18 protein-coding genes (2 of these 18 running past the window's edge) are annotated in these 57671 nt (G+C 38.1%); 14 read left to right on the forward strand and 4 right to left on the reverse strand.

From position 1 onward, the window contains the following. The 8 genes from RZ74_RS00970 to RZ74_RS01005 form a co-directional block, all read left to right on the forward strand. Positions 1–1000: the 3' portion of a dihydroorotase gene (locus RZ74_RS00970; protein ID WP_053949591.1), read on the forward strand. 269 nt of this gene lie to the left of the window's left edge; only the last 1000 of its 1269 coding nucleotides appear in the window; its start codon lies off the left edge, out of view; it ends in the stop codon at positions 998–1000. Continuing rightward, positions 1000–2079 (forward strand): carbamoyl phosphate synthase small subunit, encoded by a 1080-nt coding sequence (locus RZ74_RS00975; protein WP_053949592.1) that lies wholly within the window; start codon positions 1000–1002, stop codon positions 2077–2079. The genes RZ74_RS00970 and RZ74_RS00975 overlap by 1 nt, the downstream gene beginning before the upstream one ends. Before the next feature lies 1 nt (position 2080). After that, complete coding sequence (gene carB / locus RZ74_RS00980) at positions 2081–5257, forward strand: carbamoyl-phosphate synthase large subunit (RefSeq protein WP_053949593.1); 3177 nt, start codon at positions 2081–2083, stop codon at positions 5255–5257. 9 nt (positions 5258–5266) lie between these two features. Then, on the forward strand, positions 5267–6211 hold the full coding sequence (locus RZ74_RS00985; RefSeq protein ID WP_053949594.1) for a dihydroorotate oxidase: 945 nt from the start codon (positions 5267–5269) through the stop codon (positions 6209–6211). Positions 6212–6339: 128 nt separating this feature from the next. Then, complete coding sequence (locus RZ74_RS00990; protein WP_053949595.1) at positions 6340–7002, forward strand: class A sortase; 663 nt, start codon at positions 6340–6342, stop codon at positions 7000–7002. 164 nt (positions 7003–7166) lie between these two features. Further along, entirely contained in the window at positions 7167–7514 is a 348-nt protein-coding gene (locus tag RZ74_RS00995) for a hypothetical protein (protein WP_053949596.1), read from the forward strand. Positions 7515–7686: 172 nt separating this feature from the next. Then, on the forward strand, positions 7687–9606 hold the full coding sequence (locus tag RZ74_RS01000; protein ID WP_053949597.1) for a BspA family leucine-rich repeat surface protein: 1920 nt from the start codon (positions 7687–7689) through the stop codon (positions 9604–9606). A gap of 150 nt (positions 9607–9756) precedes the next feature. Then, positions 9757–11433 (forward strand): BspA family leucine-rich repeat surface protein, encoded by a 1677-nt coding sequence (locus RZ74_RS01005; protein WP_053949598.1) that lies wholly within the window; start codon positions 9757–9759, stop codon positions 11431–11433. A 43-nt stretch (positions 11434–11476) separates the two neighbouring features. On the opposite strand, the gene RZ74_RS01010 is transcribed toward RZ74_RS01005, so the two are convergent. Both RZ74_RS01010 and RZ74_RS01015 read right to left on the reverse strand, forming a co-directional pair. Further along, the gene (locus RZ74_RS01010) at positions 11477–12442 is read right to left on the reverse strand and encodes a GMP reductase (protein WP_053949599.1); all 966 of its coding nucleotides are present in this window, start codon (positions 12440–12442) and stop codon (positions 11477–11479) included. A gap of 18 nt (positions 12443–12460) precedes the next feature. After that, on the reverse strand, positions 12461–13753 hold the full coding sequence (locus tag RZ74_RS01015; RefSeq protein WP_053949600.1) for an adenylosuccinate synthase: 1293 nt from the start codon (positions 13751–13753) through the stop codon (positions 12461–12463). 233 nt (positions 13754–13986) lie between these two features. Here RZ74_RS01015 and purB point away from each other — a divergent pair, with 233 nt between their 5' ends. The 3 genes from purB to RZ74_RS01030 all read left to right on the forward strand — a co-directional run bounded on the left by purB (position 13987) and on the right by RZ74_RS01030 (position 17238). After that, positions 13987–15282, forward strand: coding sequence for an adenylosuccinate lyase (gene purB, locus RZ74_RS01020; protein WP_053949601.1), 1296 nt, complete (start codon positions 13987–13989; stop codon positions 15280–15282). A gap of 88 nt (positions 15283–15370) precedes the next feature. After that, a complete protein-coding gene (locus RZ74_RS01025) occupies positions 15371–15922 on the forward strand; it encodes a hypothetical protein (RefSeq protein WP_053949602.1) in 552 nt (183 codons plus the stop codon). Between the two features lie 92 nt (positions 15923–16014). Next, the gene (locus tag RZ74_RS01030; protein WP_053949603.1) at positions 16015–17238 is read left to right on the forward strand and encodes a hypothetical protein; all 1224 of its coding nucleotides are present in this window, start codon (positions 16015–16017) and stop codon (positions 17236–17238) included. A 39-nt stretch (positions 17239–17277) separates the two neighbouring features. Here RZ74_RS01030 and RZ74_RS01035 read toward each other — a convergent pair whose 3' ends face one another. Both RZ74_RS01035 and RZ74_RS01040 read right to left on the reverse strand, forming a co-directional pair. Further along, the gene (locus RZ74_RS01035; RefSeq protein WP_053949604.1) at positions 17278–18216 is read right to left on the reverse strand and encodes an alpha/beta hydrolase; all 939 of its coding nucleotides are present in this window, start codon (positions 18214–18216) and stop codon (positions 17278–17280) included. A gap of 20 nt (positions 18217–18236) precedes the next feature. Continuing rightward, on the reverse strand, positions 18237–19019 hold the full coding sequence (locus RZ74_RS01040) for a tyrosine-protein phosphatase (protein ID WP_053949605.1): 783 nt from the start codon (positions 19017–19019) through the stop codon (positions 18237–18239). 309 nt (positions 19020–19328) lie between these two features. On the opposite strand from RZ74_RS01040, the gene RZ74_RS01045 reads away from it, so the two are divergent. From RZ74_RS01045 to RZ74_RS01055, 3 genes are all read left to right on the forward strand, one after another. Next, positions 19329–35822 carry a beta strand repeat-containing protein gene (locus RZ74_RS01045; RefSeq protein ID WP_053949606.1) on the forward strand — a complete coding sequence of 5498 codons (16494 nt, stop codon included), beginning with the start codon at positions 19329–19331 and terminating at the stop codon, positions 35820–35822. Between the two features lie 207 nt (positions 35823–36029). After that, complete coding sequence (locus tag RZ74_RS01050) at positions 36030–50672, forward strand: DUF5776 domain-containing protein (RefSeq protein ID WP_053949607.1); 14643 nt, start codon at positions 36030–36032, stop codon at positions 50670–50672. 214 nt (positions 50673–50886) lie between these two features. Then, positions 50887–57671: the 5' portion of a DUF5776 domain-containing protein gene (locus tag RZ74_RS01055; RefSeq protein ID WP_053949608.1), read on the forward strand. 18097 nt of this gene lie beyond the right edge of the window; the window shows 6785 of its 24882 coding nt (coding positions 1–6785); its start codon is at positions 50887–50889; its stop codon lies beyond the right edge, outside the window.

Raw genomic sequence — 57671 nt, forward strand, 5'->3', positions numbered from 1 at the left:
ACCAGTTGTCGACACATCACATGCATTATCTGAACAATTAGCGCTAAATAAGGCTAAAAGCGTTGTTCACGCATATCAATACGCTGCAATCAGTAAGCAATTGATTGCCTACAAAACAACTGACTTTGCGGAAATGAATCGTTTGGGGGCGATTGCATTTACTAACGACGGTCATGGGGTCCAAAACGCTGAAACAATGTACTTAGCGATGCAAGCCGCTAAAGAAGCTAACAAACCATTAGTGGCCCACGTTGAAGATGACTCACTAATCAATGGGGGCGTGATGAACGAAAGTGACGCCGCCCAAAAATTAGGTTTACCAGAAATGTCACCACTGTCTGAATCATCACAACTAGCTCGTGACTTAGTTTTAGCGAAAGCAACGGGGGTCCATTACCATGTGGCTCACATCTCAACTGAAGAATCAGTCGAACTAGTCCGCATTGCCAAAGCACGCGGGATTAACGTCACTGCTGAGGTATCACCACATCATTTACTACTAGATGATTCAATGATTACTACTGACGACCCAATGATGAAGATGAATCCACCATTGCGTAGCCCAGAAGATCGCAAGGCGTTAATTGCCGGACTACTAGACGGGACTATCGACATGGTTGCCACTGACCATGCACCACACAGTGAAGAGGAAAAGTCGGGTTCAATGCGTGACGCATCATTTGGAATTGTCGGTATCGAAACCGCATTTAGCTTGATGTACACCCACTTCGTGAAGAACGGCATCGTTAATTTAAACCAACTAATTGAGTGGATGAGCAGCAACCCGGCAAACTTGTTCCATCTACCAGCGGGACAACTACAAGTTGGTCAACCAGCAGACATCACATTGATGGAACTAGACCAACCATATCAAATTGATGCTAACGATTTCCTATCCAAAGGAAAGAACTCACCATTCATCGGTGAACAAGTCTGTGGCAAAACCAAACTAACACTAGTCGATGGCAACATCGCATATCAAGATGGGAGCGAGGAATAATGCAAGCAAGATACTTAGTACTAAAGAATGGATCAACATATGAAGGAGTCGGCTTTGGTTCTAAAAAAGTCGTCCACGGTGAATTAGTTTTCTCAACAGGGATGACCGGTTACCAAGAAAGCATGACTGACGCAAGTTACGATGGCCAAATGTTGGTTTTTACTTATCCACTAATTGGGAACTACGGAGTGAATCGCGACGACATGGAAAGTTTACATCCATCAGTGACCGCAATTATTGTTAACGAAATTGCCCGCCTAGTTGGTAACTGGCGTAGCAACATGACACTAACTCAATACGCTGAGTTAGAAGACCTACCAGGAATTTCACAAGTCGATACGAGAGCATTAACCCAAGAATTACGTGATGAAGGTTCAATGGAAGCTGTGATTGTCGATGATTTAAAACCAGAAACCATTCAAGCTGCATTTGACCAACCACTAGCTAGCACCTCTGCACAAAGCGCATCCACTAACAGCGTTTATCAAGCACCTAACACCGGCCTAAGAGTGGCTTTAATCGATTTTGGATTAAAAGACTCCATCTTACGTTCACTAGCACAACGTAATTTAAACGTGACCGTTTTCCCATCAACTGCCAGTGCAGAAGAAATTTTAGCTAGTCATCCAGATGGGATTCTATTATCAAATGGACCTGGTGACCCGAAAGACTTAGATTACGTTTTACCAACCATTCGGATTCTAGAAGAACAACTTCCAGTCTTAGGAATTTGTTTAGGTCATCAATTATTCGCGTTAGCAAACGGTGCTAACACCTACAAGATGAAGTTTGGCCACCGTGGATTCAACCATGCGATTCAAGAAAATGGCAAACTAACCACTTATTTCACTTCACAAAATCATGGATATGCGGTTGATGCTGATTCAATTGAAGCAACTGAATTAGAAATCACCCAAACTGAAATTAACGATGGCACAGTTGAAGGGGTTCGCTTAAAGAATCGTCCAGCCTTTTCAGTCCAATACCATCCAGATGCATCACCGGGTCCACACGATGCCGAATATGTATTTGATGATTTTGTAGCAGCAATGCAAGCCAACCAGAAAGCGGGGATTTAAGATGGCAAAACGAACTGACATTCACAAGATTTTAGTAATTGGATCTGGTCCAATCATCATCGGACAAGCAGCGGAATTTGATTATTCCGGTTCACAAGCTTGTTTAGCCTTAAAAGAAGAAGGTTATGAAGTAATTCTAATCAACTCTAATCCAGCAACTATCATGACCGATACCACGATTGCCGACAAGATTTTCGTTGAACCAATCACAATGGAATTTATCAGCAAGATTATTCGCCAAGAATTACCAGACGCCATTCTACCAACATTAGGTGGTCAAACTGGATTAAACATGGCCAAAGAATTAGCTGATAGCCACATCCTAGAAGAATACAATGTTGAACTACTAGGAACCAAGCTAGACGCGATTGAAGAAGCTGAAGACCGTTTGCGTTTTAAAGAATTAATGCAAGCAATCGGTGAACCAGTTCCAGAATCTAAGACGGTCGAAAACATGGAAGACGCGGTTGCCTTTGCTGAACAAATCGGTTTCCCATTAGCGATTAGACCAGCTTACACCTTAGGTGGAACCGGTGGGGGATTCGCACATAATATGGAAGAATTCACCGAAATTATGGAAAACGGCTTACGTTTATCACCAATCAGCCAAGTGTTAGTCGAACGTTCAATTGCTGGATACAAGGAAATCGAAATGGAAGTGATGCGTGACCAAATCGATAACGCGATGATTGTCTGCTCAATGGAAAACGTCGACCCAGTCGGGATTCATACCGGGGACTCAATCGTGGCGGCGCCAGTGCAAACGCTATCCGATCGTGAATACGAAATGCTTCGTGATGCTGCTTTGAAAATCATTCGTGCATTGCATATCGAAGGGGGCTGTAACGTCCAAATGGCGTTAGATGCCAACAGCATGAAGTATTACATCATCGAAGTGAATCCGCGTGTCTCACGTTCATCTGCACTAGCTTCTAAGGCGACCGGTTATCCAATTGCGAAAATAGCTGCGAAAATTGCGGTTGGAATTAACTTAAATGAAATTCAAAACCCAGTTACTCACATTACGCTAGCTCAATTTGAACCAGCATTAGACTATGTTGTTACCAAAATTCCGCGTTGGCCATTCGATAAGTTCCCCCAAGCTGATAATCACTTAGGAACCCAAATGAAGGCGACCGGAGAAGTCATGGCAATGGGTCGTACTTTCGAAGAATCTTTATTGAAGTCAGTTCGTTCTTTGGAAATCGACCAACGTTACTTCGATTCTTCAGTCTATGCCGACAGCAGTACTGAAGAAATGTTAGTAGCAATTAAAGACGCTACTGACGACCGCTTATTCATGATTGCCGAATTGATTAAACGTGGTGTCACAATTGAACAAATCAATGCACAAACTCAAATCAACTTATTCTTCTTAGATAAGATTGCCCACATCGTCGAAATTGCTGAAGAATTGGAATCTGATCATTCACCTCAAATGCTAAAGATGGCCAAAAGATACGGTTTCTCAGACGAATGGATTGCTGCCATCTGGGGCGTTGAGGAAACAGAAGTGCGTGATTTAAGAAAACAAAACAAGATTACACCGGTCTACAAGATGGTCGATACATCTGCCGGAGAAATCAAGGCAGCGACACCTTACTTCTACAGTACCTGGGGTCAACAAAATGAATCACAGGTATCAGATAAAAAATCAGTGCTAGTGTTAGGTTCTGGTCCAATTAGAATCGGTCAAGGGGTCGAATTTGATTACGCGACCGTCCATGGGGTTCAAACTCTTCAACAATTAGGCTACGAAGCAATTATTATGAACTCTAATCCAGAAACAGTTTCAACCGATTTCTCAATGTCAGATAAGCTTTATTTCGAACCACTAACAATTGAAGATGTCTTAAATGTGATTGAACTGGAAAAACCAGTCGGTGTCGTCGTTCAATTCGGTGGACAAACTGCGATTAACTTAGCCGAACCATTGCATCAAGCGGGGGTGAAAGTTTTAGGAACGACTGTTGCCGATATCAACCGTGCCGAAGACCGTCATGATTTCGACCAAGTGATTAAACAACTTCAATTACCACAACCACAAGGTGACACCGCTACTAACATTGATGAAGCATTACAAATTACCAACCAAATCGGCTACCCAGTCATGATTAGACCATCATATGTCCTAGGTGGAAAGGCGATGGAAATCGTCCACGATGACGAAGAACTTCACCGCTACATGACTAAAGCTGTGCATGCATCTAATGACCACCCAGTCCTAATTGACCAATACCTATTAGGATCAGAAGCAGAAGTCGACGTTGTATCAGATGGTGAAACTGTCGTAATTCCTGGGATCCTAGAACACATTGAAAGGGCCGGAATTCACTCTGGAGACTCAATGGGCGTGTATCCACCACAAATTATGTCGGATAAAGTCCAAAAACAAATTGAAACTGCCGCAATCGAACTAGCAAAAACACTTAACACCAAAGGGTTAATGAACGTCCAATTCGTGATTCAAAACGAAACCGCGTACGTGATCGAAGTTAACCCAAGAGCTTCTCGAACCGTTCCATTCATGTCGAAGGTGGCCCACGTTCCAATGGCCGACTTAGCAACCCGCATCATGGTCGGTGAAAAACTAGCCGACTTGGGATACACATCTGGTGTAGTTTATACAGCCAGTCGCATTAGCGTTAAATCACCAGTCTTTAGTTTCTCCAAGCTTCCACATGTCGATAACACATTGGGACCTGAAATGAAGTCTACCGGTGAAGCGATGGGATCAGATACTAGCTACGCTAAAGCACTTTACAAGTCATTCATCGCATCTGGTATCAGCATTCCAACTTCTGGCAATGTCTTATTCACGGTATGCGATGAAGACAAACAAGAAGCACTAGCTTTAGCAAAACGTTTCAGAAGATTAGGGTTCCAAATCAAAGCGACCCAAAAGACTCATCAATTCTTCAATGATAATGGGCTTGCGAACACCTTAATCAACAAGTTTTCAGATAATCAAGACGACAATCCGGTTTCAGAACTATACAAGCAACACTTGAAATTAGTTGTGAACACGATTGACTCGACTGAAACCACATTTGATGATGAAGCTAAGATTCGTGCCGCTGCAATTGAAAACGCGGTGCCACTATTTACCGCCTTGGATACGGTCGCTTCATTATTAACCGTACTAGAAGATCAAACACTAACTGTAAACCCACTTTAGGAGGACACCATGTCAGTAGACTTATCAGCACAAATCGCCAATATGAAAGTGAACAACCTATTTTTAAATGCTTCTGGAATCCATTGTCAAACCGAAAAGGAATTAGATGACTTAATGCACGAACCAGTTTCTGGTGCGATGGTCACCAAGAGTATGACGCCACAAAGTCGTTTCGGAAATCCATTACCTAGATACTATCGCTTAGCGAACGGATCCATTAATTCAATGGGACTACCCAACGAAGGCTTTGATTACTACATGGATTATCTAAAAAATCATGAACAAATCAAACCGGTGATTGTGTCAGTTGCCGGCCGTTCCAAAGAAGAAGATTTGGAAATGTTGCACACCTTACAAGATGACGATAGCTACCAAGGCTTGACCGAATTAAATTTATCTTGTCCGAACGTGATTGGTGAACCTCAAATGGCATATGATTTCCCAGCTGCGAATGACTTATTAAAAGAAGTTTTCAGTTTTTACAAGAAACCACTAGGCATTAAGTTGCCACCATACTTCGATTTAGTCCACTTTGACCAAATTGCTGAAGTGTTAAACCAATATCCATTGAGCCATGTGAATACCATCAATTCGATTGGAAATGGATTATGGATTGACGTTAACTCTGAAACAGTTGTCCTAAAACCAAAAGGTGGTTTTGGTGGAGTCGGTGGTTCAATGGTCCTACCAACCGCATTGGCGAACGTGCGCGGCTTACGTCAACGTTTGAATCCATCCATTAAGATTATCGGAACTGGTGGGGTCACTAACGGAAGGGATGCATTTGCTCACATCTTGTGTGGTGCTGAAATGGTCTCCATTGGAACACAGTTATACGAAGAAGGCTTGGGGACCTTTGAACGAGTTACGCGTGAATTCACCGATATTATGGAAGCAAAAGGCTACCAATCATTAGCCGACTTCCGTGGTAAATTAAAAGTGATTGAAGATTAACCTAAAAAGACGTGTTGTTAACACGTCTTTTTTTATTGTTTAAGATTTAGTAAGGATTATAGTTGCCACCGTGCAGAATAACCATTTTGTGATAGGATAAAAAGAAAAAGACAAGCGGGGCAAAGACAATGAAGAAAAAATTGTATACAGCAACTTGGGTGACCTTGCTGGTGGTCGGGGTATTCTTAATCTCGCTACCATGGTTAGAAAATAGCGCGATTAAATATTTAACTAATAGTGAAATGAACGGTCGCATTGCGGCGACCGCTAAGGATAAGAACGCTAACTTTGATTTTAAAAAAATTGAAAGTGTTTCTGCATCTTCAATTTCCAAGGCAATTCTAAACGGTAAAAAGCAACAAATGATTGGTAAAATCGCCATTCCTTCCGTCAAAATTAGTCTACCCTTGTACTATGGATTGAATAATCAAGAACTTTTATCCGGTGCTGGAACAATGAAAGCTGATCAAAAATTGGGTGAAGGTAACTTCGCGGTTGCTGGTCATCATATGAGTAATGGTAAAATCTTGTTTGGACCATTGCATAAGGTCAAAAAGAACACTGCAGTCTACTTTACAGACGGGAAAAATCGTTATACTTATCGAGTTTCATTTGTTAAAACTATTAGTCAATATGATGTTCACTATGTAACGGATACTTATAAGTCGCCAGTAGTAACTTTAATTACATGTTCCAGTGGAACATTGAACGAACCAAATCGTACTTTAGTGGTGGCAAAATTAGCTTCAGTGCAAAAATTAAGTAATCAAAACGCAAAGGTATTTAATTAAAACGAAAAGACAGCTAAGAGCTGTCTTTTTTATTTTATAATGTAGTAATTAGTTAATTATAATGATATTATGTATTTAATTTTATGTGTTAGGAATGACTATTGTCATTCCTTCGATAAAGTAATAAATTATATCTCAATGAAAATAAATAAGGAGGGATATTAGTGAACAATAAAAAAATCATCACAGCAATTGCAGCATTTAGTTTTATTTCTTTAGCTGGAATTACTTCATTTAATCGAATTTCACCGTTGGTTAAGGCAGCTAGTCATAGTAAAATTAACCATCGTCGCTTTAAAAAACAAGGAAAACATGTATATATTGTTCAGGTATCTAATAGCAATGCTTATGCATATTGCACTCCTAGTACAAAAAATAAACGAGGGCGTATCTACGTTTCTAAACATACCCGTTTACACGTTTATAACACGGTAAAGAAGAATAATAAGACTTTTTATGAAATTAAAAGTCACCGCTATATTCAATCAACAAACGTCAATGTATTAGAATAAATAATCAAAAAAAGACAGCCTAGAAAGCTGTCTTTTTGAGTATTTGTATACTATCAATTAAGACATCTTTACCTTGTGTAAGTTTTTGTTAAAGCTTGTCGAGACTGGTTTTAAAATGATTTTTTCTGCTGTATCATTTCCCTATTGAATAAACAAATTGGGGTGAAACGATATGAAAAAAGATTTAATTAAGACTAACGAAAAAAAGAAACTTAGAAAAGTTAAGAAAAATTGGATCGTGGTTGCAGCGGCAACATTTGCCGTTCTTGGAACAGGTGCATTATTACAAAGTAAATCAGTTAATGCATTTGCTGACACTACTACTGTGGCTCAATCATCAGCAGAAACCAGTACACCTTCTGTAACTTCAGCTGCTTCAGATACTGCAATTCAAAGTAGTGCTGCGTCATCTATTGCTGGAAGCACACAAAGTAGTCAATCTTCATCAAGTGCAACTGCTAGTTCAGCTGCTAGTGCTACTAGTGAAAGTAACAGCACTGCATCAAATGCTACTAATGTGGAACAATTAAAGTGGGGAACCGCTAATGCAACTTATGACAAAGATACAAAGACTTTAATTGTTAATAGTGGAGACAACAACACAGTTGGGGTGCTTCCGCAAGACGGTACTTCTGGTGACATTAATTTTAAATCTGAAGTTGAAAAATTAGTAATTGCTAAGCCGGTCAAATTATCAGCTAATGCGCAATGGGTTTTTGGTAACTTCACTAATTTAAAGGATATTGAAGGCCTATCTAATGTGGACGCTTCTGATGCTGTCTACATGGATGGATTATTCTCACAAGACAAATATTTAACAAGCATTGATATTTCAAATTGGAATACTTCAAAAGTTGTTTCAATGAATAGTATGTTTGATGGAACTAAGTCTGTTCAAACAATTAACTTAACAGGAATTGATACTAGTAAAGTGCAAAGTATGTATGCAATGTTTGCTCATAACTACTCACTAACTAATGTAATTGGTATCAATAACCTAAACTACAGTAGTGTTACTGATATGAAATATTGGTTTGCTGAAGATAGATCACTAACTAAGTTAGATTTATCTGGAGTTTATGCTCCTAATGTTACTGATATTGATTTTATGTTTTTAAATACTATTAGTTTAACTTCACTAAATATGTCGAAGTTCAGTACTCAAAATGTAACTAGTGGGAAAGCTTTTTGGTTTATAACAGAAGATCCTGAATTTAATTTTACTAACCGTAATAATCCTAGCGCTATGGTAAGTCGTTTGGTTTCGTTTATTGTGGGACCTAACTTTGATACTTACAAAATTTTATTTCAAAGCTTCGGTGGTAACCGTAAGTCAGTTAAAATTGGTAGTGATGGACTGTTAAATCAGGTCGACTCTAATGAATATAGTTTGGATTTGGATAATAATACAACCTATTATCCTGATTCAATAAAGCAAGAAGCTACTTTGCTATGGCGCGGTAAGTTAATTAAATTTATTGATGTTGGTACCGGTCAACAAGTTGGTACAACATTAGTTGCTCAAGGACTAGTGGGTCAACCAACCCAAGTTCCTTTGCCTGACGGATATCAATTAATTGATGAAAACGGGAATATTGTTAATTTTGAACAAAGTGATAGTTTAGATACGACCCAAGTAATTAGGGTGGGAAGACCAATAAGATTTACTATTAATTTGGTAGATTCAGATAACAACGTTGTTGCTACTAGAACTGTTGATGGAACGCTTGGACAATCATTTGATGCTAGTTCGTTATTACCTAGTGGCTATCACTTCACTTATGGTAGCACCGTTACGCCAAGTGAAAATGGACAAACTATTAATATCTCTGTGGATCAAGATACATTGATTGATAACCATCAAAATAATAATGGAAAGCCTGATAAAGAAAAACCAATTATTGACAACCATAAAAATAATTCTGGAAAATCAACTAAGCATTCTAGTCAAAATAATAGTACTCAATATAAAGATGCTGATAAGTTACCACAAACAGGTAGCCAATCAACTTTAGTTGCACAATTGTTAGGTTTACTACTAATAGTTCTTTCGTTAGGATTAGTTTCATTACGTAAATTTAATTACAAATAATTAGAAGACAGCCGAACGGCTGTCTTTTTTGCAGTTTGGTGTCAAAAATTAAGAAACCTTTACTTTTTGTAAGTTTTGTTTAATTCCCTATTTTAAGTATTTATTTTAGGATAATATGTTCTTGTTGAGATATATAAGAGGTGAATGAACATGAACCAAGATTTCAAAAAGACAAATGAAAAAAAGACATTAAGAAAAGTAAAGAAAAACTGGGTTGTAATGGCGGTGGCGACCTTTGTGCTAACTGGGGGTGCATCAGTACTTGGTACTCACTTTGTCACAGCGGAAGCTAGTGATACTACTCAAACGACTACAACAAATTCTTCAGATATTTCAGAAGTTCAAGCTACTGGCCAATGGGGGACTGTTAACTTCACTTTCACTAAAGATGGAACTCTAACTTTGAATGGGAATGGGATATTATCCATGAATTTCCCATCCAATGTGAGCAAAGATGCAGTTACTAAAATAGTGTTTAATAACACTGTTAAATTACCTAGGGATTCAACTAGATTGTTGGGTGATTTTCATAACTTAAAGGAATTCGTCGGCTTAGATAAAGTCGATGCATCTGATTTGGAAATAGCTGGTGGCCTATTTGTAGAAGACCACAGTATTGAATCGATTGACATCAGTTCATGGAATACTTCTAAGTTAACTTATGCTTTGGAAATGTTTGCTGGTGATCACATGATTAAAACAATTAATTTAACAGGAATAGACACTAGTAATGTTACTAACATGCAAGAAATGTTTGCTCACAGTTACAACTTAACTAACATCATTGGGTTAAATGGTTTGGATGTTTCTAATGTGACAAATTTTGATTACTTTGTCGCATGGGATGTTTCGCTACCAAGCATAGACATTTCTAACTTTAAGACGGTTAATAATCCAAGTTTGTCCTATATGTTTTATGCAACCCCTAATCTTCAAAGTATTAATATTGTAGGTTTTTCCAACTCTGGATCTGATAATACTAGAAGTTTTGATTTACAACCTAATGGCAAAGATGAAGGATATCCAACTAATATTGATGATGGGAAGCGTCAATTAACTAGCATTTTAATTGGACCTAACATGGACTTATCTAAAATGGGATTCCAAAGTTCAGTTAGTGATATGAACTACTACAAATTAGTAAATGGACAAGCGGTATTAAACGATTCCAATAGGCCAGCATCATCTAATTGGGTAGCGTCAGTTATCAAGGTAGTAGACCGTGATCATCCGGATCAAGTGTTTTCAACATTACTATTCCAAGGAGTTCCTGGAAGCAGTGTTAATGTAAATATACCTTCTGGATATGGTCTTGATAAAAGCAGTACACAAACTATTACTTTGGGTAACCAAGCTATTCAAGATGCTGAAGTTAAGGTTTATAAACCAGGGACAGAACCAGATTCTAACAGTTCCTCCAACAGTTCAGAGGAATCTAGCAGTGCACAAAGTAGTGCTTCATCAAGCCAAAGTAGCTCTGCATCATCTAGCATTACAAGTTCATCAGAAAGCGCTACCTCATCAATTACTACAAGCGGTAGTTCAGCATCGTCAAACGAAAGCAGTGCACAAAGTAGTGCTTCATCATCTGATGGCGCAATTGATGATCACAACAATAACACTGGAAAACCAACTACAGATACTAATAAGCACCACCAATCAGGTCATACGACTAACTCAACCGCTAATGTCAACATCAACCACCAAGACGAATTACCACAAACTGGTCAACGTTCAACTAAAGCAGCCGAAATCTTCGGATTAATTTTAATCGTTTTATCATTAGGATTAGTGGCAATTCATCGTCATGACCACCATAAGAGATAAACAAAAAAGCCTAACTTAATAGAGTTAGGCTTTTTCTTATATATTAAGATTCATCAATGCTATCTAATAGAACGTAGTTAACTTTGCGAAGTGACATCAGGTCTTTTCCACCAGCGTAAGAAATAGATGATTGTAAATCTTCCTTCATTTCTAGTAAGGTTTCAGCAATGTTTCCCTTGAATGGGATTAATAATTGACGACCTTCAACGTTATGGTGTTCACCTTTTTGCTTAGCAGAAGCTGACCCCCAGTATTGTTTGAACTTCTTACCGTTCTTTTCAACGATTTCACCAGGTGATTCGACGTGACCAGCGAATACTGAACCAATCATCATCATGGTAGCACCAAAACGAATTGACTTAGCTAAATCACCGTTAGTACGGATACCACCGTCAGCAATCATGGGCTTAGTAGCAGCTTTTGAACACCATTTAAGTGCTGAAAGTTGCCAACCACCAGTACCAAAACCAGTCTTGTACTTAGTGATACATGCCTTACCAGGTCCGATTCCAATCTTAGTTGCATCGGCACCAGCGTTTTCGATTTCACGAACCGCATCAGGGGTACCTAAGTTGCCAACAATTAGGAAAGTTTCTGGAATCACTTTCTTGATGTGTTTGATCATTTGAATTACGAATTCTGAATGACCATGCGCAACGTCGATAGTTGTGTATTCAGGAATTTCGTTAGCTTCCTTTAATTCGTTAATGAAGTCATATTCGCTATCTTTGATACCAACACTAATTGAAGCGAATAAACCTTTTTTGTGCATGCTCTTAACGAAGTCTAAACGTTGTTCTGGTTGGAATCTGTGCATTACGTAGAAGTAGTCATGTTCAGCCATCCAAGTAGCTAGATTTTCGTCCATTACGGTTTCCATGTTAGCAGGCACGATGGGTAATTGGAATTTACGAGGACCAAATTGAACTGAAGTATCAGCTTCACTACGGCTTTTAATAATACATTTCTCAGGCAATAATTGGACATTATGGTAATCAAAAGTTTTCATTATTATAACCTCACTTTATTACTTATGGTCTTCCCATACGTTTTTCAAAATTTTAGTAGCTTCACGGTCTGGACCGACGGCAAAGGTACATAGTTCAACACCGGTTAGTTCAGCAACGCGTTTTAGGTAATTTTGTGCGTTTTCAGGTAATTCTTCTACAGTGTTGCAGCTAGTAATGTCTTCTGACCATCCAGGAAGGTCTTCAAAAACAGGTTCACATTCATCTAAGAAGTCTAGGTTAGCAGGGTAATATTTGATTAATTCTCCATCGTGTTTGTAACCAACACAGATACGAACAGTATCAAAACCAGATAGCACATCTAGACAGTTTAGCGATAAATCAGTAATTCCTGAAGTTCTTACTGCGTGTTTTAAAACAACTGCGTCTAGCCAACCGATACGACGAGGGCGTTTAGTAACGACACCGTATTCATGAGCGATTTCACGAATACGATCAGCACGTTCGTCGAATAATTCAGTTGGGAATGGGCCGTCACCAACACGAGAAGTGTAGGCTTTACATACACCGACAACTGAATTGATACGGTTAGGACCAATTCCAGTACCAGTGGCAGCGTTTCCGGCAGTAGGGTTAGATGAAGTTACGTATGGATAAGTTCCATGGTCGATATCTAACATTGCCCCTTGAGCACCTTCGAATAATACTTTCTTGTTTGCATCTAATGCTTCATTAATAAGTAGAGAAGTATCAGTTACATATGGTGCAATTTTTTTAGCATATTCATTATATTGGTTAAAGATTTCGTCAAAGTCAAAACCAGGTTGGTCGTATAACTTATCTAAAATGTTGTTTTTAATGTTTAAGGCTTGGTGTAACTTTTCAGCAAAGGTCTTTTCGTCGATTAAATCAGCGACGCGAATCCCAATTCTTTCAAGTTTATCCATATAAGCGGGTCCGATTCCCTTGTGGGTGGTACCAACTTTATGTTCCTTTTGTTCTTCTTGTAATTTATCAAATAATATATGATATGGCATGATTACTTGAGCGCGGTTAGAAATGCGCAAGCCAGAGTAATCAAAACCATTTTCTTCTAAGTAGTTCATTTCAGAAATTAAAGTTTCAGGGTTAACAACTACCCCGTTACCAATAATACTTAACTTGTCTGAGTAGAAAATACCAGAAGGAATTAAACGGCAGTGAAACTCCTTGTTGTCAATAACGATGGTATGGCCGGCGTTGTCTCCACCAGAATATCTTACGATCATATCAGCATCTTGACTGAGAAAGTCGGTTATTTTTCCTTTCCCTTCGTCGCCCCATTGGCTACCTATAATAACGATTGATGACATCAAGTTCACCTCATATATTTCTTTTAGTATTGAGGAGTGCCTCAAAAAACACTCCACGAAAGATTTTACCATGGCGTCAATAAAAATCAAGAACTATTTTAATAAATGAGAAAATATCGTTCGGAAAAAGAATAAAAAGCGAACGATTAAATTAATAATTTTGTTTATAATAGTGAAAATGCGAATTATGTATGTTAAGATAGAATCATGATATACCGAAAGGATGGATTGTGATGATTGATCGTTATACCAGACCAGAGATGGGAAATGTGTGGTCTAAATATAATCAATACGCCTCATGGCTAGCTGTGGAGGTCGCTGTTGATGAAGCTTGGGCCAAGTTAGGAGAAATCCCAGCTGAGGATTTGGCTAAGATCCAAAAGAACGCTACCTTTGATGAAAAAGAAATTGAAGAAATCGAAAAGACTACTCACCATGATGTCGTTGCCTTTACTCGTGACGTCTCAAGATACTTGGGTGATGAAAGTAAATGGATTCATTTTGGAATGACCAGTACAGATATCGTTGATACTGCGCAAGGTTACCGTTTAAAACAAGCCAACGCGATTATCAGAAAAGATATTGAAGAATTAATTGAAACCATTGGTAACAAGGCTCTTAAGTACAAAGATACTGTTATCATGGGAAGAACCCACGGGGTTCAAGCAGAACCTACTACATTTGGTTTGAAGTTACTTCGCTGGTACGAAGAAATGAAACGTAATCTAGAACGCTTTGACATTGCTTCTAAAGATGTTGAAGCTGGTAAGATTTCTGGTGCCGTTGGTACTTTCGCTAACGTTGATCCATTCGTAGAACAATACGTTTGTGAAAAGTTAGGCATTCGTGCGCAATCAGTAGCCAGCCAAGTACTACCACGTGATTTACATGCTAATTACATCACGTGTTTAGGCGTAATTGCTACTAGTTTAGAAGAATTCGCGACTGAAATTCGTGGTTTACAACGTTCTGAAATTCATGAAGTTGAAGAACATTTTGCGAAGGGCCAAAAGGGATCATCAGCAATGCCACACAAACGTAACCCAATCGGTTCAGAAAACATTTGTGGTCTAGCTCGTGTAATGCGTGGCCACGTGGTTACCGCAATGGAAAACGTTGCATTGTGGCACGAACGAGACATTTCTCATTCATCTGCTGAACGTGTAATTCTACCAAATTCAACTATCTTAATTGATTACATGTTACATCGCTTTAACAACATTGTTCGAGACTTAGACGTCTTTGAAGAAAGAATGCTAAGCAACTTGAACCTAACTAATGGTTTAATTTACTCACAACGTGTTATGTTAAAACTAGTTGAAGCAGGGATGACTAGAGAAGCAGCTTATGATTTAGTCCAACCTTTAACTGCGATTGCATGGGATGAAAACAAACAATTCAAACCATTGGTAGAAGGCAATGCCACTATCACTCAAAAATTAACTCAATCAGACATCGATGATGCCTTTGATTATCACTATCACATCCGCCACGTCGACGAAATTTTCAAACGCTGTGGTTTAAACTAATTAAAAAAGCCTGGTTTCTATGGAAACCGGGCTTTTTTAGCTTTAATATTTATTAGAAATCAGTTAGAATATTACCAAGGTGGTATATATGAAGAAAAATTTTACGTTTATGACTAAGCAAGGCTGGATGTTTGCAGTTCCATTTTTCTTATTTTCAGTCTATTACACAATGAGTAAAGCTCATTTCGCACATTGGAAATCCATTCGTGTGATGTTTCATCTAATTGATTTTCCGCACGTTATTAGTGCAATTGGTTATGCAGCCGTTGTGTTCGCATTCTACCTATTATGTGCACTAATTCCATCACGCCGTATTATTGCGTTGCCTTCAATCATTACAATTATGTTGGCAGCACAACAACTAACGCTAGCTTACTTCACATTCCCAATTGGCGATGTGATTGGCGGATTGGTATTGTTGATTGCAACTGTCGTGATTGCTGGAATGGCATTGATTTACGCCAAAATCGCGCTTACAGTGATTGATGGTATCGGTGCTTCTAGTAAAGGTAATTATTTAACCGCATGGTTGCGCGAAATTAAATTAGCGGTGGTTGCTAACTGGAAATTTTTAGTAATCGACGTCTTAATTTATGTCGTAATCAATGCATCAATCGTGATGACACTTACTTTTAAATAAAAGTCGACTTAATGGTCGGCTTTTTTATTTTGACAAAAAGCAGCACATTTTTGCGTAAATATTAATATCACGGTTTAAAAGGGGAGATATTAATGAAATTCAAAGCAAGAATGATGCTGGGAATTATTTTATTGGCGTTAGGTGTGAATAGCGGGATATCGCTTGTTCATGCTGATACCACGACTAATGCTGACAAGTTACCAAGCTTATTATCCAAATTATCGTTGGATTACGAACAAGAATTGGATAATCAAATTCAGGCACATACTAATAATACGATTGCTGAAGGAGAAAAGTTCGTCCAGATGGTGCCTGCTAACGACAGTTTTGTCGGTGATGATCAAATTGCGGATTGGCAAAAGTATTGTACGAAATTAGGTTTATCAATTAACGACTATCAAGGTTTGTTACGTCAAGAAAACGAATTACGCGAGTCAATTAAAAAAGACTTCAAAGCAGCTAAAGATACTGATGACGTTATCACTAGCTATCGTGATATCGATAACGTTATTAGTTCAGTGTTGGACTATGTTCATAATAAGAAGCTATTATTGCATCAATTGAGCAAACAACTAGTAAAAGTTGATGTTAACCAACATATTGATGGATTATCTGATATGGGTGAAGCGATGTTATCTAAACAGGCAAAAGACGCTTTTAAAAGCCATGATGAAAGCTTTGCAGGAACAACATTATCATCACGTCACCAATATCAATTAGCAACGTTATTAGATACGATGAAGCCGGTGACACCAGAACCACAGCAAGATACTGATAAAACAGAACCAGATACTAATCATTCATCTGATAATCATATCGATAACAAGACCACAGATAGTAATAATCAACCAAGTGTTCCTGTGGACGACAAATCAAAAGTTGTGCCTTCCAAAGATGATAACCATCCAGTAATTCCACAACCAGTGAATGATGAATTAACCAAACAGATCGCACAACAACAATCTCAAATTAATGCGTTAGAAGCAACAATCACTGGCCTAAATAAACAAATGAATGCATTCAAAGAAATAATTAAAAAGATTCAAAATGATGGTTTCGGCCCAATTATCTATGATCAAACTGGGTTGATTTCAAAATCAGAAAGAGCTGCTTTAGATCAATTGATGGATGTTATTAGACAAAATACAGCTTGGGATGATACACAAAAAGTTCAACCTAAGTGCAAACATCAAACGGTGAAACAACGTTTGAGAAAAGTTAACCATCAATTAAAACAAAAACATTTAAGTCATCGAAAACGAGTTAAATTATTAAAATTAAGACGTCAATTATTAAAACGATTGCGTCATAAATAAAAAGAGTTTCCAATGAAAATTGGAAACTCTTTTTTTATCTTAATCAAAGTGAGTATGAAGAAAATCTTTAACGTGTTTTTTGTATGCCACTGGGTTAGTCCAGAAGCTTTCTTCATGGCCAGCGCCAGGAACAATCCATAATTGTTTTGGCCCTTTTGATGCGGCGTAGTTTTCGTATGACATGTATGTTGGCACGTAGATGTCACTATCACCATGAATAAATAGCGTTGGCAATTTGTTCTTCTTTAGTGCTTCAGTACAAGAAGCATTGTGAAGACGGTAACCGACTTTGTACCAGTTAATTGCACTAACTAGTGGTTCGATTGGGTAAGGTGGTAAGTGGAACATATCTTTTAGTAGATAGTTAAACTCATCACCGACGTTAGTGTAACCACAATCAGCGATGATGGCTTTGACTTGCTTAGGTAGTTTTTCACCACTTAGCATTGTCACAATACCAGCACCCATACTAATTCCAAACATTAAAATTTTGGCATCTTCACCGACTTTTTCTAGGACTAATTGAATCCAACGAAGGTAGTCGATACGATCTTTCCAACCGTAGCTGACGTACTTACCGTCGCTATCTCCGTGGGCACGATCGTCAGGTGCTAAAACGTTAAAGCCTAGTTCATGATACATCTTGATGAAGTTGGCCATTGTTTCACGGTTACAACCAACACCATGTGCCATGATTATGGTCTTGTTAGTAGGTGTTTTTGCTGGGACGTAAGATGCAATCATCTTTTCACCAGTGTCAACTTCGTTTAATACCCATTCTTCTTTAGGAATGGCATGGAACCAGTCAACATAACGGTAGTAAGCATAAGCAAATCGCATTTGGCTGGCTTGTGGTGTTGGTTCGTCATCTTTGCGACTCATTCCTAATTTAAATAGGTAGTTACTGAATAGGAAGGCAGTCGTACTGACTGCAGTCGACATGATTCCTAATGCTACAGCGGTTTTTTTGAATCCCATAAAAATCCCTCCAATACGGTTTAATCGGTTAGATAGATGGATTTTAATTTATCAATATCAGCATCGGTTAAACCAATGAATTCATGTAAAAAGTTGTTGATGTTGCCATATTTTTCATTGATTGTTTCCATCGCAGCATCAAAATAGGATTCGTCGACGGTGTATAAATCATGAAGGTTTTGTTCTAAAGCTTCGGTCATACCGTATTTACTGTATTGGTCGACCTTTAAACGAATGTATGGCACCATTTGTTCTTTTGAAATTAAGTAATCTTGTTTGATGGTATCAATATCGATACCTAATGCGAATAAGAAGAAAGCGGCAGATAAACCGGTGCGGTCTTTTCCTTGAGCACAGTGGAATAATACAACGCCATCGCCATCATTTTGTAGTAAAACTTTAAAAAGATTTTGGAAGGCGGCTTGGGCTTCGGGGCTAGTAACCATTGATTGGTAAGAACGAATCATGTTGGCTTTGCCACGAGAAGCGTCAAACATATATTGTTCAGCGTATTGACGCTCTGTCTTGTCGTGACCACTGTTGAAAACTGGGTTCTTAATTAATTCCGCATTATTAGGAAGTTTGTCAGAAGCTTTAGCGCGTTCTGCGTCAGAACGTAAGTCGACGTCATATTTGACACCGTAAGTTTCTAAAAAGTTTAAATCTGATTTAGATAGATCGGCTAATTCACCGGAACGTAAGACCTTGTTCCATTTAACTTGTCTACCATCAGCGGTTTGATAACCACCTAATTCACGGAAGTTATAACCATTTTCAATATTTAATAAGCGTTGGTTGGTCATGTTGTTTTCCCTCCTTTGGACATCGAAATGTGTTTATTACATTGTAAAAGAAAAACAACGGATATAAAAGTAATAGTTATCTTTTTTTACAAAAAAGATAATGATTTTTTTTAAGTCTGATGCCATATTACATTCATATTAAAAACATATGATAATTGTTAAGAAAGAGTAAAAATGATTATATTTTGTGTTAGAAAATGATAATATTGATTATGTATAAAATTGCGTTAACTGTAGCTAAAAATTAATACGCAGTGATTTTCTAGTAATCGATTTTTAATAAAAAAGTTCAAAGAAAGGACGACGATTATGCAATACAATAAGAAACGATTTAACAAAGTAAATGACAAAAAAGTCATGAAAAAAGTTAAAAAGCAATGGGTAGTAGTGTCACTATCCACTCTAGCCACATTAGGTGGAGTAACTTACACCATGACTTTCAGTCAAGATGCACACGCTGATAACGCTTCTACAAACACGACTACTAACCAACAATCTGTATCTAATCCATCTAGTGGTACTGTTACCAGTGGAGCTGTTCAAACTACAGCTGCTGCAGCTGCAAGTACTACTAGTGTAACTAATACAAATAATATTAATGCTTCTTATGCCAATCAAAGCGCCGGAAGTGTGGCTGTTACTGCAGCGACTCCCGGAAATCAATCGTTGTCATCACAAGCCCAATCTGCATACAACACAGGACTTGTGGATTTATCACAAACTAAATATAGTTCGTCAGGGGCATCAATAGCTGCTAATCCTGCATCTTCTTTAATATCATCTTCTCAAGCTTCAGATGTAGCAAGTGCTGCTTCAGATGCCATTAAATATAATGGTGCGATTAATCAAGCCGCATCTGACGCTTTTGCCGGAAATGGTAACAACGTTGCAACTGTCGCTTCAGATGCCCAAAACTACTACAATGCTGCCTATTATGGTGCCAGTAATGCTAAGAGTTTATACAATAACTATGTAAATGGTTATGGTACAGGAACTCAAGATTACACAGCTTTCTCACAAAACACTAATACACCAGGATCATCAGCTTCCGGTGCAACTTCATCTGCCCAAGCAGCTACATCAGCTCATTCAGCTGCCTTAAGTTACGAAAGTAGTTTGAATTCTAAATTCAATGGTAAATCTAATGTAACTGTGCATTTAGGTGCTGCAGAAAATGGCCAAATTAATATTCCTACCAATACTGATAGCAATATTACCAGTCAAAATACCTATACTGCTGGATCTGAGCTATATAATGCTTACCAATTCGGGGTTAACTATGCCTTAGCTCATCAAGGAACAGAAGATGCTAAAGCTGGTAAGTGGTCAGGTATTAGTACTCAACAAGGCTTAGTCTACGATGCATCTCGTCAGTTGAGTTTTCCGGGTGATAACTATCATCCATTAATCCAATCTACTAATCCATATGATCAAGCTTACATTGGTGCACAACAAGCCATGAATGATCAATGGGGAACTAACGATACTATTCAAAAATATGGATATGTACTACAAAACGAAAATACAAACGCTAACTACCTTAATGGTAGTGCATATTATCAAATGGCATACGATAATGTTGCCCGTGAAATGAACGATAATAACACGGCCTTTGTTCATAATGCATGGCAATTCCAACGTGCCTTAGCAGGTAATTATCACTCTGATTGGAGTTTTGCTTCATTTGTTAATGGTAATAATTCCGGTTATTCTGCATATAATGATGCGATGGGATTAGGAATCAATGATGAAGGTAAAGGATATAGTAATGTTCGATTAGTTAACGATATCGATTTCCAAGGAGATCCATATGTAGAACATTGGCCAACAATCCAGCATTTAAAAAACTTAACCGTTGATGCGCAAAATCACCAAGTTGATTTCCATGGGGTATTGGATCAATTCGTTGCTGATGCTGGGGTCAACCCAGTTCTTAATATCAAGAACTTCCAAATGGCATACTCATACAACTATTATGGTTTCTTAAAGATTAACCAACCAGGTACGGTTATTTACGATAACGTTAACTACATGGGGGCTCAAATGCTTTCTGACTGGCCTGCCGGGGGTAACGATATTCGTTTTAAGGGAAATATTAATGAAATTAACGTTTCTACTTATCAAACTTCATTAAATAATGGGATTCATCCAACCGAAGGTAATGGTAACCAAGAAAATATGGAAGTCCAAAACTTACTACTATATCCTGGCTCTAAATACTTCGGTTCAGTTGCCAGAGATTACGGTAACAACGTTATTAAGCTTTCAGGTAGTTTAACTATGAATGAAGGATCTCAAATGACATTGATACCCCGTGGTAACGGTGGATACTATGCTCGTTTGGGTTCAAACTATGGAATCGTGGTTACTAATGGTGCTAACTTAAACATCAATAAAGGTGCCACTTTACAAATTATTCCAGATGCATGGAACGGTAGTACATTATATGCTAACGGTCTATACACATACGGAAATGTTAACATCAACGGTGGGATTTTAGATATTGAAACAGCAGCGCCAAGTTATAACTCTGATGCCACAATGTTTGTTGATTCCACTGGTCAAGTTAATATTTCTAATGGTGGTTTAGTAATGGTTAAATCCCAAGGGTTAGGTAGTTCTACCACTGGAACTTCTTATGGGTTGCTATATAACAATAACGGACAAGTTAATGTTAATAACTTAGGGAACCTATATATTAGTGGTGATGGTACAGGCTTAATTAACTTGTTGGCCGGTCCATTGAACATTACTAATCCAGGCCAAAATAATATTACACTAGATTTAACTCAAAATACTAATACCAGCAGTCGTATTTCTAACGGTAAAATAGACGCATATACTTCATTGGTTACTTACGGGGTAGGAGTGCAAGGCTCTAATGGTTTGATTGCTGGTCAATCAAATACAGGATCATCTAAAATTCTATACAGTTTCCATTTATATAATAAGAATGGAAACTATACCAATAGTTTTGTTGATGCTTCTGGTAATAAGGGATCATTTACTCAATCAGGAAATCCTAACTTTGTTCAAATCGCAACGGTTCCTGCAGTTTATTTCGTAGGTCCTATGACTCCAGTTTTAAATTCTGATGGAACATATACATTAACTGGTTATGCACAAGTCAGTGATCGTAAATCAACTGATACGGACCCAATTTATGCGCAAATTGGTTATGGTACTCAAAATAGTTATCCAACTTTAACAACTGTAGGTAATAATATTTTTAATACTGTAACGGTGGATAAGAATAATTACACTCAAGCAATTCAAGTTCCTGCTAACTATAATTATGAACTAATCAAGTACAGCATTAATATGCCAAGTAATTACAACCCAACGAAGACACCATACGTTGGATTGCTTCTTCGTTATGGAGTTGATGGGGTTGATACGGTTGCTCAAGTTCAAACTAAGCAATTTACTTCTTCACAACACAGTTATGATCTTTCTTCTGATGGAAAATCATTAGTTGATCAAAGTCAACAAGTTATCGATACTGGTAGTTACTCAAGTATCGGTGATGGTCGTGACGATGCTTTATACTACTTATCTAATGGTAATCAAGCAGATCAACAACGTTACATTGATAGATACAAAATTGATGACGATTACACCAATGGTTACAACAGTGTAATGGCTGGTTACAATGCTTTTGCACAAGGTGCACCAGATCCAAATAATAATCCAGGTGCCATTCAAGTTGGAAGCGTTGCTGAAAACATTGCTAAAGACAACAATTCTATCACTGACCCACAAGGTTACATTGATGGATACAATCGTGCCAAAGCTGATGCCAAAGGAACATTGTCAGGACTTAATGACTTCATTAACGGTCAACAACAATCATCAACTAATTCGTATGTAAACCCTGATCCAAGTTCAACTGCTACATCAAAACCAACTGCACAATATACTGATAACTACAACAACGCTTATTACAATGCTGTGCAAGGTTATCAAGATAGTAAGGTGACAACTGTTGAAGCAAATCCTAATAACGTTGCTTATGATCAAGGATTCCATGCTGCTGATAACTTTAAGCAAGGAATTCAAGATGCTGCTAACGGAAAAGTATCAAATGACTCATTAAACAATAATGCAGCTTATGCAATCGGGGTTAACGCGTTTAATGCCGCTAAAAAAGATGTTACAACTGGTTCAACTACTAATACCAACGGTCAATTGATTTTGACTGATGCATATAATTTGGCATATCAACAAATTAAGTCACAATACGATAATGGTGCTAACTCATTCTTGAATTCAGATTCAAATGATACCTCATCATTACCATCACAATATAAAGATGTTTCAGCTCAAGGATACCAAGATGCTATTGATGGATATAATGGTGTTAATGATGGTCACCAAAGTCTATCTGGATATAAACTAGGTCAATCCATTAAATCTGGGGAACAAGCGCTTGTTAACGGTGGAACTAATAATCCATCTAGTGCATCTAACCAAGCTGGATACACTAAGGGTTACCAAGATGCGTTAAATGGATTCCAAGATGCAATTAAATACAACGTTGCGAATGGATCTAATATGAGCACAGACACTCTAAGTGGTAAAACACAAGCATATAAGGATGCAGTTGTAGCTGCTCAAAGCGCCACTCAAGCGATTCAAGATGCTAAAAACGATATTGATAATAACCACGCATCAGATATTTCTTCTCAACCTAAGGCATACCAAGACGCATATAATGCGTATAGGGATGCTTATTCAGCTGTGGCCAAAACAGGAACAGCTACTAACTTAGATGGCAAGAGTGATATCTATAAGATAATTTACAATTCTGAATATAATGATATTAATGCTAAGTATCAGAATGGACTTAATGATTTTATTCAAAATAAAGGTTCACAAAGCAATAATGACGTATATAGTTCATCATATAATGATGCGCAACAAGCATTTAATGATTTTAAAGCTAAATACGTTGATGGCAATAATCCATCATCAGTAAATCCAAGTAATCCAAGCAATCAATCGCAAGCGTACTTAAAGGCATTCCAATACGCTAAGGATGCACAAACCGGTGCATATGAAGCTACTCAACAATATGGTAACTTTAATCGACCAACACAAAGTAATAATCCAGCTTATATGGATGGATTTAACGCAGTTCGTGATGCATATGCTGACGCATCAGTTACTAACCCAACTCGTAATTTAACTAATACCAGTGTTTCTTATCAATCTCAATATCAAAATGCACTAACTAAAGCACAAAATGCATATAAGAATTCAGTGAACGATTTCTTGAATGGAAAAGCTGCCGATAGTAAAGATGTATTATGGCAACAAGCTCAACAAGATGCTTCATTGGGATATCAAGCAGCTTTATCTGGTAAGACTAGTGAAGAATTAAATTCTGTGCAAAAAAATAATATTGGATTTATGCAAGCGTTCCAAGCAGCACAAGACGCCCAAGCTGGATATCAAGCAGCCATTTCACAACAATCTAATAATGGTGTTAATAAAGATTTTGAAGATCAACAACCTAAAGATAATAACGGTAATATTATCGATTCAGCTAAATATGAAGCTTATTTGGGTGCCCAAGCAGGACTACAAGGGACTTCAGTTGATATAAGTAAGAAACCAATTGCATACCAACAAGCATATCAACAAGCTTATGCAATTAGTCAATCAGACGCCGAACAAGGGGTTAAAGACTATTTGCAAGGAAATAAAAATGATGATAAGTATAAAAATAATGCTAATTATAAGAGTGGATATGATAAGGCTAAACAAGGATACGGTAATTTTATCTGGGATAAAGGATGGAATTCTTCCACAAGTATCAGTGCTTTAAAATCTTCAAGTACCGATAATTTAGTTAATTTAGGTTATGAAGGAGCACGTGGAACATATTCATACTTAAATGGTAACCCTCTAAGAAATTCTGCGTTATCAGATGGTAATCAACAAATCGATGCTTATTCTATTGGATATTTACAAGCTCAAAAAGGGGCATCAGATGCTCTTGCTAATTTGAGTAATTTAGATACTAATTCTAATGCATCAACTAATACTAGTGATTCATATCAAGCGGGATACAATAACGTTACTAAAAGTGTTCTTGCAGGTTATAAAAAGGCTTTGCAAAATCAAAACAGCACTGAGTATAGTTCGGTTACTGCCAATAGTACTAACTACGTTGAAGCTCAAGCATATAACGCTGCAGTGGCTGGTTTAAATGCTGCTAAAATGGGTACAGAAGACCCTGCGATTATGAACGTAACGGATCCTTCACAAATTACTCCATACATTGCTGTATATCAAAAGGCTGCCAGAGCTTATGATGCACAAGCTGCGAATGGTCAAAACGATTTCATTAATAACGTTAAATCCAATTCTACTTATTACGTTACTTCATCTACTAACGATGCAATGAAAAATGCATATACTAATGCTTATAATGCAGCGTTAGCTGGTTTTAATGATCATGTTACTGATGACCAATCTGGTGCGGCTAATAAGAGTCACCAACCGACTGATTCAACTTTAGCAGCTTATAACGCTGGATATGATGGTTACAATCAAGCTAAGCAAGGAGCAGCGGATGCCCGTGCTAATTTAGCAACTGCAACTATCACGACTGCTAGTGGCAAATCTCAACTATATGTAGATGGATATAACGCTGAAGTTCAAGCAATTAATGATGCTCAAAGAGGTAAAGATAGTACAGTAACTGATTGGTTTAGCAAGAAGTACAACGGGACCTTAAACTCAAATTATAATAATCAAGACCAAGCATTTAAGAGTCTATATTCACCATTACTAAGCAATGTAAATGCTGCTTATAATCAAGGAGTAAGTGACTACTTAAACACTAATGGTCACGATGCAACTTATACTTCTAATAATTCAGATAAGGTCTATCAACAAGGTTTCCAAGACGCTAAAGATGGTGTTAATGCAAATACTCAGGATTCAAATAGATATAATAATAGTGTGGGATACCAACAAGGTTTTGATTATCAAAAAAATATTAACGCTGGATTTAATCTAACCCAGTCCAGTATAGGTAAGACGGATCCTAATGTAACCATTAACGATGCAATTCAAGGGGCGGCTGCCGGATACACTGACAGTCAAAACGGTGGCTCAGGTACAATAAATCCGAATAAGTCATTGGCATATAATGTCGCTTATGAAAGAGCATTTGCAGATGGTCAATCTAAATTTATTGCAGGAGCTACGCTATTCTTAAGTGGTAAGGATAAGAGTAATGGATTAAATGGATATCCAGGACAAGCTACTTCAAATGGATATAGTAATGCTAGAAGTGGTTACTTTACAGCTGCAGAAAATCAGACACCAACGGATGCACAAAAAGCTAACCCAACATTTATGATGGGTTATAACGCTGCCATCGTTGCAATGGCAGCCAATAAAGGTTTGACCAAAGATCAAGCACTATCACAGATTACTAAAGTTACCGGTGATAATACTGATTATGGTCAATTCTATGATCAATCACAAAATGGATATGTATATGGAACCAATAATTCAAGTGTTAGCTCATACCAAGCTCCGGCATATCTAACGGGTTATTATGCTGCTCGTGGTGTTCAAGACTTTACTAGTGGCAATTCGCAACAAACTCAAAGTGGAACTACTAATTTAGACGACGCAGCAGCAGCACAAAATGCTTATAGCTATGGATACACGCAGGCTCAATCAGGTTTTAACGCTGCTACCAATGGTCAAAATAATACTACTGGTCAAAGTAGCGCCTACGCTTCCGGGGTAAGTGCCTTTACGAATGCATCTAATTCAGATGTTCAATCAGCGATTGCATTAGCCAAACAAACATTTGCAAATAATCCTAGTCTAAACGTTAACAATGACACTCAAAATACTATTAGAGCTGCACTTAAAAACGGTCAGTCTGGTTACGCAAATAACCCAAATAAACCATTTTCTACGATTGCTCAAATTGCATACTTGAATACTTATATTCAAGCAAGTAATGACTATGCTAAAGGAATTAATGAGTTTTTGAATGGTAATGATAACGATGCAAGCGTTCCTAGTGGTGCTTCAGATATTGAAACGAATGGTTTTAATGCTGCAAAAGCAGCTTATAATAACGCTTTAATAACTGGAAATACTAATAATTTAGGAACTATTCTTCATTTGCCAGCTAAGGACACAACTACGCCTGCTAATAATATTGCTTATACAACGGGTAATAATGCAGCAACTCAAGTCATCCAAGCTTTTAATGATTTAAGATCTAAGGGAACCTTGATTCCACAAAGTAGTGGAGATTCAAATTACCAAACTGCTGCTACGGCAATGCTTCAAGCTCAAAATGATTTGATTGCTGGAATTCCTGAACAAGATAATTCCAATAAGAATAGCTTAGTATATTCAAATGCATATAAATTAGTATATGAATACTCACAAAATGAATACCAAAATGGTGTTAACTCGGTTATTAATAATACACAATTGGATAATGATACATTTGCTATTCAAGGTGCCAGTCGCGCCAAGAGTGGTTTTAATGATGCTCTTTCTGGATTAAATCCTATAAGCAATAACGATCAATATAAGCAAGGTTATGATGCCGCAATGGCAATTAAACAAGCTTATATGGATACGATGAACAATCCTAACAATACTACCAACTATACTGGTGATAATTCTGGTAATCAAAATGACACTAAGAATGCTGTTATTCAAGCGTTAAAAGATTTCAAACAAAATCCTAACGTAGCGATAAGTAATACCAATAATAGTAATGGATCGACTGCTTCTACTGGAAATGTCGGAAATAATACCAACACAGGTAATACTTCCGATGCAGCAAAAATTAATGGTACAGGAATTAGTAATATTGTTTACAATACCGCTTGGAATTCGATCCAAGGTGCAGCTATGAACGGTATGAATAACTACTTATTCAACCAACACATGCTAGGAAATCTAACTAGTGATCAAGCTAACATAATTGGCAAGACTACTGACCCTGATAATGCAACATCCTTCACAGAAGCTGAGAGTCAAGGATTTGTTCAAGGATATCAATCAGCACAAAGTGGATTTAATGATGCTGTTAATGGAAATAGTAGTACCAGTGCTGCGGTGAAATCATCTAACTTCTACATCAATGGTTATACTGAAGGTAGTCAAATTAGATCAGCGGTATTAGCAGCAACTGTTGATGGTCCACAAGGAATTAATAATCCTAAGGTAATTGAACAAGCATACCAAGAAGCATATCAAGCTGCTTTAGATGCTCAAAATAATCTAAAGAATGGAAATAATGACCCAATCGCTGATACTTCTGTGCACGATACTGTCTACATGACAGCATATAATCAAGCTTTAGCTAACAATAAATCAGCTTATAAGAATGGTGCACTTGCATTTGCGCAAAACACACCATTAACTGTTGGTAATAACGGTGTTCGTTCTGATCAACTAGATATTACTTCAAACGGTTACAACAAGGCGCTTGAAGGATATAACTTCTTCAAAGCTGGTAATGATGAAGGTGCTGAATCAGCAGGTCAAAAGACTAATATCGCCTTCCAAACTGGTGTTAACATGTGGAAGAGTGAGCAAAATGGTTACCAAGCCGCACTTGCTAATGCTAATAACAGTGCTGAAAGTAGCAAAGCTAACTTTAGCGATAAGAGTAACATGGACACCTATGTAAACACTGTCGCTGAAGGTCAAGCCTACAATGGTGCTGTTAAAGCGATGAATGATTACTTATCTAATGGAGTTGCTAACAATCCAAATAGTAACAATCCGTTCTTCAAGGATGCATACTACCAAGCTGCGACAGAAGTAGCTGGAAAAGTTACTCAAGGTGCACAAAACTTCCTATCTGGTAATGATCAAAGTGATCCAAATGCTGCTCCATCAGGAACTGATACACGTGGAATGGATCAAAAGGCGCTATCTAAAGGATTTACAGATTCTCAAAACGGATTTAATGATGCAGCAACACAAAACTATACTGCTACGCAGTTAAGTCAAAAGAGCGCATCATATCAAGCTGGATACAACGCTAGAAAGAGCGCATTAGCTGGATACAATAACCAAACTCCTGCACCAAAAGATCCAACTCAATTGGCTATCTATCAAGATGCTCAAGCAGCTGCTACTAAGGCCCGTGCTGATATTGTGGCTAATACAGTATCTGCAGATAGTGATCGTTCAGGTAAAGACCGTGTCTACAACTTGATTTACGATCAAATCGTGAATGACTACAAAGCTGGAATGCAACAATTTAAGGATGGTCAAACAACTGCTAATGGTAATAGTGATGTTCAATCTGGTTTTGCGGATGAACAAAACGGATACAATGCAGGAAAGACAGCCCAAATTAATGCATCTGCTGGTACTGATGTAAAACCAGCACAAAACCAACTAGGGTACACTGATGGTTTCGCGCTAGGAAAAGCATCTGTTGTGGCAACCAATCTAGCACAAAGTCGAGATCAAGATGTTAATTATCAATCAACTGATGATGCTTTAGGTAAGGATGCTTACTTAGGTGCTCAAGCAGGATTCGATGCTGCATATAGTCATAACGGTCAAGCAACCGCAGCAACTCCTAAGCCAAGCGATTACAGTGGTACTGCATACAAGGCTTACCAAGATGCATACAATCAAGCTTATCAAGAAGCAATTAACTTGATTCCAACTGGTTCAACTGCATTCTTGAACTATAACAGGGATGACGAACAAGGATTACCATCTAATTACCACACATCCAATGGTTTGTACAAAGCCGCTATTAAGAAGGGTTATGATGACGCCAAGGCTGGTTATGAAGATGGTTTATCAGGTTCTAATAAGATTAATAACCCGTCTGACCAATACAATGCTGGATACCAACAAGGTCAAAACGTTAAGAATGAAATGGCTTACTCCAGAAATAATGCCAATGCTAAAAGTGATGCTAATGCAACATCTAGCGACGCTCAAAGTGCCTTTGCTGGAGCATTAGCTGGATTTACTGATGGACAAGTTGATCCTAATCATGAGGTAGATGCATCTCAATCTGGTACTTACCAAAAGGCATATCTATTAGCTCGTGATGAAGCTGCTAGTCAATATGCAAATGGGATGAATAAGTTCGTTGATGGATTGAATAATAACAATGGACCAGATAACAACAACTTCGATAACATCGCATACAACCGTGGATTTAACGAAACTTCTCAGGGTTATACAGATGGATTAAACCATCCAAACCAACCACAATCTAATAGCATTGGTTACCTACGAGGTAATGAGTTGGGTTCTGCTGTTGGTGAAGGATATGCTAGTGCCAAAGCTGGGGATGAAACTTACACAGGACCAACAGCTGGTTCAGGTGAGTTCACAGCCCAAACTGCTTATGATGCTGCTAAGGCTGGTTTCACAGACGCCAAAGAACGTCGTTCAGCAGCTGATAACAGTGCTCAAAATGTTGGTTATCAAAATGCTTACAAACTTGCATTTGACCAATACACTGCAGGACTTCAAAAGGGAGCTGCTGATTTTGCTGCTGGAATTGTGGACAATCCAACAGACTCGAAAGATTTATTAGATCAATCTGTTCCAGCTGGATACGAATTAGCTAAATCTGGTTATGATACTGGATTTAATGGACAAGCTGCGACTGATTCAAGTGATCCAATTTATATGAATGGATATAACGTTGGTAAGGGTGCTGGTCATTTCATATTAGACAAGTCAGGATATGACTCTACTAATCCGGATCAGTCCAATGGTTATAATCAAGCTCTTGCTGGATTTAACTATGCAGCGGATCATGATTCATCATCAAGTCAACTAACCGATCAACAAAAACATCAAATATCTTTTATGGCTGGATTTAATGCCTATGTGGCATATCAAAAGGGACTTCAAGATGGTTCTCAACAAAATGCAACCAAGAAAGATTCAGATGATCATGATTATGGAATGGCATATGACGCCGCTCAATCAGCTCGTCAAAACTTCATGCATCCAGACCGTGTTGATAACAGTGCTCAAGCACCAATTTATCAAGCTATTTACAACCGTCAAACTGATGCGTTTATGAAGCAATACCAAAGTGGGGTTAATGATTACCTTCAAGGTGGTCAAAGTCAAGGTACTGACTTCCACTCACAAGGTTACACTGACGCAACTAACGGATTTAACGATGGATTCGCTGCTAATGGTCAAAACCAAAATGCTGATAATGTTGGTTACAGTGAATCATACAATGCTGGACAACAAGCATATCAAGCATACAAACAAGCTGAACAAGATAGTAGTCAAAAACCAGCTGATAACGCTTCTCTGTCTACTAAGCAAGCATATCAAGCAACAGTAGATGCAATGAACGCAGCTCGTTATGCTAATCCATCAACCACTGCTCCATCTTCTGCATCTCCTGCATATCAAAAAACATATGCATTAGCAGTTCAAGATGCTATAACAGCTGTTAATAATGGATTGAATGCATTGACTAATGCACCAAGTGTTCCAACTAATTCTGGTAGTAGTCTTGATAAATTAACTTATCAAGCATATTCAGATGCTAAGAATGGATTCACAACTGGTTTAAGTAACCAACCATTTGACCAAAGTCAAAGTAACAACATCGCATACGTGCATGGTTACAACTTAGGTCAAGGTGCTAGTCAATTCTTGAATGGCACTCCTAAGTCTGATAGTCAATTAGGTGACGATGAAGTGAGTCAAGGATACAAGGACGCTCGCGATGGTTACAATGCTGCTAAGGCTGGAACTACAGTTGATCAATTAACTAACGTTCAAAGAAATGATCCTGTCTTTATGGCTGGATACAATGCACGTGTAGCTTCAGATAACGCTGCTAATGCAACTTATACAGAAGGTACACCTGATGTAAGTGCTGCAGGTGGTCAAGATGGACATGATGCGGTTGTCCAAGCAATGACAGATGCTCGTAACGGTAAGAAACAAGATGTTTCAAGCCATACTCAAGCATATCAAGATCAATACAATGCATACTTTGACAAGATTTATGGTAACTACGATCCTAAGGCAGACATTTCTAAACCAGAAGACGCTGATAAATTTACTGGTGATTACTTCAATGCAATTAAACAATATCTAGCTGACAACACTGCTTCATTACCACATAACATGGCTACAGATGCCGGTTTAGCTGATGCTCAAAAAGGGTTCATCAATGGTTTAACCAACTCACCTGAAAGTCTTCCATATGCCGGATACCAACCAGCATATGACCAAGGTAATAAGTTAAGTATTGGATTTAAGGCTGCCTTAAACGATGTTGTAAATGGTAATCCACATAACCAAGATCAAAACGTTAATGACGCTTATCTAGGTGCGGTTGCCGGATACCAAGCAGCCCAAGTTCCAGGAGCGAGTCCAGTGGATAATGATTCCACTCATTCATTACCATATCGTGCTTCTTATCAAGCTGCTTATGATTTATCATTAGCGCAAATTAATAAGGGAACTAACGACTTTATTAGTGGTGTAGGTAAATCAGCTCCAGAGGATTCTAATGCAATGGTTCAATCCAGTTACAACTTTGGTTTCAATCATGCGCAAAATGGTTACACAAATGCCATTTCTGATACTCCAAATGCAAATGCTGAAAATAACACACCATTTACTTCTGGATACCAAGCAGCTAATGATGCAATTCAAGGTCGTAACGATGCTAACAAAGCAACACCGGGCGCAAACCAAAGTGCAACTAATACTGGAACTGCTGGTTATCAAGTGGGATACAATGTAACAGTTGCTGCTAGATCAGACGCTCGTCAAAACCACGCTAGTGACGTTTCAAATCAACCATTAATTTATCAAGATGTATACAACCATGAATACACTAAGGATAATGCAGCATACATGCAAGGTTACAATGACTTTGTTAATAACACTGCTGAAACTAAGGATGGTCAATTCCGTCAACTAGGTTATGATGACACATCTGCCGGATACTCTGATAAGTTGAAGGGGATTACCAGCAACAATAATAGCTATGGATACCAACAAGGGGTTCAAATGGCTGCTAACTTCCAAGCTGCTTACCAAGCTGCTGTTAAGAATCCAAATCCTGATGATAAGGATCGTTTCCAAACTAACGACCCACAAGCACAACAAAGTTACAACGCTGCATTAGCTGGATTTAAGGCGGCAACTAGTGAACAACCAATGGATAGCAATTTAGCTAATAATTCATCTGAATATCAACGTGCATACAAGACAGCTTACAATGAAGCTAAGGCTCAAGTAGCTGCTGGTAGTCAACAATTCCTAAATGGATTGGCTAACAATTCATCTAAGGGAACTGATGCTGATTCAGTTGCATTCACAACTGGTTACAACAACACATCAAACGGATTTAATGATGGATTTAACGGTAACAGCCAACAATTACCAAACAGTGCCACATACATGACTGGTTACAATATTGGTAAAGGGGCTGCAGACTTTGTTAACAATGGCGTAAGTCAATCTAGCGATAGTAACTATCAATATGGATTTGACCGTGCGCAAGCTGGTTTCAATAACCGTGCTAGCGGAACCACTAAAGCTCAATTAACACAAGCCCAATTAAATGATCCAGTCTACATGAGTGGATTTAACATTGCCGATGAAATTCAACAAGGAATTAATGATGCGGTAAATAACCCTACTCAATCTAATACCTACAATTCAGACAATCCACATGATCGTGCATACCGTGCCTCAATTGATGCATTGAATGACTTTAAGAATTCAACTACGAGGGATGTTTCTCAACTTCCAGTCGCATACCGTACCGCATATCAACAAGTACTAGCTCAAATTAAGCAAAACGCAGCTAATGGTTCAAATGACTACTTGAACGGTAAGGATAATGCTAGAAGTCAAAGTCAAAACATCTATGACCAAGCTTACACAACTGGTTACAACCAATCACAAGCTGGTTTTAACGAAGTAGTTCAAAACCATACTAGCGAAAGTAGCTTAACAGCTGCTCAACGTAATGATTCATCATTCATGACAGGTTTCCATTACGCAACAGGTGCCAACGCTTTTGAAGGTAATCAATATCCACAAAGTCAAAACGCCGATTACAGTAATGGTTACCAAGATGCATCTAACGGTTTTGATGCTGGAATGAGCGGAATCTCGGCTGACAAATTGACAGCAGCACAACGTCAAGACCAAGCATTTATGATAGGTTTCAATAAAGCTGCTGAAAGTTTGAAAGGTTACCAATTAGCCCAAGCTTCATTTGGTAGCGATGAAAACGACAGTGCTCATCAATCTCAAAGCGATGAAGATGTGGCATACCGTGCTGCTAAAGCTGGTTTTGCGGCTGCTCAAAATGGAGTTAGTCTAGATGGCTATCAAAATGTTTCAGTCATGTACGACAAGGCCTACAAGCGTGCTTACGCAGAATGGCAAGCTCAATCACAAGCGGGTGCAGGTCAAGCCATCAGCGGTCAAAAGTCTGCAGATGATAAACTAAATCCAGTGGATAAGGCAGCTTACGATGCTGGATTTAAGACAGCTCCAATTGCGATGAAGGATGCTATTGCAATCCAGGCTAAACAACCTCAAGACAAGTTAATCGGTCCAAACGGATTAGATCACTTAATCTACAACGCCATTTTAGATGGATACAAGAAGGGTTACCAAGATGGATTTGCTAACCAAACTAAGAATGCCAATAGTAAAGATGGTGCTTTCCAAGCTGCATATGCTAAGGGATACAGTGATGGTTATGCTGTTTCACCTGCGGCATCCGCAAATAACGTTAATAACAATAGTCAAGTCGTTACTGACTTTACTAATGGTGTTAACAACAAGCCTAAAGATAATCCACAATTAGCCGCTCAATACGCAGCTAACTATGCTCAAATTAGTCAAGGATTTAAGTTGGGGGTAGCTAATGAAGAAGTTAATACAAACGGCTTAAATAGTTACTACCTTGCTCAAGGTTACCAATTGGCTAAGGAAGTTAAGCGTGCAATTAGGGATGCGAAGGCTAACAAGTCAACTAGTCCACTTTCACAAGCTAATGCTAAACGTGAAACAGCTGCGTACGTTGCTGGATACAATGCATACAAGGCAGGAATTAAGGCTGAAAGAGCTAATATCCACCGTAGTAAGGCTAAGCCAATTAACTACAAGAAGATGGGTGAACTTTACGAATATGCATTCAAGCAAGGTTACGCAGATGAAAGAAAACGTCAATTAGAAGACGGAAGTAAGGCTGGTCGTGTGCGTGGTAACAAGCACATGAGTATTCCAAATATGAACAAGAAGAATGCCGACTACGTTCGTTCATATGAAAAAGCATACAAACAATCACTTCAAAAACGTCTTCCACGTTATATATATAACGTCAAAGGTGTATACACTCATAAGCAAGCTAAGTTTACTAAGGGTAATCGAGTGGTTTACTATGCTAAGAAACCAAGATATGCTGCGCATGTCTTTAAGGTTGCGGGAATTGCTTATTACAAGAATGGTGTACCAAGATATCGAGTTGTTGGCGGCGGTATCTTAACTGCTAGTCCTAATGCAACTAGAAATGCATACTATACTATTCATAACAAGAGTATTAAGTACAAGGTAATCAGACCAACTGGTGTTTGGTTACATGATGACAAGAAATTTGATATCGCAAACCGTATTAAACATTATGGCCAAAATCGTGTCATTAAGGTTAAGAAGGTTGTTAAGTACCGTGGTATCACACGTCTATACATCAATGAAAATCAATATATTACAAGTAATAAGACTTTTGTTAAAGTTACTAATAAGTAATTAATCAAAAAAGGTCGTATCTAATTTAAGATACGACCTTTTTTTAATTTTAAAAAATCTTTACGAAGTTTAATAAAAGATAAAGGAAAAATAAAATTTCTGAATTTGAGTCTAAATTATTCAAATTAGTGAGAAATAGTGGTATGCTAACAAAGACTATAAATAGATTATAAATGAAAATATTGCGTTAGATTAGGGGATGAGATATTGCAATATAATAAGAAACAATTTAATAAAGTAAATGACAAGAAGGTCATGAAAAAGGTTAAAAAGCAATGGATCGTCGTATCTGTTTCTACTTTAGCCCTATTAGGTGCGTCTGCATACACTGTGACAAATAATCACGTGAGTGCTAAGGCGGATACAACATCTGGAACAACAACCAATTCAGGATCTGGTTCAGGTTCATCTGGAGCTGCTAAGTCTTCTGGAACCTCTACAACTAATTCAGCTGCGGGTTCTTCTAACGGGACAAGTGTGTCTAATCCAGCTCCATCCCAAACTCCAATCACTACTCAATACGCTGGATCAATTACCTCATACAATAATAATGATGATACAGCTACATACGCTAACCAAATCAAGCAAGGTTACACTGATGCTTACAACAAAAAAGGTAACCAATCAAGTGGAATAAGTGGTGCTGGTGCCAATTATTACAATGCTGCTTATGATGGTGCTCAAGCTGCTATTAATGCTTATAATTCAGCAACTAAAAACATGGGTGCAGGAACACAAGACTATAACTACTATGGTAATACTGTTACTAGACAAGATGGATACCAAGATGATAATGCAAATGCACAAACTGGTACTCAAGGATCAAGTGGACAAGGAAACAACAGTCAAAGTTCAAACGCGGGGTCTAACTCTGGTTCAAACAATAGTGCAAGTAATGGTAGCACAACCTCTAGTGCAACTAAAAACCCTACTGACGGTACACCACTAAGTCCAAATTCATATAATGACCCTAATCAAGGTGGAGCAGATAATCCAAAAGATGCTTCTAATTCAGTTTCTAATTATGAAACAACTATGGATGGTAAATTAAATAATGCCAATAATACATCCGTAAAAGCATCAAATGCTACCCAAGCCATTAGTGTGCCAACTGCATCAACTGCTTCAATTAATACAGAACAAAATAAATTTAGCGGAGCACAAGGTCTTTCAAAAGCATACTCACAAGCCGTTACTTATGTTTTAACTCAACAAGGGATGGCCGATGCTGAATCAGGTAAATGGCAAGGAGTTTATGTAGGATCAAATGGTCAAACTCAAGATTATTACCTAAATTCTAACCAAAGCAATACTACTAGTGCATATGACCAAGCATACCGTGGTGCTAGAGATGCCATGAATGCTTTCTTCACTAACAATAGCTACAACGGAAATACTTCAGTCGCTCAAATTAACACAGGAATCACCGCCTATATTCAAGGATATAATGATGTTGTCAACCAAGCTGCTAATGGAATTGTATACGTGCAAAATGGTAATCAATATTCATCGATTATGACCGGATCTACAAATCCTAACGTTGTTGGTGGTAACATTGCTTCAGGAATTAACGTTGTTCGTATTGCCAATGATATAGACCTAACAGGTGCTACTAACGGTGAAAACGATGGAACTGTTAACACTAATTTCGCAACTTTCACAGTTGATGGTCAAAACCATATGGTTGATTTTCATGGGAACAACTATACAGTTAACCGTCCAGGTTCAGGAAGTCTAGATATTTATCTACAAAATTTCCAAACTATGTATGGCTCTAACTTCTTCGGAACGTTCCGTGCAGAACCAGGAGCAGCGTTCCACTTTAGCAATTTAAACTACGTTGGACCACAACTACTAAGTTCATATAGTAATGATACCTACTTTAGTGGGAATGTTAATGTGGTTGTTCCTATCCATGGTATTACCTATACTTCACCATTCCAATCAGGAGTAACAATCGAGGGTAATGGTAATCAAGAAAACCTTGAAGTTAATAACTTTATTCTTCAACCTAATTCTCACTACTTTGGTAACACTTCACCAGCTTTAGGTGGAACTAACGTTGTGGTAACAGGTAACTTCACATTAGGTGAAAACGCTAAAATGACCTTAATTACACGTGGAGGTAATGGTGGAGCTGCAACTATCGCCGATGGTTCTACTTGGGGTGTTTGGCTAAAAAATGCAGGGGCTTCTTTGAACATTAATAAGAATGCAACCTTAAATATCATTCCACAGTTATATAACAATCAAAAGAACTTGTTTGGTGGTGCCGTTTACTCAGGTGCTCAGGTAAGTATTAACATTAATGGTGGGACATTAAATTACGAAGGATATAATGGGATTTCAGGATTCTATAACCAACCAGTTGATTTACAAGGTTCAAGCCAAACTCAAATCAACGTTATTAATGGTGGGGTTATGCAGATCTTAATGGATTCAATTCCTGATACCACAGCATGGAATAGTTATAACGGTCATGAATCAGTTTATGATGGATTAATTAATAACGTTGGTCTTGGAAACTTTAATGTTGGTGCTCGTGGTAACTTGAAAGTAGGAGTAACCAACTCAGATAGTACTTATAACGTGCCATATTACGGACCAATTAATATTAACTCGGTTGGTTCAAATCACGTTATCTTTTTAAAGTCTAATGCAGTTCAACAATTCCAAACTACTACTGGGACATCTGGAACTGGTAAAGCAGGGAATATTAATGCATTTACAGTGGGTGTTAAACAAGCGGATGGTTCAATTCAATATCTATATAATTTTAATTTACTATCAGGTTCAACTAATTATACAGGTGTTGATTTTAACGGTAATAATGTTAATGGAACCATTAACGGAAACGTCTTAGATATTTCTGATATTCCAGCCGTACAATTTGTTGGTCCTTTAAGTAAAATTAAAAATAGTGATGGAAGTACTACTGTTCAAGCGTATGCCAAGATCTCTAACTATTCACAATTTACCAAAGCCTTTCCAACTACAACTCCTACTATTTATGTTGGTGTCGCTACCAGTCCATCTGCTGGAACATATAATCAAATGACCCAAGTGCAAGGTCAAAAACTAACTGATACTTTCTCAAAGGCTGATCCTAATCAATATACTACTTCAGTAAGTGCAGCTAATTATGATGGTGGAATTATTCCAATTAGTTATAATATTCCATCAGGAACAGATACTACTAATGTTGGTATGAGGCTTCAATTCTTCATTAATTCAGTTAATACTACATTAGGACCAAACGCTTACACTTCAACTGTTGAAGGTTATCAAGCTGGAGCCAATGGTAAAGTTGTTGAAACATCAAATGGTGATATGCAAATTGCCAACGGTCAACTAAGTAACATTAGTGCAGGTAGTAATGATGCCTTAGCTGATATGGTAAACGGTAATAGTGCAGCTAAGAATGCTGAAAGTTTCGGTATTCAAACTAACGCGGATTACTCTGCTGCATACAACAGTGTCCAAGCTGGTTATCAAGCGTTCTTAAGCAACCCTAATGCTGACTACACTAAGTTAGCGGCATATATTAATGCATCAAATCCAACTGCATTTGTACAAGGATTTAAGCAAGCTGCATACCAAGCTGGTCAAAAGGATGCTCAATTTAACAAAAATAATGTAAGCAATATCAGTTACCCTGGCGCTCAAGCTCTTTATACAGAAGCACAAACTCAATACAGCCAAGCATATACTGATGCTCTTCAAAGTGCCGGTCAAAATCAACAACAAATTATGTCTCAATATAATTTGCCTACAAAAAATAGTAATGGAACTGCTGCAACAGCTGTAACACAAGCCATTTCCGATGCCTATGGTGTTGCCAAGTTCATTCAAGATGAACAAGCAGGTACTATTTCAACGACAACAAATCCAACCTCTGCATATAACTCATTAACAAGTAGTCAACAAATTGCTTACAATGATGCATATGCTGGTTACCAAAACGCTTTAAGTGTTGGATTCACAGATAATAATACAGATACAAATGCTGATAAGGCGGAATCAGCCGGTTTTGATTACGCACAATCATTAATTAATGGTGGGATTAGTCCAGCAAATCCACAATCTACTGCTAGTCATATGAATCAATTAGCATACGCACAAACTGGTTATTCTGTTGCTCAAGCTGCCGTTTCTAAAGCCAAATCTAACGGTGCAAGTAGTTCAGATGCATCAAATATGAACTTAGGTAATTCTGCATCTGTTTCTTCTGATGGAAACAGCCAAGATATTACTGCATATCAATACATTAAGATGGGGGCATATACTGCCTTACAAAACAAGTCAGATGCTGGTCTTAACACAATGGAAAAGGTGGGTTATTCATTAGTTGCTTCTTCTCAAGCATATACAAATGGGATTAACTCATTTGATACTGCTTTAGCAAATGGTACTAATAACAGCCAAACAGCACCACAAACAGACAATCCAATTTCAACTTCATCAGTGGGTCAACCACAATATCAACAAGGTTACACTGATGCTAAAAATGCGTATACTCAAGCTATTAGTGATGCTGTAGCAACTGCTAGAGCTGCCGGATCAAATGCTGCTAACTTGCCAGATACAGTGTCAGCTCCAAGTTCAATTCCAGCTGGAGCTCAACAAACATATGTTAATGCATATAAAGCAGCTATTGACGGTTATAAGGACGGAAACACTGCACAAGCCAATGATCAAGGTCCTCATTACAACAATATTAGCTCAACTAATGTAAGTAAAAAATCTTATGATAATGCATATCAAACCGCACGTGCAGATGCGGGTGCTAATGACTATGTAACTAAGAAGAGTGAAGCTGCTAGTGATACTCCATACGTAGCAGGATATTCAGCAGCATCTGCTGGACATTCTGATGGTTATTCAGCTGCTTCATCAGCCGCTCAAACTAACCAAACGGTCCCATCAGCTCCTGCAAATAAGCCAGCACAATATGTGCAAGGATATCAAAGTGGTATTACTGATGAACAAGCAGAAGCCAGTGCTAAGATTGGTGCTAGTCAATACTTATCTAATGCATCAGCTCCAACTACTGATAGCACTAAGCCTTCAGCTTATAACCAAAGCATTACTGATGGATTTAATGCTGCTGAAGCTGGATTTAAAGATGCAATGAATCAAGCGGGTAATAAATCAACTAGTTATACTGGAAATAGTCAAACTAGTTACTTAAGTGGATACAATGCATATAACGCATCTACTTGGAATAATGATGCTGCTTCAATGACCAGAGTGAACGTAGATTCAACTCCAAGCGTAACTAGTGTCACTAATGATGTTTTCAACGCAACATTAGCTAAGATTCAAGGTACAAACTACACACCTGCACAAAGTGCTAATGGTAAGTTATACCAAGATATTAGTGGAACTTTAGGTGCTGCTGCTCAAACTAGTTACAATAACGGACTTAGCCAAGTTAGTGCTAATTCAAATGCACAATCAACAGATCCATTTGCTAAAGCTGCCATTGATGACTTCAATAATGGTTATAACAATGAAACTGGTAACACTAATTCAACAGCTTATGCAGCTGGTCAAGCTTTGTTAAACAGTGAAAATAGTGCTAATACTCAGGCAAATACTGACGCAACTCAATCATTAAGTGACCCTAACGCACAAGCTGCATTAAATGCGATTAAGGACGCTTATTCAGATGTGGCTAAATCTGGTGCAAATCCAGCAGCAAAACGTGATTTGAGTAATCAAAACCGTGCTTACCAAGATGCCTATAACAAAGCTTTTGATACTGCAAATGCTCAAAAATCAGCTAACCAAACCACTGCAGTTTCTGCAATTGCAAGTGGTCAACAAAACACACCATTTAGTACTAATAGTGCAAGTGATTTAGCTTGGAATAGTGCATATAACGACATTAAGACTGGATATCAAGCTGCTAAGAACAGTAGTAATCCAACTAATCCTAATCCAAACAATGCAAACGTTACCTTTGGTTTTAATACAGCCAACGCATATACAGCTAGTTATCAAGCCGCACAAGCACTAACTACTTTGCCTGCAGACCATATGACTACAGCATCAGGACAAGTTCAAGATGTTGATGCATATAATGGTGCTGTTGACGCATTGAACCAGGTATACACTAACGGAACTACCACTGGTCAAGAACCAGCACACTTAACTGCAGATGCCAACCATTCTGCAGATTATGTTAAGGCATATAATGATGCAATGGATGCGGCATATGCAGCTAGTCAAAAAGGTCAAACCGATATGACTGCTGGAACCAATTCTAATACAGATTCTCTAACCGGAAACTCAAGTACTGCAGCTAATAAGATAATTTATCAAAATGCTTATAAACAAGCTGCAATTGGTTTTGGTTCAGGACTAAATAGCGGAAGTTTCCCATCAAATGCTGACCGTCAAAAAGGTTACAACGCCGCTACAGGTTATGGTCAACAAAATGGGGCATCATTATCTCAAGGATACAAAGATGCTGTTAACGACTTTATGAATAATAAGGGTCAAAGTGTTTCTAGCCATGCTACTGAAGCTGGATACGCAGACGCATTAGCTGCCCTAAATGCGGCTAATGCGACACCTACGCAATCAGACCCAAGTACATCAGCAATTTCTAAGTATGCATATAGTCAACAATTAGCTGCTAAGAATGCGCTTGTTGATGCATCAAATAATAACAATGCTAATCAAACAGCTCCATCAAATGTTGATCAAGACGTCTACAATGAAGCTTACCAAGCTGTTAAAGATGGATACAATGATGGTATTGAACAAACAACTCCTACTGCTAGTGATCATAAAAATCAAAATGATTCAGCACTACCATACACAGCCAGTTACCAACAAGGTTTAACAGCTGGTCGTATTCTAAAGGGTGCTCAAGATTATGTTGCTGGTAAAGCTAATGCAACTGTTCAATCAACCGATACTGCATATAATCAAGGGGTGCTAGAAGCACAAGCTGGTTATACAGATGGTAAGAACAACAACAATGCACAGGCTACAGCAAATAGCTATTCAACAAATGACGCTGCTTATAAGCTCGGCCAACAAGCAGGAGCAAACTCTAAAGATGGTGTTTCTCAAGCTAATACAACATCTAGCAATGATAATGGACTATCGGGAGATTCTCTAAACGCCTACTATGGTGTTAAAGACGCTTATAACGCAATTAAGAATCCTGACAGTTCACTTCCATCAAGTGGCAAGAATGTTGACACTAATAGTCAAGCCTACAAAGATGCATATCAAAACGCCCAAAATGCTGCTAAACAAGCAGAACAAAATGGTGTCTCAGCATTCGCTAGTCAATCAGGAGAACCAACTACTGATGGTACAATTGCTCAAGATGCACAAAAAGACGGATATGATCAAGCACAAGCTGGTTATGATGCTGAAAAAGCAGCGTTAGTAAATAATGCAAGTGCTGATTTAACAAGTAGTAGTAAGAACTCCAGTTACAATGCCGGGGTTCAACTAGCTAAGGATTCTGCAACTGGTCAATCAGATGCATATAGTGGAGCTACTCCATCAAATGCTGCTCAAGCAGCTGCTAAGCAAGCTGTTCTAGATGCATATGCAAACGTAACTAATGGAACACCAGATGCAACTCCAACACCTAGTGATAATACCAACAAGCAAGTCTACAATGATGCATATTCTGCAGCGAAGACTAAAGCAGTTCAATCAGCAAATAACGGTGCCGATAGCTATCTAAATGGTGGCCAAAAATCTGGTCAATCTGACCTAGATCACAAGTTATCTGACGCAGAGTTTGATAAAGCGCAAAGTGGATTTAATGCCGGACTATCAGCAGCTCAAGGTGCTTCATCAGGTTCAACTGATTTGGGCTACAACAAGGGATTTGCTGCTGGTCAACAAGTTGCAAAAGCAATTAGTGACAGTCAAGCCAAAAACACTACAAGCTCTTCTGATTCAAACTACAATAATGCTGTCAGTGGATATCAAGATGCTTTAAATGGTAAGACTCCACAACAAACACCTGCTACTCCAGCATATACAACTGCATATAATCAAGCTCAAACTGATTTACAATCAGCATACCAAGATGGTGTAAACCAAGCTCTTAAAGGACTTCCTGCACAATCTTCTTATGATCCAAACAAGAAGGCAACAAACGTAAATGGTTTATCTAATTCTGCAGTTTCAACAAAAGCTAATGCTGGATTTAATGACGTTGCTAATGGATTTAACAATGAAATTAACAACCAATTAAATAATTCACAAACACCTATTGCTAACCCTAATGATGCAAATAACCAAGGTACGCAATTAGCTAAACAGGTTGAACAAGCAATCTCAGATGCAGTTAATAACGGTTCAAACGCAAGTTTTGCTGCTAACTCAAGTATTCAAACAGAAATTCAAAAGGGACTAGATGATGCTAATGCATCAGATGCTTCATCGACAGCACCTAATGGATTAAGTCCGATTGCTCAATTGGCTTATAAAGAAGAATACAACAAGAAGACTGCTCAAGAACAAGCTGATATTCAAACAGCTAAGAGCCACGTCTTAAGTGGAAATACTAGCGGAGATAATGGTAACGTTCAAACATATGACGGTGACATTCAACAGGCCATTAGTGATGCTAAGAGTTACCAAGATAACACCTCAAACAAGACTGGTGCTGATCAAGATGCATACAAAGTCGGATTACAAATTGGTCAAAACGGCTTAGCTAAGGGTGCTCAATCATATGTTACTGGTGGTACTCAAAATACTGATGGAAGTGTTGAAGGACAGCTTGAATCACAAGGTTATACCGACGCTTCTAGCGGATTTGCAGCAGGTTTAACCAAACCAGCTGGAACTTCGAGTGATAAGCCATCAAACACTAGTTACACAACAGGATTTAATGCTGCTCAAGCTGTTAAAACTGCTGAAGCTAATATTGAAAATAATACTAATAATCCTTCAACAGACGCTAACAGCGCAAATCAAGCAACTCAAGGTTATAAGGATGCAGCAGCAGCGTTTGCATCCAATGCAAATACTTCTGCAACTGAAACAACATCAAGTAATCCTGCATATAAGCAAGCTTACAGCGATGCTATTAATCATTTGCAAGGTAAGTACAGTGATGGAGCAGGCCAATTTACAAGTGGTAAGGCTACGCCAGATACTTCTTCAGCAAATAGCTCATATGATAAGAATGCGATTACCCAAGGATTCAATGCTGCTCAAACTGGATTTAATGCAGGTATGAATAATACTCATGACTATGATTCTGACAGTAATGCAACCAGTGCTCAAAAGACTGGTTATGATTTAGCTCAAAATGTGCTAGCAAGTATTAATAGTGCTAAAAACACTGATACTCCAACTACTACTGGTGACAATAATTTAGATCAAGCTATTAAGGAAGCTAGAAGCAATGTTATAGCTCATCCAGTTAGTTCTACTGACACATCATATCCTTCTGATATCCAAAACAATGTTTTAGCTCAGCAAGTATATAAAGCAGCAGTAGATCAATTTAAGCAAGAATATCAAGCAGGGGTGACTGCTGCGACATCAACCAATGCTGACGGTTCAGCAGTACAACCGGACCATACCAACACCTTTGTCACTAATGGTGTTAATGATGCTAATACTGCAATGACTGAAGGATTTAATGCGAAGACTAACACAACAGAATTAACCGCTGCCTACCAAGCTGGTGTGGATGCCAAAAGTGGTGTTACTGAAGCTAATAATGGCCAATCGGTTAATGCTAATGAAAGTGCTGCGACTCAACTAGGTAATTCAACAGCTGCTACGGCAATTAGTAACGAAAGTCACAATCCAAAGATAACTCCAGATAACTCTGGTAAGTCAACACTTTACCAACTAGCATATTCTGCTGGTCAACAACAAAGTGATACTTTAACTACTCAAGGTACAAACGGATTTATCAATGGTCAAAATAGACCATCTGGTTCAGATGCAGCGAGTCAATTATCCCAAAAAGCATATGATGATGCATTGAACGGATACAATGCCGCTAAGAATGGCAATACAAGTACTGCTAACCAATCAGATGCTTATGCAAAAGGGGTTAAAGCATATCAAGATGCCCAAAATGGTATTGCTTATGCACAACAACACTTTAATGATTCAAGTAATGGAATCCCTAGCGGACAAGATGTTACTCAAGCTGAAACTTTAGCTGCTCAAGCGGTGATGGATGCATATAAAGGTAATAACCCAAGCAATGCTGGTAATCCGATTTATGCGGATGCTTATAATGCTGAGATTCAAAAGAAGAATAGTCTAGCTACTGAAGGTGCAAAAGCTGGTGCGAATGCAAATTCTGACACTCCAAGTTCATACCCAGAAGGTGTTACTACACCGATTGATAAAGCATCTTATGCAAAGGGATACAGAGATGCATATGATGGTTATCAAACAGCATTACAAGATATTACAGTTCCTGTACCTACTGTAAATAGTGGTGTTAACCAACAAGATGCTCAAAATGGTGCTGTTCAGGCATTCAAGGATGTTTTAGCTGGTGGAAATCCAGCTTCATTACAAGCTCCTACTAATGCCTCAGATGCATTCAAGGCAGCTTATGCTAAGGCTCTATCTGACGCTCAAGGTTACTTAAGTCAAGGTGAAAATGATGCTAAGACTGGTACAGCACCAACTGCTACAGGTAATGGTGCTGAAGCACAATTAATTAATTATGCCTACAACAACGTTACAAACGGTTACAAGTCACAACGTGATAATGACTTTAACAATGCCAATAATGATACAAGAAATCCAAATAGCTACTTCCAAGAAGGAGTTACTATTGCTAAGGACCTAAAAGCTAAGGTTGACAGCTTTAAATCTAACCCAACAACGGATGGTTCATTAGCTGCTAAGGCATATCAAGATGGTATTAGTGGTACAACTACTAACAAACCAAATGCTGGATCTGACAATTATTTGGAAAACAATGACTTATACAATCAAATTCATGATGCAGCTCAAAAGAATGCAGCGACAGGTGCGAACGCATTTGTAAATGGTTTACAAAGAGATAATAGCAGTGCAACAGCTGATGATAAAGCACAACAAGCTGGTTATGACGATGCATCACGAGGCTTTACAGCCGGATTAGCTCAACCAGCTGGATCAACCAGTGATAATGACAATCCTCAACAAAGCCCAAGCTACAAGCAAGGACAAGATGCAGCGATTGCCGTTATAGACGCTGAAGATAATATTGAAAATGCTCATAACAATGTTCCATCAGATACCGCAAGTTTCGCAATGGCGAAATCAGGATACCAAGATGCATACAATGCTATTAACAACTCAAGTGATCCAAAGAATGTTTCTGCAACTCCAACTGGTGCAAATGCTAACAATCCTGCATACAAGCAAGCATACCAAGATGCGATTGCTCATTTGAAAGCTCAATATCAAGCTGGAATTGATCAATTTAACAATGGTAATGCGCAAGCAAATACTAGTGGTATTAACGGTCAATACTACCAAGCATTGATTCAAAAAGGATTTAACGCTGCTCAATCAGCATTAACAAACGGATTGAGTTCTTCAACTGCTTCAACATCTGATACAGCTGTTCAATCAACTCTTGTAAATGGTAAGATCTATGCTAGTGCTATTAGTGCAGACGCAACTAATGATACTAATCCAAGTACTGGTGATACAGGTGTTGATGCTACTATTAAAGCTGCTAAGAGTGCTGTTCTAAGTAATCCAGCAGTTGCTGATAATCAATACCCAACTAGCAATCCAAATGTTTCCGGTAACGCTAAGCTACAAGCAATCTACAAGGCCAGTGTTGATGCTTTCGAAGCTCAATACAACAGTGGTGTAAATGCTGTAGTTAGTGGAGACGGTAACGGACACTCAGGTACTACGCCAAGTGGAACATTAGCTAGTCATGGTACTTCAGACGCTACAGAATCAATTAAGGCAGGATTTAGTGGTGCAACTAATCCACATGCAAATCTTTCTGCAGCATATACTGCTGGACAAGATGCCCAATCAGGAATGCAATCAGGACAAAGTGGTACCGATGACAGTAGTAGTTCTGATTCTGCTGCTAAGAAATCAGGTAATCAAGCTGCTAGAGATGCTACTTCAGATATAACTAGTGGTCAATCCAGAAACAACTCTAATGCCCTATTAACTTACCAATTAGCATATGACCAAGCTAAGAAAGCCGCTGGAAATAGCGCCAACGATGGAGCATTAGCATTATTCAACAACAATGCTAATAATGATCCAAGTGTTGCTAATGGATTGATGAAACAAAATCCAACTACTGCTAGCGATAGGTCATTCAACAAGGGATTAACTGATGCAAAAACAGCATTAACCGATGCACAAAAGAATGATCCTAGTTTGGATGGTCAATACGATCAAAATACAGTTGCTGGAAAAGTTTACTTCGCTACTAAGGCTGCATACAGTGCTGTTGACCCAGCTACAGCAAACAATCCACAATATACCGATAAGATTCATATGACTGATCCACTAGTCAGTGCTGCATACAACAATGCTTTATCTTTCGCTAAGAAACAAGCATTACAAGCGGCAACTGATGGTGCTAACAGTAATGATCAATCCGCATCTCTAAATGGCAATCCTTACGCTAAGAAGGTTTATCAAGATGCTTACAATGCTGCCAACTCAGCATATACCGATTCTCTAAACAACCAAAATGCTAACAATTACTCTGGCAATACTGCTGCTGCAGCCACATATGATGCTGTGCAAGACGCAATTGCTGATTATGTAAATAACAAGCCATCTCAATCAAATTCAGCTAAATTTACTGATGATGCTTCAACCGCTTACCAAAAGGCATATCAAAAGGCAATGCAAAATGAAATTGCTGATGCTATTAGATACGGTCAAGCACAATATGAAGCAGGTAAATCACTTGATGAAATTGCTCAATATGGTCAAAACGACAGTAAGTCAGCATTAGGTCAAGTTGCCAAGGTTGCAGCGCAAAGAGAACAAGCTGGTCATGATGATGCATTAAACGGTGGTTCTCACTCTGATATTAGTAATGATCCATCATACCAAGCTGGTATTCAATTAGTTCAACACGAAAAAGCTGGTGAACAAAAGGCATTAAATAATGTTAATGTTCAACCTGATGCTAGTGCTACTCAAGCAGAAAAAGATGGATTTAAGGGTACTGTTGATGGTTACAACCAAGCAGCAACTGATGGTAGTTTAACCAAGGATACAATTGATGATTACATCAAAAATAATTTGGCTGACAAATCAATCGCTTACAGAGATGCCTTTAAGAAGTCATACCTAGATGGTTTAGGCTCTGCTAAGGCTGGTGCAGATGCAGCAACTAATAATGGTCAAGATTCTACTAACGGTCAAAACGGGGCTGCACAAAAAGCTCAACATACTGGTTTCGTTGATGCTAACAATGCATTTATTGATACTCTTCACGGAGTAAACAATACTCAAGACCCTAACTCACTATCTTCACAAGAAGGTGCCGCAAAGGCTAACCAATTCTTAAAGGCAATCCAAGATGCAGTAAATGATAAAGGTGATAAGAGCAATACAGATGCAAATTACCAACTAGGTCTAAATACTGCCCAACTTGCTATTAAGAATGCTTTAGCTGACGCTAAGGCTGGTAAGAAGCTTCCTGCTGATGATAATGATATTCAAGTTCCTGATGGATGTGACCCAACCACATATAGAGATGTTTACAAAGCTATCTTTAATGGTTACACTAATGGATTTAGTGTTAAGGGAGACAAGACTAATAATCAAAATGCTGATTATGACATTGCGTTCCATTACGGATACAAGAAGGGTACTGGTGATATTCCAGCACCACAAAGTGATAGCACTGCTCCAACTGATTTCTTAAACAATACTAAGAAACCAGCTAAGTCATTTGCTAGCTCATTTGAAGCTCAAGAATATAACCAACAATATCAAGAAGCTAAAGATGGATTCGCTGATGGTATTTCAGGTAAGAACAAGTCCGGTTACACTGATTACTACTCAGATGGATACAAGGCAGGTCAAGAAGCTCTTACTGGTATGAAACTAGCTAAGGCTAAGGTATACAAATCACACTCTCAAATGCTAAAGGAAGATGGAAAAGCATTTGCTAATGGTTATGATGGTTACCTTCGTGGATTAGCTGCTGCCAAGAGAAGTCTTAAGGAAAACAAGAAGTTATCTAAGAAAGACTTGGTTGGTAAGGATCGTGTCTTTGTATACACATTCAAGGAAGGTCTAAAAGCAGAAACTAAGATTCAAAAAGAAAGTGGAGCTAAGGCTGGAATTAAGAATGCTAACAAGCGACACTCAATTCCTTCAAACATTTACGATAATCGTTCTGCTGCATATGCTAAGAGCTACATTAAGGCATACAAGCTAGAAATGAAACGTAGAATGCCTAAGTACATCTACAATGTTAAGACTATCTTCACTCATAGTCGTGTGAAGTTCAGTAACCAAACTAGAATTAAGAAATACGCATACACTAAGCGTTATAATTCAACTGTCTTCAAGGTTACTGGAATTGCTTATTACAAGAACGGTGTTCCAAGATACCGTCTAAGCAATGGTGATGTTGTTACTGCTGGTGATCATGTCGAAAATGCATATTACCAACACAACTTTAAACAATATAAGGTTATTAAACCAACCGGAGTATTGATTCATACTGCGAAGAAATACACTAAGACTAACGTAATTAGAAGACTAAAACGTGGTGAAACATTTAAGATTCAAAAGGTTGTTAAATATCATGGTTTGACTCGTCTATACGTTGGTAAGGGTGAATACATTACCTCAAACAAGACTTATGTACAAAAAATAGACAGATAGTATAACGCAAAAAAGCTACTAGATTTAATCTAGTAGCTTTTTTTGTGCTTAAAAAATATATTTTTTGTATTGAAATGTTAAGAAAAACTTAAGGAATGTAAATATTAGTCTTTTTTTATGCACAAAGCGTTAAAATAGTGTTAAATTAAGAATATAAAACTGGGTTAATAGACCCAAAAAAATACGTCGTTTTTGCCGGAAGGAGCGATGATCTATGCAATATAATAAAAAGAAATTCACTAAAACAAATGATAAAAAAATAATGAAAAAAGTCAAAAAACAATGGGTAGTTGTTTCGGTGGCTTCATTATCAATGGTTGGTGCTGTTGCATATGGCACTGGATCAGTTAAGGCTCGTGCTGATAGTAACGAGGTAACTGCTCAATCATTGTCACCTACCGAACAAGAGGTAGCTGATAATACTAACAGTTCAAATACAAGTAGTAATCAACAAACTGCTAATCAACAAAATAACAGCCAACAAAGTAGTTCTGATAACGATGGTGGTTTATCTAGTCGTATGGGGAGTGCTTCTTCAAGTGTGGCTGCTTATAATAATACAGATCAATCACAAACTTATGCAGCTGCCATCAACCAAGGTGCTTCTGATGCTTATAATAAAAAGGGAAATAACGCGGCTAACTTAAGTGGCCAAGCCCAAAATTACTACCAAGCTAGTTATGATGGGGCTACTAGCGCCTTAAATGCATATAACAGTGCGACTCAAGGTCAAGGTGCTGGTACACAAGATTACACATTCTATGGAAATACACCAGCTAAAGTGTCCGGATATACTGGTGATAAATCTAATGGAGCTACTGGTAGTACTGGTGGTGTCGGTGGAAGTAGCATTGTTTCTAGTGGTGGTGGTTCAATTCCAACCACAGGATCAACCGGTTCAGACCTATCAGGTACTCCACAAGGGTACGGAACTCTAAGTAGTTCTGGCCAAGGTGGTGCTGATGACCCTCAATCAGCACTGAATTCAGCCCAAAATTACCAAAACATCAAGGTTAATAAATTAAACAGTGCTAATAATTATAGTGTTCAAACAAATGGAAGTGCAATCGGTGTACCAACCACTAATTCACAAGCCATTTTAAATGACCGTAAGAAATATGATCCATATGCAGGGTTACAAAATGCATTTAATCAAGGGGTAAACTATGCCCTCGCACAACAAGGTATGTCAGATGCTGAATCTGGTAAGTGGCAAGGTGTCGATTCATCAGGAAGCGGTAATACACAAGACTTTTACTACAATCAAAGTGTAAACAATAATATCGACTTGCATCAATCATCTAATCCATATGATCAAGCTTATATTGGGGCCAAAGATGCTATTGCTGCTCAATTCGATAATTTCAATAACTATCAAGGGAAAGTTTCCGCAATTAGTTCTTCAACATATGGAACAGTATACCTAAATGCTTATAACGATGTTGCCAACCAAACAAATAATGGAACAGCATTTGTCGCAAACGGTAATCAATTCTTTGCAGTTGCTATGGGTAACACTAATTTTTCTGGTGGTGGTACCATTCCTAATAACATCACTACAATTAAGTTAGTCAGTGATATTAACCTAAATGGGGTTTCTAATGGTGAAACAAAAGGTACTTATAATGGTAATGGAAGTCTAACTTTCGATGGTCAAAACCATATGATTGATATGCATGGACTAAGCTACAACATTAATAATGTTAGCCAACTAAAAATTCAAAATTTCCAAACCATCTATGATGCTAATTTTTACGGTCCATTTATCAATGCTCAAAACGGAGCTTCAATCCGTTATCGTAATATTAACTATGTGGGCCCTCAATTATTATCATCCACCAATAATGATGCTTATTTCTCAGGTAATGTTAATGTTATTATTCCACAATCAAGTGACTACTATTTCTCACCTTTTAATGGAGGGACAGGTATTTACATTGAAGGTGGTGGAAATCAAGAAAATCTTGAAGTTAATAACTTCATTCTAGAACCATATAGTAATTATTTTGGATCGATTGGTAATTCTGGTGGTAGTAATATTAATGCTCAAGGAAATGTTACCCTTGGCCAAGGTTCTAACATGACCGTTATGCCGGCTAATGGTGGACAGTCATCATTTAATGGTGGTAATTATGGTGTTTACTTATCACAACCAGGTGCTCAGTTAAACGTAAATAAAGACGCGACTTTAAATGTTATTCCAGTTAAATTCACGCAAGCATACTATGGTGCCGGAATTGCAACTAGTTCAAGTTCTGCAATTAATGTTAATGGAGGTACCATTAACGTTGAAGTTACTGGTCAATCTGGAACTTATAATCAACCCATTAACTTACAGGGTAGTACTAAATTCAATATATTGAATGGTGGTTTAGTTCAATTAAAAGTATCTAACCAAAACGCAGTTAATCCGTATTTTGGTTTCTTGACTCAAATAAATGGTTCTAATCTAAACATTGGTAACCGTGGTAATTTGGTTGTCCAAATTGTTGATAATACAGGGACATCAGGATCAGTGCCTGTCTATGGACAAGCACTTGTTGCTAATAATGTTGGTAGCAGTAAGATTGTTTTAACCAAGAATGATGCTACCAGACAGTTTGATAATTATAGGATTACAGCTTATACAGTTGCGGTTAACGGAACATCATATTATTACTTTAACCTTCCAGGTGGCTCTAGAAACTTTACAGCTGTTGATAGTAACGGTAATAAAGTATCAGGAACAATTACTGGAAATACTTTAGAAATTGACCCAATTCCTTCAATCACGTTTGCGGGTCCTATTACGCGTACCCAAAATGCTGATGGAACATCAACTATTAACGCTTATGCAAGAGTAACTAAATATTCTGCATCTAATGGACCAGTTTATGTCGGTGTTTATACCGGTAACGGAACTAATATTTCCAAGATGCAATTAATCAACGGTCAATCTGGTAATAATACTATTTTCAATAGTACTCAAACTGTTGATCCTAACTCTTATACTACTTCACAAACAATTAACTCTAATTACCAAGACGGTCAAATTATCCCAATTTCATTTAATTTACCAGCTAATGCTTCTACTGGATTTGGTATGCGATTAACATACGGATTAAGTACGGTTGATATGACCAGCGACGGCAATAGCTATACTGGTACTGTCGAAGGATATAGTGGTGGTAATGGACGAATTAGTCTTGATAATAACGGTACTTTTACTACTGATTCAGGAAGTGTTGGTACAGTTAACCAAGGGATCATTGATGGAATTACCGATTCTATTAATGGTAATAACAACGCTAAATCTAAACAAACATTTACTATTCAAACTAGTCCTGATTACTTAAGTGGATATCAAGGAGCGCAATTGGGATATTCTGCATTTGATAAAACACAGCCTGATCAAGACTACACTCAACTAGCTAGTTACAATAATTCAGATAACCCTGGCGCATTTATTAGAGGTTATCAAGAAGCTGCATATCAAGCAGGATTGGCTGATGCTAAATATAGCCGTAATAATGGAGCACAAAACTCTAGTTACCAAGAAGCACAAACAGAATACACTGCTGCATACCAAGCTTCTTTCAATGCATTAGGTCAAACAGCGCAAAATATTATTAATAATAATAACTTAGTCACATCCAATCTCGATGGAATGTCTGCTTCAGCAACTTATGCTGGAATTACAGATGGTCAAGGGGTAGCGGCTTTCTTTGCTGACGAAAAAAATGGTAGCAACATTACAGTTGGTAGCTTTAATGGAAACAATTGGTCAACAATTCAAAGTGATCCAAACCAAGTAGCTGCATATAACGCCGCTGCAGTTGGTTTTAACAATGCTATTAACTTATCGGATCCATCAGGAAGCAATCCAGATAGTAGTGCTAGTCGTGCAGAACAAGAGGCCTTCTTATACGGGAAGTCTCTAGTTAATGGTGCTCTTTCACAAACACTACCTACACAAACTAGCTCTGCTATTCCAAACTTAGCAGCAGGTCAACTAGGTTGGCAAGCTGAACAAGCTGGATATCAAGCGGTTCAACAAGCTGCTAAGCAAGCAATTAGTAACAAGCAAAATATTAGTAGTATTCCGGAAGCAAGTTACACAGATCCAAGTCAATTGGGAAGTGATAATTTCTCTGGAGATATCACAATTTACAAACAAGCTAAATATGGTGCATACCAAGCATTAAAGAAGAATTCTCAAGCAGGTTTGAACCAAATCCAATTAGCTGGATATATGAATACTATTATTCCATTAGCTACTCAACAAGGGATTTCTGATTTCCAAAATGGAACTACAACTGCTAGTTTAGGTAGTTTATGGGATCAATACTACAATCAATCATTTAATAATGCTCAATCTGCATTTAACCAGGGTGTGCAAGATGGATTAGCTGCCGTTCAAGCTAATAATCAAACCAGCAATGTAGGTAATGCTACTACCGCAACAGCTAGTGGTGAATCTTCATCATATCTAATTGGATATCAAGGTGCCGTTGATGGTTATAAAGCTGGGTTAACTGGTACTACACCAGCTGCATCAGGAACTACTAATGCATATCAAAAAGCTTATCAAAGTGGTATGAATCCAGCTCGTCGAGTTGCGGGGGCTAATGACTATGTAAAAACTGGCAAAGCTCAATCAAGTGATCAATACTACATGAATGGATATAGCACTGCACAACAAGCACAAAATGACGGGTACAGTGCCTACAACAGTATTACTAACCCTAACCCAACTACTAACAGCAGTGATGCTGCCTATGTGATTGGATTCAATTATGGGGTTCAAAATTCTAAGGATGCCCAAGGATTTATAGATGGTGCAAATGCATTTGCTAATAATGCATTAAACTCTGGAACCACTAATGGTTCTGCAAAATATCAATCTAACTATCAAGCAGGTTTTAATGCAGCTTATAACGGGGTATCTAATGGATTTAGAGGGGTTAGACCACAAAGTTTAGATACAACCACTAGAGATATTAATGGTGCCACAGCCATCGGTTATAACGCATTCTTCGGATCCAATGGTGTATTGGCTGCAATGAGAGCTCAGGATTTCAGTGCGCAAAATATAAGTGTTAGTTCTAATTATTCGACACCATTCAATGTGGCTATTGATGTCTTTAATATGCAAAAATCATCATTACAAAAGACTACTTACACTACTGTTTATAATCAAAACGCTCCATTAGCATCGTTGGTTAACTTCTTTGTAACTAACTCTATCGTTCCACTTTATAGTCAAGGTATTAATGCATACTTAACCGGTGGAGCAAAACCTACTAGACCTTTTGCTATAGCTGGTTATAGCGATGCCCAAGCGGGATTCAACCAAACAACTGGAGTACCAAATACATCATCAGGTTATCAAGCCGGTTTGAAACAACGTAATGACATGCAAAACGGGATTGCAGCTGCAATGAGCGATGCTACAACATCTAATCAACAAGCAGTTGCTGCAAACGCAAGCAAGCAATCTGCTGATTACATCGCTGCATATCAAGCTACCATTGCTGGTTATAACGATGGTACTTTAGGTACAAATACAGATTTAACTAATAAATCAAAAGTGTACAAACTTGCTTACCAATCAGCATTAACTGCTGGTAAATCACAAGCGGTTCAAGCTCAAAAAGACTTTGTATACGGTACAGTTAAGGATGCATCTGAAAATGATAAAGGTGCTGATAAGTTAAGTTATCAAGCAGCTCAACAATCTATATTTAGTGGGCTATCAGATGGTTTGAATTCTACTAATCAAAATACCAATTCCCAATATGCATTTGGTCAAAGTATTGCTAATCAAATTAATACTAAATCACCTCAAGTTGATTCTACTAAAGATCCACATATTACTAATAGCACCAGCAATGATTTGACCACCTATGTTAACAATGATATTCAGAATGCATTGGTAGATTCCCACGACGATGTCTTTGAAGGTAATGGACAATCTAAGGAAAGAACAGATGGTCAAGGAACTATTTACCAAATTTTATATACTCAATTGTATAATTCTCTTGAAGATTCATATAAACAAGGGGTTAACGATTTTAAAAACCAAGTCACATATACTGGAAGCTTCACCTACAATAACACTCCAGAATATAGCCTAGGTTATTTAAATGCGGCTAAAGGATTTGAAATTGGATTAACAGGTGACAGCAGTCAAACTAAAACAGCTGATTTTAGTACTTACTACAACACCCAAGGTCCAGCATATCAAACTGGATATCAACTCGGTCAAAAGTACGCATCTGAATACAGTACAGCTGTTAGTAAACAAGCAACATCTACAGATGACGTCATTAACGCTGTTAATGACGTATTAGGTAGTATTAAGACATCTGGAACTGCAGTGGATCCAGCAACCTCTAAGACCGCATTATACAAACAAGTTTATTATGTTGCTGCTCAAAATATGATGAAGTCATATATAAATGGATCCAGTCAATTCATTAATGGTGGTAGCAAAGTAGATTCTAATAATGCTAACAATATGTATGGGGATGCTTTCTCCACAGGTTGGCAAGATGCTAAGGATGGACTATTACATGCATTTAGTAAGGCTAATACGGCACCTAACGGAACTGCCCAAGCTAATGGATACACCTACGGACAAAGTATCTACGCTGGTGCAATGTCAACTAGTCAACCTGCGGATACAACTTCGATTGCATATAAGGGTTACGTGGCCGCTCAAGCTGCTTTAACTCAAGCCAAGAGTGATTATGAATCTCAAAAGACAGTTGACATCAATAATTTATCAATTCCATCAGGAATAGATAATGGTCAACAAGAAGCTTACAAAGCGTTCTATATTGGTGCTTACTATGCTTACAGTAAGAATGACAGTGACACACTACCATCCGATATGAACAATGATTTGAGTCAACGCGCTAGACAAGTGGCCAAGACCTCTGATCAAGCTTTCAATGGGTCACAAGCATTCCTTCACAATCAGGCAGATCCAAAAAACAATGCACAATTTACGACCGG

Source organism: Apilactobacillus apinorum, assembly GCF_001281175.1.
Taxonomy (GTDB): domain Bacteria; phylum Bacillota; class Bacilli; order Lactobacillales; family Lactobacillaceae; genus Apilactobacillus; species Apilactobacillus apinorum.

Bases quoted from the DNA above. Each gene is read 5' to 3' on its own strand.
- RZ74_RS00975 (WP_053949592.1), top strand. From the start codon at position 1,000: ATGCAAGCAAGATACTTAGTACTAAAGAATGGATCAACATATGAAGGA.
- carB (WP_053949593.1), top strand. From the start codon at position 2,081: ATGGCAAAACGAACTGACATTCACAAGATTTTAGTAATTGGATCTGGT.
- RZ74_RS00985 (WP_053949594.1), top strand. From the start codon at position 5,267: ATGTCAGTAGACTTATCAGCACAAATCGCCAATATGAAAGTGAACAAC.
- RZ74_RS00990 (WP_053949595.1), top strand. From the start codon at position 6,340: ATGAAGAAAAAATTGTATACAGCAACTTGGGTGACCTTGCTGGTGGTC.
- RZ74_RS01000 (WP_053949597.1), top strand. From the start codon at position 7,687: ATGAAAAAAGATTTAATTAAGACTAACGAAAAAAAGAAACTTAGAAAA.
- RZ74_RS01005 (WP_053949598.1), top strand. From the start codon at position 9,757: ATGAACCAAGATTTCAAAAAGACAAATGAAAAAAAGACATTAAGAAAA.
- RZ74_RS01010 (WP_053949599.1), bottom strand. From the start codon at position 12,442: ATGAAAACTTTTGATTACCATAATGTCCAATTATTGCCTGAGAAATGT.
- RZ74_RS01015 (WP_053949600.1), bottom strand. From the start codon at position 13,753: ATGTCATCAATCGTTATTATAGGTAGCCAATGGGGCGACGAAGGGAAA.
- purB (WP_053949601.1), top strand. From the start codon at position 13,987: ATGATTGATCGTTATACCAGACCAGAGATGGGAAATGTGTGGTCTAAA.
- RZ74_RS01025 (WP_053949602.1), top strand. From the start codon at position 15,371: ATGAAGAAAAATTTTACGTTTATGACTAAGCAAGGCTGGATGTTTGCA.
- RZ74_RS01030 (WP_053949603.1), top strand. From the start codon at position 16,015: ATGAAATTCAAAGCAAGAATGATGCTGGGAATTATTTTATTGGCGTTA.
- RZ74_RS01035 (WP_053949604.1), bottom strand. From the start codon at position 18,216: ATGGGATTCAAAAAAACCGCTGTAGCATTAGGAATCATGTCGACTGCA.
- RZ74_RS01040 (WP_053949605.1), bottom strand. From the start codon at position 19,019: ATGACCAACCAACGCTTATTAAATATTGAAAATGGTTATAACTTCCGT.
- RZ74_RS01045 (WP_053949606.1), top strand. From the start codon at position 19,329: ATGCAATACAATAAGAAACGATTTAACAAAGTAAATGACAAAAAAGTC.